The organism is Microcoleus sp. B5-D4, assembly GCF_036705145.1.
Taxonomy (GTDB): Bacteria; Cyanobacteriota; Cyanobacteriia; order Cyanobacteriales; family Microcoleaceae; genus Microcoleus.
In genome coordinates, this window is the sequence record NZ_JAUBTV010000037.1 from 14,313 (window position 1) to 60,552 (window position 46,240).

Consider the following 46,240-nt stretch of genomic DNA (forward strand, 5'->3'; position numbering starts at 1 on the left):
TACTTTGAGAAACAGGCAAGATGCCTGTTCTACTTTTGTTCTACTTTGAGAAACAGGCAAGATGCCTGTTCTACTTTTGTTCTACTTTGAGAAACAGGCAAGATGCCTGTTCTACTTTGAGAAACAGGCAAGATGCCTGTTCTACTTTGAGAAACAGGCATCTTGCCTGTTCTACAACAGATGAATTTTAATCGCAAGGGTTAATTAATCCAGGTTTGTACAACTTTTCCTGCTAATTGCTGTCCCAACCAAGGCGTATTTGCCGATCGCGACTTCAGACTTTGCCCGTCAACAGTCCAACTCATTTCCGGGTCGAACAAAATCAGCTCAGCAGAGACTCCTGGTGCAACAGTGGCGGGGGTTTGCCCGATACAAACGGCCGGCCTGGTACTCAACACTCGCCACAGTTCTAAAGCCGAAAAATCGCCAGTTTCTACCAGTCCGTGCCACAGTAAAGGCAAAGCTAATTCCAAGCCGATCGCCCCGGGCGGACTATCAGCAAAAGCCACAGTTTTCTCCTCATAAGTATGCGGCTTGTGGTCGATCGCGATCGCATCAATTACGCCATCTTTCACAGCTTGAATCAGCGCTAATTGGTCGCTGAGATTGCCCAACGGCGGTTCTAGGCGTAAATTCGGATCATAGGGCCACGAAGCAGTCAGAGCATTTTTTCCGCCGGAATCTTGAGAGTTTCCTGAAATTGCCCCGACATTCAACAGCAAGTGCATCCAAGTCACACTCGCAGTCACCGGCAAACCCCGCGCCTTCGCATCTCGAATCAATTCCACGCTGCGCGCTGTAGAAACGCGCATAATGTGTACCGGAGTACCCGCAGATGCCACCAACTCCAGGATTGCCGCCAAAGCCGAAGTTTCCGCACTCGCCGGAATTCCTGGTAAACCCAACCGCACCGACACCGCACCCTCCCGCGCCGCGCCCTTTCCTGCCAAAGTTCGATCGCACGGCCACAAAGCCACCGACTTGCCCAAAGGCTTGATATACTCCAGCAAACGCCTCACCAGAGCCGGATTAGACAGCGGCAAACCGTCCGCAAAACCCACCACTGCACAGGAGGCCAGCTCGCCCAACTCGGCCATCTGCTGACCTTTAACGCCCGCTGTCAGCGCTCCCCAAAAATACAAGCGTGGCAGCCCCGGCGGCAAATTGCGGATATGTTGCTGCAACAAAGCTAAACCAGCCAAATTGTCAACAGGTGGCGAGGTATCCGGCAAAATCGCCACTCGCGTAAAACCGCCAGCCGCGGCAGCCTGCATCAAAGATTCCAGGGTTTCCCGATCCTCAAAACCCGGTTCTCCGCTGTGACTGTACATATCAGTTAACCCCGGCCCCAAAATCAGTCCCTGGCAATCCCGCACTTGGGTGTCAGCGGGAAACTCAGCAATTTTTTCCTCAACTGCTTTGATATTACCTTCGGTAATTAGAATATCAGCGATGCGATCGCTCCCTGAAACTGGATCTAGCACTCGTACATTTTGTAGCAGTTCGCGGCTCATATAGCAGAAGGAAGTTCGGCAACGGATTATGTAACGGATGTAACGGATGTAACGGATGTAAAGGATAGAAAGAAGAAGGAAGAAGGAAGAAGCAATCCAGCGCATTAGTTTCAGGAATTAAGAACTTCCTAAGCGTCGGGCGCGGTTGTTATCAAAATTCAAACTTTTTTCAGGCGCGAACCCGTAGCGGTGGGCGTTCCTTCCGCTACGGGTTCGCGCTCAGCACTTTACTAATTAGAGTGCTCCGGCTGCTGTTTTGTCAAAAACGCCGCCGCTCAAATGAGTTGTGACATTCATCGCTTGTAATACCGGCAAACCATCGGGGCCGTGGGGATAATCAATCACGCTAACGGCTCCGTTTCCTTGTTTGAACTTCCAGAAATGTTCTGGTTCCAAACCGAATAGGTGGCAGAGAATTGCTTTGTTAATGGCATCGTGAGCAACTACAATCCCAGTACCAGAAACAGATTGTACAATTTCGCGCCAAGCTGCGATCGCTCTGTGCCAAACTTGCTGCAAATTCTCTCCTTCGGGCATTTGGACTTTTTCAGGAGATGTTTTCCATTCTTCTAGCAAACCCGGATAGGATTGTTCGATTTCTGATTCAAATTTTCCTTCCCAAAGTCCGTGGCTGATTTCTCTCAAGTCATCACGCAGTTCCAGTTGCAAACCGCCGTGATATTTGAGAATAATTTCCGCTGTTTCTTTGGGGCGTAGCATGGAACTGCTGATCGCAAAATCTAATTTTACATCCTTAAGAAATTCTGCTGCCCGCCGGGATTGTTCGCGGCCGTTATCGTTGAGAGGTACGTCTATTTGCCCCTGAAATTTACCTGCTTTATTCCAGTCGGTTTCGCCGTGACGCACCAGTAACAAGCGGGGGCCTTGGTGTCCGTCCCTCGGTTTGGGAAAAATTTCCCCGGTATGGGAAGTTAAATTCACCGACTCTAATTGAACTGGAGCTTTCTTTTTTGGCTCTGTTTGTACGTCGGTGGTAACAGGGAAAGTTCCAAAATTAATGACGCTAATTCCGCAATTTGACTGTTGAATTGATTGATAGTAATCCGGGGTAATTTCCGAGGCGGTGGCGATGAGAGCGCGGTTGATTCCGTTGTGACCTACTACTAGAATTGTGCCGTCTTGGTGGCGCGATAACAGTTCTTGCCAAAAATGACGGGCGTTAGCAAAAACGGCTAATACGGGAAAGTGTTCGATTTCTCCGTCAGCAGATGGCAGTTTCATGGAAAATTTGTCTGGCTGTTTTTGCCACTGCTGATATGCTTCGGGGAATTTGTCTATAGCATCTTGGCGCAACATTCCTTCCCACAGAGGCAAATCGATTTCCATCAAATTATCAGTTGGCTGAAGTTGTGGCGGATTTGTCAAGCGCGACAGGATGATTTCCGCTGTTTCTTTGGCTCGTTGCAGGGGACTGGTATAGGCGGCATCAAAGGCGATACTGCTGAGTGTGTCGCCTACTTGCTGGGCGGCGCTGCGGCCTGCTTCTGTCAAAATTGATTTATCGAGGCGGCCTTGGATGCGGCGTTCTTGATTGTATGTGCTTTTGCCGTGACGGACTAAGATAATGCGAGTCATTCGATTTTAGATTTTAGATTTTAGATTTTAGATTTAGCCTGTTACCGCGCTTCGGGTGCGGGGTGCACGCCTTACCCAGTCTTCGGGTGCGAGGCGAGTCAAAAAGATGAGCCAGTGAAATTTTACCAGTTGTCGGGATACTCTCGTCTGCAACGACCTATGATTAAAGACGGAAAAGACTTAGCCACGGATTCGCGCGGGACGGAAAAGCAGTAATGACACTGAAGCGGGTTATTTTAGGTATTTTAACGGCGATCGCGATCGCCATGGTCGGTTTATCTTTACTTGCTAGTTGGAATCAGCCGCAAATTCAAAGTCGGCTGGAACTCTACCAGACAAATTTACTGCTGCACGCCTCGGAGTGGCAAGGAGAAAATAATCAGAGTGCTAATTTAAGTTCGGCGCGCAACAATATTGTCGGTGCAGATCCTTTAAATACGGCTTTGACGCAATATCAAGAAGCGCGAGACTCGACTCGCAAAACTCTCGAAACAACTCAAGCACAAGTTAAAGAAATTCAGTCTGCCATCGCCTCTAAGTCTGATGATAATACTCTGAGTTTGGCTCAAAATAAGGCGGCGTCCGAGTCGATAAAGCAACAGTCAGTGCTGCTAAACGAACTTGACTTGCGCTTAGGAATTTTGCAGGCAAGCAGTGGCAAAACTGAGGCGGCGCTTCAAACTTGGAAAAATTTAGTTGAGCGCTACCAAACTAAAATTGATGACGATTCTTCGGTGGAAACTGCTCAAGTTTTAACAGGAATTTGGAGCAATCCGGCTCAACTGCTGCCGGATGCCGAGCCGCGCATTCAAAAGTCTTTGGAGGGCTGGTTTCGCTATCGCGCTCTAGCTCAACTTTACAAGCTGCAAGAACGTTCTAAAGACGTGGTGGCGCTGCAAGCAGCAGAGCAAGCAACGGCAGAGCAAGCTGTAGAAAAGTTGGCAATTATAGTTGGCGTTCCGGCGATCGCACTTTGTATTGGTACGGTTTTGCTGGTTGGTTTGACCGTGCAGTGGTTGTTGCAGCGAAAGCAGTTAGATACAGCAGGTTCCGGCCCTGTGTTGGCGCGAAATGCGAGCTTGACTTGGGATGTGCCTTGGGACGGTGAGATTGTTTGGCAGGTGCTTGTGGTCGGCTTTTTCTTTGTCGGGCAAATCTTGATTCCCTATTTGTTGCTGCCTGTTTCTCTGGCGGTTTTAAAACTCAATCCTGCTACTTTTGACCCGCGCGACAAGGCTTTTTATATCTTTGCTACTTATTTGTTGCTGTCGGCTGGGGGGCTTTCGGTACTGTATTTTTCGGTCAAGTCTTTTTTGCCTTTGCCGGAAGGTTGGTTTCGGATTAATTGGCGGGGAAATTGGTTTTTGTGGGGATTTGGTGGCTATTTTGTTGCTTTGCCTTTGGTAGTTTTGGTGTCGCTGATCAATCAGCAATTCTGGCAGGGACAAGGTGGCAGTAATCCGATTTTGCCGATCGTTCTTGAAGGTAGGGACAACGTGGCTTTGGTGGTGTTTTTCGGCACTGCTGCGATCGCGGCTCCGGTTTTTGAGGAAATCGTGTTTCGAGGCTTTCTGCTGCCTTCTCTGACTCGCTATTTGCCTGTTTGGGGGGCGATCGCTGCTTCTGCTTTCTTGTTTGCTGTGGCTCACTTGAGTGTCTCTGAGATTCTGCCTTTGGCGACTTTGGGTGCGGTTTTGGGCTTTGTGTACACGCGCTCGCGCAATCTCCTGGCTCCTATGCTTCTCCACAGTCTTTGGAACAGCGGTACTCTCCTGAGTCTGTTTCTTTTGGGCGGCGGCGCGAGTTAATTTGGGGGGTTGTTAATAATTGTGAATTAACCTTGTTTTTTTGACAGCGATCGTCAGGGCGATCGACAAGGGCAAAAACAGCAGTAGGCTGCTCGATGCGCCCTAATCTCTAGTTCGGTAAAATAACCGGAACTCCCATAGGGGCGGGTTCAGCTTCATCTGTAATATTAGTCACAGATCCCGATCTACCCGCCCCAGTTCCTTACTTTAGCGGAAAAAGCTGGTTTAAAATGGAAGTAATATCTTGTCGGCTGATGATTGAGAGACTGGCGCGGGCGATCGCACCAAACGGAAGTTGACAATCCGGCTAATTTATAGCTAAATTTTTATTTAGGATGAGGCTTAAACCCATGAGCAATTTGAACAGCCGTAATTTAGAGGGAACGCCGAGTTGGATGCGTTTCGCACCCTACGCAGCCTTGGGCCTTTTAATATTTTCTCTCAATTCAGGCAGCGAACTCAATTATTTCTTGAGAGGCTACTTGGTGATTATACAGGCTCAAGTCGGTATAGTTCTGCTGTATTTTGCGATGTCTAAGTTTCGCAAAAACCCCAATAAATGAGTAAAAATTAGTAAGATTACTTATGTCGATCGTTAAAGGTAGAGATTTAAAGGTCGATCGCGGAACTTAAAATAAAAAAAACAGGGGAAAGTAAAAATGGTAAAAGATAAAACCGTAGCAGTTGTGTTAGCTTTCTTTGTAGGAGGTTTCGGAGTTCACAAATTTTATTTGGGCAATAACTTAGCAGGGGTATTATACTTGCTATTTTCTTGGACATTAATTCCATCAGTGATCGCATTTTTCGATTTTATCGGCCTGCTGCTGATTTCGGAACAAGCTTTTCAGGTTCAGTACAATGGCGGCACGTTGCCGTCGGGGTATGCCCTCAGAGCGGCAAAAGATGTAACCGGGGCGATCGGCGAATTGAAAAAACTTTACGATATGGGCGCAATTACGGCCGAAGAATATGAAGAAAAACGCCAAAAACTGTTGCGAGAATTGTAATTAAGAAGGAAGTTCGGCAACGGATTATGTAACGGATGTAACGGATGTAACGGATGTAACGGATGTCCGTCGGAAGAAGGAAGAAGGAAGAAGAAAGCCCACTATTAAAAAAGTGGGATTGAAATTGAAATAAGTGTGAGAGCACAACTATTTAAGGATAAAATTAAAGTGTCTCAAGATTTATACTGGCTGCGTCAAACTCCAAACTGGGTGTGGTATTCTTTTATTCCCTACTTCGGCGGATTGGCGATCGCCTATGCAGGCCAAAAGTCAAATATTCGCAGTTGGATGGGATGGGGTGTTGCCATTACTTTAGCAGCACTAGCGGTATCTTCTTCAACTAATTTGGGTACGCTCGTGTGGATTGCTCAAATTGTCACTGCTTTTAGTTTGAAAAAGCGCTATCTGATCAAAACCGCACCCAGAGGTTTACTGGTTCCTGCAAGTGCGACGAATGCCGAAGAACTGGCAAACGTGCGCGGCAAAATAGATATTAACGAGTGTACCAAAGACGATATGGTCAGAATCTTGGGTTTGCCGATCGTCTACGCCAACGATATTGAATCTTTGCAAAACGAAGGCTACATTTTTACCCACGCCGAAGAGTTATCAGAAATAGCCGGAGTTCCCGAAAGCCACGTCAGACGCATCGCCCCGATGATTTGCTTCAGCTACAATTATCAAAAAGAATTGCAGTTTACTTGGAAACGGTTAAATATTCTTTCGCCGGAAGAGTTAATCGCCAGCGGTTTAGATAGATATGTTGCGGAAAAAATAGTTAGAGAAAGGCAGAGAAAAGGCGCTTACAAATCAGTTGTCGAAGTCAAGCGGCGGACGGGACTGCCTTTTGATTCCTATCGCCATATTTGTTAATTTACAGTTGTTAAGTAAGTCCAAAACAAAAAAAACAATAATATGCGATCGAACCTTGTAGGGGCGGGTTTGACCAACAATAATTGCCTAAAACCAATCATCTCGTAAACCCGCCCCCGCCCAACTAAAAAGTATTATGACAACAAAATTAGAAGTAGAACGACAAAAATTGTATGATACAGATTACCTGAGATGGATTGAAACCACTGTGGGAAAGTTGCGGGTTCGCGACTTTTCAAACATCGACTGGGAAAATCTGATTGCAGAAATAGAAGACATGGGGCGAAGTGAACGCCGGAGTTTAGAGAGTAATCTGGTGGTAATTCTCCTGCACATGCTCAAGTGGCAATTTCAACCGGATCAAAGAAGCGGTAGTTGGAAAGGCAGCATTGTCGAACATCGCAGACGCATTCGCCAAGCTCTGAAAGATTCCCCCAGTCTCAAACCATATCTTGAAGAGGTACTGGCCCAATGCTATGCGGATGCAGCAGAACAAGCAGGTGCTGAAACTGGATTGCTTGTAGAGACGTTTCCGAAATTATGTATCTACACTGCTGTCGAGGTTCTAGATTCTGAATTTTTGCCAGATTTTCTGCCAGATGAGATGATTCAAGGGTAGTATGGCAAAAAACTCGATCGCCTCCTGGTAATTGACATTAAATGCACCTGCTGGCAAAAATCTCCCCCAGCAGGCGGGCAAGCGCGAAATTATAAAAAAAGTATTTATCCTCTTGACATTTACACAAAATAATGATATTTCAATATATTGTGAAACTCCTACTTTTCCTTAGCATCAACTCCAAGCCGGGGTAAGTTTTCAAGACTCTGCCTTAAATATCAGTGGTATTCTATCAGAATTATTATTGAAACGGAAAACGACACAATAGTAGCAGTACCACTAACATCACACTTATGTCTGACTCTCCTCCATCCCAAATCTCCCCAGAAGCTGCACCGGAAAGTGCTGCTACCGAAAACCGCAGTGCCAAAACTAGGCAACTGTTGGGCATGAAAGGGGCCGCTAGCGGGGAAACTTCCATCTGGAAGATTCGCTTGCAATTGATGAAACCGATTACCTGGATTCCCCTAATTTGGGGCGTGGTGTGCGGGGCGGCTTCTTCTGGAAACTATGTTTGGAACCTAGAGAATGTCTTGATCGCAGCAGCTTGTATGTTGATGTCAGGGCCGTTGTTGGCCGGGTACACTCAAACTTTGAACGATTTTTACGATCGCGACATCGACGCCATTAACGAGCCCTACCGTCCGATTCCCTCCGGTATCATCTCGATTCCCCAAGTAGTAACGCAAATTTTGGTATTATTAGCCGCTGGCATTGGGGTGGCTTATGCTCTAGACTTGTGGGCGGGTCATGAATTCCCGATAATGACTGTTTTGACTCTCGGCGGCGCGTTTCTAGCTTATATCTACTCTGCGCCCCCGCTGAAACTCAAGCAGAATGGCTGGTTGGGAAATTATGCCCTGGGTGCTAGCTACATTGCCCTGCCTTGGTGGGCTGGTCAAGCTTTGTTTGGTACACTAGATCCCACGATTATGATTTTGACGCTGTTTTACAGTTTGGCAGGGCTGGGGATTGCGATCGTCAACGATTTCAAAAGTGTTGAGGGCGATCGGCAATTAGGGTTAAAATCTTTGCCAGTGATGTTTGGCATCAGCACTGCAGCTTGGATTTGCGTGTTGATGATCGACATCTTTCAAGCTGGGATTGCAGGCTACCTGATCAGCATCCACCAAAACCTTTACGCTGTCATTCTGCTGCTGCTGATAATTCCCCAAATTACTTTTCAGGATATGTACTTTTTGCGTAATCCCCTGGAAAATGATGTTAAATATCAGGCCAGTGCTCAGCCTTTCCTGGTTTTGGGTATGCTGGTAGCAGCCTTGGCACTGGGTCATGGGAGTTAAGCAGAGTTTTGAGGTTTGAGTTAAAAAATTTTGAAGTCAAAAAATCTAATTCACTTCTCAAAAAAATACCAAGCTCTGCAGCGTTAAGAAAAGTTTTGAATTTTGAGTTGTGAATTAAAAAGTTTTTAATTCAAAAAATCTAATTCAAGGCAGCGTGTTATTCAAGAAAAAATGTCGAATTAAAAATTAAGAATTGAAGAAGGCTAGCTTTTTTAATTTTTAATTTTTAATCGGACTTGATGAGGTTTGAAGGTCTGATCGTGGCTGAATTTTTCTCAAATATCAAAGATACATTGAGCAAAGTCACTAACGCAATAAGCGGTAATTCCGATCGAGAACCGCCGAAGGCTGCGAAGGGCAATAAGCTCAACTCGCCGGAATCGGAGGCGGAATTTTCTACACGGACAAGAGATGAGCGCTCCGAGTATGTGGTATCAGAAGATGCTGCACCTCTAGAAGAGTCAGAATATTTAGACTCAGAATATTTAGACTCAGAATATTTAGACTCAGAATATTTAGAGCCAGAATACGCTCGATATCCAATAGTCAAGCGCAATTGGGAAGGGTTGAAGCGCTTAATTGCTTGGTTGGAAATTGAACCTCAAGTTACCAGCTTGCAAACCAAGGGAAAAGAATTGTTGCGGCCGGGATTAAGTTTGCTGGGAACTAAATCACCCCAAAAATCCGATAGTAGCGAATTGCCGGAAAATAGCGCATCGCCGAACACCCAACTGCAGATAAATACGGCACTACAGGAAAATAGCGCACCGCAGGAAAATACTAAAAAACGTATCCCCCGCCGTCCTAGATTTTGGATAAGTTTAGGTGTTGCCAGTATAGGCGGGGGCGCTTTAATCTACGGTTTATGGATTTTGTACACCTTAGACAAAGGTTTGCCAGATGTTAACGATTTGTCCGCCTTTAACCGCGACGGGACACTGACAATTAAGGCGGCCGATAATACGATTTTGTTGCAGTCGGGGCCTGCAACTAGAGATAAACTGAAACTTCAAGAAATTCCCGAACTGTTGGTTAAAGCTTTTATTGCCATAGAAGACCGCCGTTTTTATCAACATCGCGGGGTGGATTATCAAGGTATTGTGCGATCGATTGTTTCTAATTTGATAGCGAGAGATTTAGTGCAGGGCGGCAGTACAATTACGCAACAATTGGCTCGCGTTGTTTTTCTGAATCAGGAAAGAAGTATTAGGCGGAAGGTTCGGGAAGCTCTTTTAGCTCAGAAAATAGAGCGGGAGTTGAGTAAAGACCAAGTTTTAGAAAGATATTTAAATCTGGTTTATTTGGGTTCGGATGCCTACGGAGTGGCAGATGCAGCTTTGGTTTTCTTTAGCAAAACAGTCGATAAATTAACTTTGGCAGAGATGGCAACTTTGGCGGGTTTGCCGCCGGCACCGAGCGAATATTCGCCTTTAGTTAATCCTGATATTGCGAAGCAACGCCGCAATCTTGTGCTGCAACAAATGCAGGAAGCGAAGGTAATTACAGAGGCTGAGGCGAAGGAGGCGATGGCGGAACCTATCGCAGTTAAACCAAGTCCGCCGAAGCGATTTAAAGTAGTCGCACCTTATTTTGCTAGTTACATTCGGAAGGAATTGCCGCGCTATGTTTCTGAGGATGCTTTGGAAGCTGGCGGTTTGACTGTCGAGACGACGGTGGATTTGAAGTGGCAGAAAATAGCGGAACAGGTTGTTAAAAATGCGATCGAAGTTGATGGCCGCCGTCAGGGTTTTGAACAGGCGGCTTTAGTTTCTATGGACACTAAGACTGGGGAAGTTAAGGCGCTGGTAGGAGGTGGAAATTTTAAGGAAAGTGAATTTAATCGCGCTACGCAGGCTTTGCGGCAGCCCGGATCGACGTTTAAAGGGTTGGTTTATGCCGCGGCGATGGCGGCGGGTTTTTCTCCCTATGACAGTTACGAAGACGAACCAATTATTATAGACGGCTATCAACCGAATAATTATGGCAAAAAATTTAGCGGTTGGCGATCGATCTCTGATGCTTTGACGAGTTCGGTGAATGTCGTAGCTGTGAAGGTGTTGATGGATGTGGGGTTTGAACCGGCGATCAAAGTAGCCAACGATATGGGAATTAAGTCGAAATTGAGTCCGATTTATTCCCTGGCTTTGGGTTCTTCGGAAGTGAATTTGCTGGAGTTAACCAATGCTTACGGTACTTTAGCCGCGCAAGGGAATTTTATTGAAGCCCACGGAATTAAGCGGGTGATTAATCAGCGGGGAGATGTGATTTATCAGGCTAATTTTAAACCGAAGCGGGTTTTGGATAAGGATAGTGCTGCGATTACTACTTGGATGTTGGAGGGTGTTGTGCAAGACGGTACGGGGGGGCCTGCGGCTTTAAACGATCGCGCTGTAGCAGGCAAAACCGGTACTTCGGAAAATGTCAGGGATTTGTGGTTTATTGGTTACATTCCACAGGTTGTGACTGGGATTTGGCTGGGGAATGATGACAATTATCCGACTTGGGGAACTAGCGGTACGGCGGCCTACAATTGGCGCGATTTTATGAGTCAAGCTGTTAAGGGAATGCCGGTAGAGAAGTTTCCGAAGTTGCCGGAGTTGGAGGGCCGCAAAGGTAGTATTAAGGCGAAACCGGTGGAGCCTAAGAGGATTATTCGGGGGATGATTGTGAATGAGGATGGTGCGATCGTACCTTACAATCCCAATCCTCAACCCCGGTATCGCGAGTGGCAAGAACCGGCTTATCAAGAGCCGGCTTATGAAGAGCCAGCTTATCAAGAGCCGGCTTATGAAGAGCCAGCTTATCAAGAACCGGGATATTAAACGGGTTTTACCAACAATTGCCACCCGTAGGGGCGGGTTTCACCAACAATAATCGCCTAAAACCAATAATCTCATAAACCCGCCCCCACGATAGCCGTAAATCACCATCTACAAATCTAATCTTGCTTTAGTCTCACCATAAAAAAGCCGTCCATGTGATGTCTGTGCGGCCACACTTTCACCCATCCTTCGGGTGATGGCTGTACGGGTAAATCAATGGTTGGCGGTTCTATTTGCCAGTGAGGATTGCTGTCTAAGAACGATCGAATAACTGTTTCATTTTCCAAGGGATGAATTGTGCAAGTTGCATACACTAATACGCCGCCGGACTTGACAAACGTCGCTGCATTTGCTAGCAATTCCGATTGCAGTTGAGATTGTTGTTGAATGTTTTCGGGTGTGTGTCGCCAGCGGGCGTCGGCGCGGCGGTGGAGGGTTCCGAGGCCGGAACAAGGTGCGTCTAGTAAAACTCTGTCTGCGAGGTTAACAAACTCTGGGAAATGGCGGCTGTCTCCGGTATGAATTTTAATGGATTTCATCTGAAGTCTGTCGGCATTTTCTTTAAGTTTTTTGAGTCTGCTGGCGGTTTTGTCGCAGGCATAAATTGTCCCTTCATCCTGCATTAATTCGGCGCTGTGGGTGGTTTTCCCCCCCGGTGCGGCGCAGGCGTCGATGATAGTTTCCCCTGCCTGGGGCCCTAGTAAATGGGTGACTAATTGAGCGCTGCTGTCTTGGATTGTCCACCAACCTTCGCTGTATCCGGGGAGGTTTTGAATGGCGCCGATGCTGCCATTTAGTCTTAATGCTTGGGGCAAGTTGGGGATTCTGCTAGTTGAGATGTTGTGGGTTTTGAAGGCAGCTTCAATTTGGGCGATCGAGCTTTTTAAAGGATTGATTCTCAGGTCAATTGTGGGAGATTGGTTGAACCATTCACAGAGTTGTTCGGTTTCGGTTTCGCCTATTTGTTCGATCCACAATTTCACCAGCCATTCGGGGAAGCTGTGCAGAATTCCTAGGCGTTCAACGGTGGATTTATAATTAGTAACTGTTAATGGGTTTAAGTCGTTATCTGTTAAACGGATGTATTGGCGCAACAAACCGTTAACAAAACTGCTGAGTCCTGAAAATCCGTTTTCTTTTGCTAGTTGAACGGTGGTGTTGACGGCGGCGGAGGGGGGAATCTGGTTGAGATATTCGAGTTGATATAAGCCTAAATGTAGGATGGTGCGAAGTTCGGGTGGTTGTTGGGAGGATTTCTTTGTGGCTAGTTTGTCGATGATGAAGTCGATCGATCGCATTCTCCTGACGCTACCGTAAACTAATTCTGTCACTAAACGCCGATCGAGGTCGTTGAGTTGAGAATTGCTGAAAGCGCGATCGAGTGCGGCATCTGCGAATGCACCGCGGCGGTGGACTTCGCGGAGTGCGAGAAAGGCTATTTGGCGGGGATTTTGCATAATTAAGATATGGGGGTCTAGAAACCGGGTTTTTTACGATAAGATGCGTTACAGCCCGCAGATTTGGTGAAAAACCCATTTTCCGATCGCCCGTGATTCGAGGACTATTATAATCTCAAATGTCCTCTGGATTTATGCCCATTTCTCGGAGTTTTTCTGAAAGGCGATCGGCTTTTTGCTGTGCTAACTCTTTATCTTGCCGTTCTTGTTCCATTTGTTGCTGTGTTAGTTCCATTTGTCGCTGTGCTGATTCCTGTTGTCTTGACAACTCCACATAAGACAAAAACTTCTGTCCATCAGGCCGATAAATTTCCAAGTCTCCCGATGCAGTTTGAAAACGGATCTGCAAACGCGGACTCACCCAACCATCCATTAATTCAATATAGTTGAGTTTTCCATCAGAACGCAGCCAACCAATTAATTCATTATCCTCTGGACTGTAGACATAATATTCTTCGACTCCATAATCCTGGTAGAAATTAAACAGCTTAAACAGTGCTCCGATTCGATTTCCAGGCGAGAGGATTTCAAAGACAACTTGCGGGGCGATATTATCTTCAAGCCACTGTTGGTAGGAACCTCTGTAACCTTTCGGTCTGCCAAACACTACCATCGTATCAGGTGCTTGGCGAGTTTTGTTATCTCCTTCGACGGGATACCACAGCAAATCACCGGCTACAAAGACATTTTCGTTGTCTTTGTATAAGGCATCTATTCCACCTTGAATGGTGACAATTAGTTCAAACTGTTTGGTATTGTCTGACATGGGTTTGCCGTCGCTGTCTGGGTAGATGATTTCTGCTGAGGTTTTAGTTGGAATTGTTGCGGTCATGGGGATGAGTCCTTTGCTAGTATCATCAATTTCTATTTTATACCTATTTTATAGGACTTACGCACGGGGCCCAGAAACCGGGTTTTTTTACGAAAAGACGCGTTCGTACTCGAAGATTAGGTAAAAAACCCGGTTTCTTTGTGGGAGTGCGTAAGTCCTGTTTTACTTATTCTGTTTTGGTTGACACTAATGGTTCTAATAAATTGCGTTCTTCTATGGGAAGCTCTAGCAAAACTCGTCTGTCGCCCTTTGTTTTCTTATAGCGGACAGCCGCATTCAGCAGGCGGATGGGAATTTGGAATTGTTCGTAAGTAGCTTGGGGACGCCGATCGCATAATAGGCTACTCTGTTCACTCCGAAAACGCAGAGGCTTCAATCAGCTACCGATCCATGCAGGTCTATTAGTAGGAGAATAAACAATGAAATTCAGGGTGGAAAATTTTAACGGAAGACTGATCGCTATTTTTGATCGAGAATTACCCCCTCGGAGCTATCTCCTAGCAGCTTTTCTTGAAGAAGCTCGGTCTACGAAAGGACAAATATACCTAGAAATTATTGATAAAATTGAATGTAGCAAAAATCTGAGGGATGTAAAAGTAACTGCATTGACTGGCAATTGTATAGATGCTGAACTTTATACCGACCGTATTGTAATTACAGAACTATGGCCCACAGGTGAAGAAGATGCAGAACCAGAAAGCACGGAGATCCTTTTGACAGAAGCAAAAAGGCTACTGCTGGAGTGGCAATCAATTTTGAATCTGTGGTGTGAACAGCAGGCCCAATAAATAATTAATCAGCAGATTAACTGGTTCCCAGGCTCTGCCAGGGCACCGATATCACTCTTGCTCTGCCTCGCAAGTCTTAGACTAGGGGGAGGCAGAGCCTCCAAATCTACCTCCCCAGGCTGAGCCGGGGAACAAGAAAAAATATAAAAAATATTCTTTAAGACTTGTTACAATACACAAAACTTCATACTTTCCCCAACACTGGATGACCTTTTTCAACGCCTCCGAACCCCTAATCCGCTGCAAACAGGAACATCTCGACGTACAAGACCTCGAAGGCCTGTTGCAAATCCGCTGGCAAATTGGAAATATTACTCTTTTCTCAGGATTTTATACCCGCATCGACCAAACTTTTCTGCTTTGGGGTTTGGTGACAGGGGGGATTTTTTTTACGGCTCAGTTTTTCCCTATCAGTTGGAGCTTTCAGGCGATTCTGTGGTCAACTTTGACTTTAATTGGCACTGGGGTAATGGCTGTTTTGACTTTGTTTTGGGTAAGAGTCGAGCGAGTTAGCTGGATTCTTTACTCTTGGGCGATTTTGATGATAAGTGGTTTGGTTCTGACCGATTGCAGTATTTTTGCCGGTTGGGGAGGTTTGTTGCTGCACCTTTGCGATTTGTGGTTGGGGTTGAGCGCGATCGGCTATTTGTTGACGGGACTCGGTTTGCGATCGCGCACTTTTCTCCTGATGGGACTAACTCATTTATTTAGCATACCTCTATTAAGTTTTGTTGCACCTTGGCAATATCTAACCACAGGAATAATTATGGCTGGCTGTTTGTTGTTATTGTCCGAATTGCAGTGGGATATGCGATCGCCGATCGACAATAGTTTGCTAAGCGCAGAACAGAAAGAATTTAATAGAATTCAACAGCAACTGCGACAGAGTGGCGCGATGGTATCCAAATAAATCACAAATGTAAAGAATTCTGTAGCACTGCTGACACTTTCCACAAATCGTACACAATAGTAAAGATACAGCATCAATAAAAAACCAACTTTAACCAGAACAGGTGTTTTGCTGTTTTACCTGTGAATCGCCAACTTTAGGGGAACGGTGTCCGGGAGGCGACGGGCTAACAATGCTGTACTTGCGACGAGAAAAGTTAATTCCGGTTGAGAGTAGTTGTTAAAACAAAAAAAGTGGTGCAGGGTTTTTACCGTTTCCCCTGCTTCGCAGTCTCTGAGGAGAGGCTAAACCCTCTACTAGAACAGCCCGACGAGATTGACACAAGTTTTGACAGTTGCTCATGCCGATTTTTAAGTTCAGTGTTTAAGAAAATTGAGGAAATGCTCGCTGAGGAGCATTGCAGGACTTAGGATTAAATAAGTCCTGCTTTATCCTGGAAAATTTAAGTTCTGTTTTACTCTGACGTGCGTTTTCGCAATATCTCCCTTACTTCCATTAAAATCTGGCCCAACATATTTTTGCCGCTGCCATCTTTACCGCAACCCCAATAGTAATCAACAGGGGAATTTTCCACTATTTCCTCATCCGCTGTAGCGAGTAAAATTTCTCTAATTTCGGCATGAGTTTCAAATTTTCGGAGTACGGCTTTTCTCATGATATCATCTTTTACTTTTTCCCAATCTTTGCGGAGGGGACGAGAGCGATCGCGTCCCATTTTTGCGGCATCTTTCGGCGTTTTTGCTTGGCGAATTTGGTCGCAGTGAGCCGTTTTGGGAAACTTTTGTGCTTGAAAATAATGTTCGGTAGTTGACCAATATTCTCCGTCTAACTCGAATCCATGACTGGAAAAATTAGAAAAACAGCCGTATTCGCTGGCAGTGGTGTAGAAGTAGATAGCCATAAAGTCTGCGATTTCAATTTCGTTAATAATCTTGGTTAATCGTCAGTTTTACCTCTCTGAATTATCCAATATCTTCAACCGCACATCAATATCTTCAAGATGGGAACCGATGTAAGACAGCAGGGCGTAGATGAATACGATCACCCCTACCATTTCCAAAATTTCCTCAACACAAACCATCAAACCGTATATCAAGTTTCGTTTAGTTACCGCATCTGCATAATAGCCAGTAACCATTTCCATGCCAAGTGCTCCACCCACATATATACTGCCTGCTAGTAAGAAAAAGTCCCTTGTTTTCCGGGGTAGGTGCCGGAGAAACTTCAGATAAGCCAGCGCAGTAACCCCAACAAAAATCGCCCCCGGAATTACCCAAATGAAGTAAAAAAATCCCCCTAAATTCAGTGCCTTTCGCAAGTCGTTAATAATTAATATTTCGTGCAGACTCAATATTTCATCTAAAGAAAAAAATACAAACATCAACGCCAGCGCTTTCCAGTGTCCAAAATACCGATCGCCCTGCTTCTTCTTAGCACTAGCAATAATACCTAGCAAAATCGCGCAAAACAGCAAAGTAAAGGACGAGTACCACGAAGGATAATTTATTTCTTGGTCTAAGTTAAACAAACTAATCCAGCGTTCTTTATAGTTAAAACCGTACCGCAGAACTTGTACGATGCAACCAGCAACAGCAAAGAAGAGCACCCAAATGCTGAGAGAGAAGGCAACTCTCTTCGGCGAAACAGAAATAAGGAATTTCATCAAGTTTTTGATAAACTAGAACAAGCAAAATCAAACTATAAAGTAAAAAGTTACAAATCGCAAGAGCGGCACAATCCGCCACCTCGGATTTTTATTTAGAAAAAATTACCAATCACTGACAATGCACGTTCAAATTGAAACTTTCACTGTCCGCAAGCGGTTTGCGCTTACCATCAGCCGCGGTACAACAGCCCAAAGTACGAATTTATGGGTAAAATTAGCACACGAAGGCATCGAAGGTTGGGGAGAAGCATCGCCCTTTTCCACAGGTTCTCGGCCCCAAACTACCGAAATGCTGTTAGCTGCATTGCAAGAAGTTGCACCGCTGCTAGAAAAGTTTACTTTGTTCGATCGCCAAAAAATCGAACAAGTATTAACAGAGGTCAACTTACCCTCATCCGCCCGCGCCGGCATCGACATGGCAATGCACGACTGGCTGGGCAAAAAAGCAGGCTTGCCACTGTGGAAAATGTGGGGATTAGATCGATCGCGCATCGTCCCCACCTCCGTCACAATCGGCATTAATTCCCCCTCTGGTGCAATAGAAAGAGTGCGCGATTGGTTTGGCAAAGCTCCAGCAGGTCTCAAATACCGCGCCGTTAAGGTTAAATTAGGAAATCCCGCAGGAATCGAAGCCGACAAAGCTATGTTAATAGCAGTGCTAGATGAAGCACCAGCTAACCTTAAAATTAGTGTTGATGCTAACGGCGGTTGGAGTTTGACCAGCGCGATCGAAATGTGTCGCTGGCTGGAAAAATACAATATAAATTATGTCGAACAGCCGCTTTCACCCCTCGCAGATATGGATGAATTCTCAGAACTGTACCGTCAATCGCCCCTGCCAATTTTTGCTGATGAAAGTTGCTTTAATAGTTCCGATATACCCAAGTTAGCGCACTGCGTCCACGGCATCAATATCAAAATGATGAAGTCAGGCGGATTGACGGAAGCAATGCGGATGATTCACACCGCAAAAGCCTACAAGTTGCAAGTAATGTTCGGCTGCTATTCTGATAGCGCGATCGCAAATACAGCAGCCGCACAACTTTCACCGCTAGCTGACTATTTGGATTTGGACAGTCACTTAAATTTATTAGACGATCCTTTCACCGGTGCGATCGTCGAAAATGGGTGTTTGCTGCCAAACGGGCGATCGGGATTGGGAGTGCGGCGAATTGAGATTGTAGAATAGAAGTATCGCTCAAAACACATCTGGAGATACTATGATGCCAGTGGAATCAATAGGAGAGCAAATTGATAGAGAAGCCAAGCTTTTCTTTGAAGAACACAAGCCGCCGACTGATTTAATTTTTGATGATGGTGCAGAAATGGAAAGCAACCGCCACCGTATAGCAATGACCGTTTTAATCCGTTCCGTAGAACAAGGTTTAGCTAACCGAAACGATTTTTTTGTCGGTGGCAATATGTTTATTTATTACAGCGCTAAACAGATTCGGAATCAGGATTTCCGAGGCCCGGATTTTTTCGCTGTGTTGGGTGTTGACAGCAATCCTTCCCGACAAGGCTGGGTAGTTTGGGAAGAAAACGGACGTTACCCGGATGTCATTGTGGAACTGCTGTCGCCGTCAACGGCAAATCAGGATACAGGCAAAAAAAAGGATATTTACGAGCAGGTTTTTAGAACTCCTGATTACTTTGTTTTCGATCCTTTCGAGCCGAATTCTTTGCAAGGATGGCGTTTAGATGCCAACCTGCGCTATCAGCCGTTAGTGGCCAACGAGCGGGGTTGGCTGTGGTGCGAAACCTTAGGCTTTTGGTTGGGCACTTGGGAAGGAATTGTCGATCGAGAAACAGCAACTTGGGTGCGTTTTTTCGACGAATCTGGCAATTTAGTTTTGTTGCCGGAGGAAGCCGCTCAACAACAAGCCGAAGCCGCTCAACAACAAGCGGAAGCCGCTCAACAGCAAGCCGAACAGGAACGCCAGCGAGCCTCGCGACTAGAGGCCAGATTGCGAGAATTGGGAGAAGATCCGAATGATCTTACCATGAACCCAAATCACAGCTAACACCCAATCGATTTTAGATTTTAGATTTTAGATTTTAGATTGAAGCTAAAATCTAAAATCGCCGTCTCAAAAGTGAACCAATGACTAAAAACTATCCGATCAAAAATGGTAAAGTTGCTATCCTGCTGCACGAGGGAATTCTCGGTTCTTCCGGCAAAACAGGCTTAGCTTTTTTACGCTACAGCGAAGCACAAATTGTAGCAGTAATAGACCGCAAATGTGCCGGAAAATCTTTACCTGAATTAACGGGAATTCCTCAACAAGTACCGATAGTTGCTTCCGTTGCAGCAGCACTGCAATTTGCGCCGGATATTCTGCTAATTGGCATCGCTCCTTCCGGCGGTGTTTTGCCTGCGGAATGGCTGCCAGAAATTAATCAAGCGGTAGCAGCGGGTTTGTCAGTTGTCAACGGTTTGCACGCGAAACTTGCACCTTTGATAACAGTTCCGTTAACCGAAAATCAATGGATTTGGGACGTGCGTCAGGAACCGAAATCTGTCGGTGCGATCGCCTCTGCTGCTGCGGCTAAATTAAGTTGTCGCCGCGTGTTAACTGTGGGTACAGATATGAGCGTTGGCAAAATGTCAACCAGTCTGGAACTTAATCGCACTTGCTTGCGGCGAGGTTTGCGTTCCAAATTTTTAGCAACGGGACAAACGGGTTTAATGATTGGAAATGAAGGCATTCCTTTGGATGCAGTGCGAGTTGATTTCGCCGCTGGTGCTGTCGAAGAAATGGCGATAAAATTAGGTTCTGAATGCGAGATTCTGCACGTAGAAGGGCAAGGTTCGCTATTGCATCCGGGTTCGACGGCGACTCTGCCGCTGTTGCGGGGTTCGCAGCCAACTCACTTAATTTTAGCGCACAGAGCCGGACAAACTAGCATTCGCAATCACCCGCACGTATCGATTCCCAGGTTATCAAAAGTAATTGAATTGTACGAAATGGTAGCCGCTGCTGCGGGTGCTTTTGCAGGGGGAAAAGTGAGCGCGATCGCCCTCAACACTCATCACTTCAATGAGGCTGATGCGCTGTTAGCAATAGCTGAAGTTCAAGCAGAAACGGGATTGCCTTGTACCGATCCGGTAAGGTTTGGCGCGGAGGTTTTGTGGGAGGCGATCGACAATTAGTATGCTACAATAAATTTCAATTGAAGATGCAAAGCCATGACACAATCAATTCAAGCAAAAACACTGACTCTGCACGATGTCAAAACAAAATTTAACTTCCAACTTTGTGAAGACGAGCAATTCTTCCGGGAGTGGATTGACGATTTACCAGAAATTACTAATGAAGAAAAGCGATATCTAGACAAAGTAAAGGCTGGCTATACTAACAGTGCCGAGTACCCAATGATAGAAGATACCGTAAAAATGGTGGTACTGGCTCCCTTGCTATTTTTAGCAGGTTTATTCTTGACTCCCTTTCACATAGAGTCAGAAAAATCGGTGGAACTGGTTACAGTGGATGAAGATATACTTGTCAGAGGAAGCATTGATATTCTGCTTTTAATTGAATCTTTTTGGGTTGTGGCGATCGAAGCCAAGCGAGCTCAATACTCTCTTGATGCGGGACTTCCACAGCTACTCTTTTATATGCTGAATGACCCGAATTCAGAAAGACCATCATTTGGACTTCTGAGTAATGGCAGTAGTTTCCGATTCATCAAAGTGACTAAACAAGGTACACCCCATTATGCTTTGTCTAAGCTTTTTGATATTTGGAGCCCGGACAACGAACTTTACGAAGTTTTTCGCATATTTAAACGAATCGCTGCTGTAGTTTCCAACTATAACTAATGACTGAAATTTCTGTTTCCTTACCCCCAGAATGCGTTCTACGCCAAGCCTCAGCTCAAGATATCAAATCAATTAGAAGGTTAGTGTGGAGCGCCAAACTCGATCCAACTCAGTTGCGCTGGGAGCAATTCTGGGTCATCGAATGCGGTGGGAAATTGGCAGCTTGCGGACAGTTGCGGAACTTTGCGGGCGCGCAAGAATTGGGCAGTTTGGTGGTGGCGAAAGAATGGCGCGATCGAGGTTTGGGAAGATACCTCACAAAATATTTAATTCAACAAGCTACAGAACCGCTATATTTAGAATGTTTGGGAAAGCGACTCGCATCATTTTATACTCGCTTTGGATTCGTAGAAGTTTCCGTACAAGAATTGCCGCAGTCGCTTAAATTCAAGTTCGGTTTGTCTCAATTAGCTAAAACTTTATTCAAAATTCCTGTAACAATTATGCAGTATCAAGCAGGTTTTCTATAATTATGACTTTTATGAATTTAAGATTCTGAATTTATGAATGGATTTTAAGTTCGACCTGTTCAATAATTGGATAACAGGGTGCGATCGAGCTACACCGAGCGAAAACTCCTACCGCGTCGCGATATCTGCGTCAGTCTCGATCGCCTATTGTCTATGCCTAAATAGGTAGGTAAAAACTCACATCTTGCACTATTCTCAGGAACAGGCAAGATGCCTGTTCCACAAAGAGTGAATTTTCTTGTGGAACAGGCATCTTGCCTGTTCATAAAAAGCTTATAGAAAATGGTGCAACATCTGAGTACAAATCAACCTCGCATGGGGAGGGCGGGTGAGTGCCCTAGTAAAGTGGTTTAGATCATAGATCCGGGCGCTTACGGGCCCCTAATGGCGCACAGGGTGTCAGAAACCGGGTTTTTAGGGGTTTGGTGCCAAAGTCACCGACTAGATATGTATGGATATTCCGGATTGGGCGATGGAGACGGCGTAAGTTCATAATTCACCGTTCGCGGTAGTCCAGTTGGCTAAATTGGCACAGCTACAAGCCTGATAGCTAGGCACAAACCGTTGCAAAATCGTTGTTTGCAGGTTGGCAAGTGTCATGTGCCAGTACCAGACTCGGAAAGTGGACTGGCGATCGCCCCAAAGATATTCGACTCCTGGCACATTAGTAAGTGTAAAGCAAGTGAGTCACAACCCAATCAAAAAATTCAACCCACAAGTTAAACCCAAAAATAAAACATTTTCACAGCAGCAGTAATGCGGAATCAGACAATCTCTAATGTAGCTAACCACATCTACCCTTAAGGTAAATCCCACCAACTACTCAACCATTAAATCCTTAATTCAATACCTCGTAATTAATGGATTTTGACTCCCCGCAACCGCTTCTCAAATCCCCTCAACATTTCAAAAATTCTTAGCTTTTATCCTGATAAAAGCACGGAAGGCAAGAACAATGAAATATCAAGGCAATCAGTCAATCTTAACCGAGGAAATGCAGCCTCTCAAATAGCATAAACAGACAATTACACATCCCCATATATTTTAACACCACAGGAGTAAATATCATGTTCAACGTAGTAAAAGCTTTCGGCTCGATTTTCTCTACCCAAGGATACAGCACAGCTAACAATATGCTCATCAAAAATTACGTCAACACCAATTTTAACTATTTCAACGAAGAAGCAGTCGTCGATGAATCGATTTACCCGAATCAAACAGGTCGCGTCCGCTTCCAAGGTAGCTGGTGGCCCGCACGGTGCGATCGCCAAATCACCCTCACACCCGGAGACACGGTTTATGTCATCGGCGTTGACAACATCACTCTGTTAGTTTCCCTCGCTCCCGCAGACTAAATCAGAGATTGAACAACCAGGAAATGCAACCTTTCAAATAGCATCAATAGGCGATTAAACTTCCATATATTTTAACACAAAAGGAGTCAACAAAATGTTTAACGTAGTAAAAGCTTTCGGTTCTATTTTTTCTCTTCACACCTACAGCCCAGAAAAGAATATCTTAATGGATAACTACATCAACACCAATTTTAACTACTTCAACGAAGAAGCAGTCGTCGATGAATCGATTTACCCGAATCAAACAGGTCGCGTCCGCTTCCAAGGTAGCTGGTGGCCCGCACGGTGCGATCGCCAAATCACTCTCACACCGGGAGACACGGTTTATGTCATCGGCGTTGACAACATCACTCTGTTAGTTTCCCTCGCTCCTGCAGACTAAACTAGAAAGTAATCTCAACTTTTTCACTGTCTGAGCCCCGACTTATTCAAGAAGTCGGGGCTCAGACTATTCTGTTTTTTAGTGGCAATTTGGCTTAAATATCCCCTTTATTTCTTAGCCCGCGGAGGCGGGCATTGTTTGTGTAGTAGCGGTTTCAACCGCCGAATTATAAAGGAGGTAAGCTGTTCTGCGCTACAATAAAATGGCATTTTTGAGAGCTTGTTTGTTGAGGCGATCGCGGAGTTGAGATTCGCTACTTTCTCGGCTGACTGCTGCTTTTTCTGATGCCTTAGCGATCGGTAGTGGTTCGAGCAGTTTGGCTTGAGCTTCCTGAATTGAAGGGTAATTTTCAGCCCAGGATGAAATCGCTTCTGAGAGGACATCGATCTCATCGGATAAGGGTTCAATTAGCTGCGCTAGTTCGGTTAATTGTTCGGCCCCGAAGAGCGATCGCTGCTGAGTTAATAGTTCGATAAACGAGTCGATATTTTGTTCGGGGAGTGACATCGATTCCCGTTGAATTTTGTTAATTGTTTGCCGAACAAATTCGAGAGACAAATCTAATAATTGCGCGATCGTCTCTAAATTCATTCCAAATGCTATCATCCGACGAATGGCTTCTAACTTCGCTTGGCGTTCACCTTGTTCGAGTCCTTGTTCGAGTCCTTCTTCTAAACCTTCTTGCTTGACTTCCTGGTAAAATCGAGTTTGTCTGAGTTCGCTTAAATTCAACATGGCGGCAATTTCCTCGCGGCTTTTCTGGGGGAGTTTGTAGACGATAATTGTTTCGATGAGGTTAATTAAATCGCGTTGAACGGTGGGATCGGATATCTGTTGTCGGGCCATTGCGATCGACTGCCGTGCTTGTTCTGCTGCTGTCTCTGCTGGCTCGATTACCAGTTTAACAACTTTGACTCCGAGCGATCGATCTGCGGCTTCTGGCAATTCATCGAGGTAAATCCGTTGGACGCGCTGACTGGTTAAGAGTTCCTGAAATTGCAGCATCTGTTCGTGTTCGATGCGACGATTGGGATAGATGACAACTACGCGCCAAGGATTGAGGGGTTTGTATTGTCGCAGATAGAGAAAGAGTTCGCCAAAGATGCGGTAGTACAAGTCGGCATCGGGTTGAAACTGAACTTCAGCCAAGTAAAATGGTTTTTCAGGTTCTTCGGTTTTGGGGAGAAATAACCCGTCGATGCGGAATGCGAGTTGTTTGATTTCGCGGGAGGTGAATTCATAGGCGGTGGCTTCGTCTGGGGAACGATCGATCAGTTCAAAGAAGAAGCGGGGAAATTCCTGAAACAGGCTGTAGAAAATGGTGTCTGTTTTCATGAGTTGTCGATGCGAATCGAAGATGGGTACTATATCATGCCAAGATTGGTAAATGCGATCGCCTATATGTACCTCTTGCCCCAGAACTGAATATCCTGTAAACTAGGTTAAGAACGCCTAAGTAAAAATATTGAGTCAAATGTTGTCAATACCTCTTCTGTTAACAATAGCAGCCTTGGTTGGTATATTAATAATCTACCTGAGTAGAACGTGGCTTCAAATGCGACACGAGCGGAATTCGCTGAGACAGGCTCTGAGTAAGTATCAGAGTTTAACTTCCCGGGAAGAAACAGAAAAGCAACTAGATTCAAACATTCAGTTAAAACAAAACGAGCTACAAGAACTGGATGTCCAACAGGAAACCATAAGAACCTCTATCAAAAACTTACAAGCTAAACTGCGTGAGAATCAGGCTAAAGAGTATTTGATATCTATAGAGGCTTACGAACCAAAATATGATTTTATAAACTCTGGAGATTATCTACAACAATTAGGAGAAATTCAAAAAAAACAGCGAACAATGCAACGCAATAACGAAGCCTTTATTTCTGATACTCCCTGGAGTATAGGAGAAGGTAAACAAGGAGAAAAACAAGGAGAAAAAATGATAAAAGACCTCCTAAAGATGATAGAAATTGTATTTGAAGAACAGTGCAGGTATGTTGGCCAAGAAGTTACATCTAAAAACCTTGATTCTTTAAAGAAGAAGATAAATGACTATTGTGATAAAATTAATAGGTATTTGCAAAAAATAGACTGTAGGATCTCCGAAAAGTATTTAAGTCTTAAATTGATACAGCTAGATATCGAGTATGAATTAGAATATATAAAAGAGAAAGAGAAAGCAAGAGAAAGAGCAATCAAAGAACAGATGGCACAAGAAAAAAAAGAGCGCATTAAAATGGAAAAGGCGCAACAAGAAGCTGAAGAAGCTGAGCAAAGAGAAAGGCAATATCAAGAAGAGCTTGTAGGTCTAGAAAAGAAAAAAGTGGCTGGTTTACAGCCAGAAGAATATGAGAGTCAAAGTAAATATCTTAAAGAGGGGCTTTTTCAAGCTAAAACTGATAAAGAAAAAGCTCAAGAAAAAGTTATTTCATGTTCCCGAATGCTCAAGTCTGGTTACATTTATGTAATTTCAAATATTGGTTCTCTCGGACGAGATGTATATAGGATATTTATGACGAAGAATAGTGACCCAGATGTATATATCAGAACCATGAATCCTTATGTTCCATTCCCCTTTGATATTCATTATAAGATTGTTTCAGATGATGCTTCAGCCACAATACAGCATTTTCATGAGCAGTTTTATGATAGAAGAGTGAATATAGAAAATGAAAGGAGAGAGTTTTTTAGGGTTTCATTCAATGAAATTGAGCAAATTGTACAAGAACTTGAGCGAGAGACTGGGGCTTTGACGATTGAAAAATGTGAAAGAGTACCTCAAGCTTACGAATACCGCAGAACTAAAGTAGCAGAACGAAGAAAATCCGATGATACAACCTTAATCGACGCATATATAGATGAAGATGAGATAGCTTAGGAACAGTAACGACATAAAAACATATTGGAATATAGTCAGCTATAAAGAGCGAACAATCCTGAAACCAATATTGTGAGATGGTTTGTTGGTATTATTGTACCAGCGGCTAGCAGAACGACATCGTAAGGGTTCATTACGCCACGAACCACCACGGATTACATGAGTTTGATTTTCGCTACCATCTAGCCATTCATCTCCATTGGTAGGTGAACCATCATAACTTTCATGCCAGCTATCTAAACACCATTCCCATACGTTGCCATGCATATCAAATAGTCCAAAGGAATTCGCTACTTGAAAGCTATCTACTGAATTAGTTTTTTCACGATAAATTCCTTGAGGTTCTGAACTCCAAAGATAGCGACCATCGTAATTAGCTAAGTTGCTAGTAATTGTTTCGCCAAAATGAAAAGGAGTTGTAGTTACTGCACGACAGGCGTATTCCCACTCTGCTTCGCTAGGAATACGATACTCGTGACCTGTTTTTTGAGATAAGCGATCGCAAAACTCAATGGCATCATACCAAGAAACATTAGTAACTGGATGTTTTTTTCCTCCCAAGTTTGACGGACGAAGTTTTAGCTTTTGATGGACTTCTTTTAAACCAGCAATTTCTCTCCACTGTGCTTGTGTAATTGGTGTCTTACTCATCAGAAAAGGTTTAACTTTAACTGAATGTTGAGGTCTTTCATTAATGTATCGCTTGTCTTTAGATTCCAATGAACCCATTAAAAAATCTCCTCCCGGAATAACAACCATTTCTAACATCACCCCCTTCCCTAAATCTTCGATAAGGCATTGAGTCTGCTTTGGATAACTACTAATCTCTTTACCTTGAGCATCTATTGTCACCGTTATAAATTCAAAGGGTTGAGTTCCAGGAATTGATGGGATAATCAAGTTGGTATTTTGTTGTTCCTCCAAACCCTCTATCCCTTGCTTGGGGGTAGAAATTATAGGTAATTCCTGCTGCTGTCTAGTGGATTGTAATTGCGTTGGAAACTCTTCTATATTGTTACTGTTGTTCGATTTTTCGTCACGTTTGAATAGATAGCCATCTTTCACGCGCATAAAGATAACAGGGGTGGCAAAATCCCGTTTCCGATATTGCGTATTCAGCGCGATCGCTCTCCTTCCATTCTGAGCCGCAATACCAACTGGGTCATCCTGAGCTAACCGTTTGTAGAAGCAATCAGCAAAGCGACTTGCTGTAAAGTTAGAAACTTCGTACTGCATCGCCACAACCACCGGAATATTCTGCTGCACAATCTTAGAGGAAACGCCAACAAAAGCTTGCGAAGCAGACAGCTTTCCCCCCTCACAAGCTTGCAGCATTACAACTCCAGGGCGGTGTCGGTTAAATAGCCCACCGAAGAAACTGGCATCTACCCATAAGGCTTCGTCCATATCGTCAACCAGAGCAATTTCCCCCACTTCCTGACCTCTCTCATCATGCAGACGACCATGCCCAATGAAGTGAAAAATATGGGGTTTTTGTTCTAGCACCTCATCAATAGCTTCAGGAGTGGCTGGATTGACAATGGGTAGTAGCTCGACCAGATCAGATTGGTTAGTTGCCAGTTTTTCTAACGCAACCTGCACTTTTTCATAGACAACTGAACCTAAATTTATGGGTGCAGCGATCGCTAAGGCAATCCTCAGCTTTTCATCTAGGTTTAACTGAATCGCAGGAGCTGAATACCATTGGGAACGTCGGCGGGTGAAGATGAGATTAGGGTCAGTTCCCAGCCATATTTCACCTAAGTTTGCACTCCCAGGTAAGCAGGTGAACTCCCAAGGTAATGCCGCCACATCAGACATTCCATGCTCATCAATATCTAGCTCAACTTGCAGCAACTGCTTGTCTGTCTGCACGACATCGTAATAAAAGTTTACGAAATCCTGGCGCAGTACATTATCAAATAGAATATTAAACAAACCTTCTCCAATGGCGCGTGTATTGCTGGATTCTTTCAGATCGTTGTTACCAGCCACTTCGAGCAAGGGTTTAATTTCTTCTAACTTCTCATAGCTAAATATCCCATAAGGTTCACCTAGAGGTTGATGCTGAGCATCCCACTTTTTCACCTGCACACGATCGTAGTTAGCCACGCAAATGCGATAAGTACAGTAAGCTTTTGTCATTGATTATTATCATAAAATAGTGAATTTCTACCTAATTTTCTAGCCTTTAGTAGTTGCTTGGGGTAGAATGAGCGACCATTTTTCATTTGCAATTCGAGCCAACTGAATCGCAGCTTCATCACGGCGCAGTAGATTCTTGAACCGATCTGATAATTCGCTAAATACATCCCGCACATCGGCAGTCAGCCAATTCATATTGGGTTCTGCCCAGGCCATCCCTCGCAAATTAATCGATTCTGTTCCTTTAGGCACTTTGAAAACCACTGCAAATTTTGCTGTTCCGACTTTTTGAATTTCCTCGTCTTGGATGCGCCAATAACAAGTGGAATTCCCCTCACCTACGGCAGTAATCTCAGCATGACTCAGTTCGTATTTATATTCAGGAAGCGCCAGAAATGCTTTGAGTTCATTCTTATTTGCTGCATTTGTTTTTAGCTCACCCGGAAGCAGGTTTGTAAGTTCACCTAGCCAAGCGCTGTCTACTCCAGCACTCCATTCGAGGTTTCCATTTAGCCCGATGTCTATGCCAACCCCAAAATTCATTATAGTTCGCCACTTCTGATGAGGGAAAATGCTCTGAATAATTGGCTCATTATTACCTTTGGGATGAAAATCAAGCTTACAGATTAACCGTCTGAATTGAGCGCCCGGTTTAGGACGCAAATCTACTGTCAGTGTCATGTAATAAAAATCATACTGAGTTTGCATCTGCTGTTTATAGATGCCGATTAATTCAGTCCCACTTTCTTTAAATATTTCCTCTGTCAGCAAGATCAACCTATCTTGCGGATTGCCAAAGCTGACCTGAGTTTTCAATAGACTCTCAACGGCTGCTGCACCTGTACCAAGTTTTGTCCCTCCAGCCAGGGTGCCTTCCCACTTTTGCACCTCTTGAAGGAGTTCTGACAGCAGGGTATCCGCTTCTTGGATGTTAGGCAGGGATAGGTTATCGCTCATATTAGGTCTCTCGGGTGGTGATTACAATATTTTCCCTACAACCAAGCTGATTTTGGGAAATTGTAAAAGTATCTTTATCATTGTAAGTTGCTGGAGAGTGTACGTAGGCTCGATCGCCATAAATCCGCCACTCCTAGTATGCTTAAATAAGTTGAGACACATACTAACCATATTTAAACCAGTGAACTTTCAATCAGTCATTGCCACCTTAAACAAATTCTGGAGCGATCGAGGATGCCTGATCGCCCAATCCTACGACACAGAAAAAGGTGCAGGAACCATGAATCCCCACACCTTTCTCAGAGCAATTGGCCCCGAACCTTGGTCTGTCGCCTACATCGAACCCTGTCGCCGCCCCACCGACGGACGCTACGGCGAAAATCCCAACCGCTTCCAACATTACTATCAATATCAAGTTTTAATTAAACCCTCTCCTCCCAACATCCAAGACATCTATTTAGACTCCCTCAGAGCATTAGGAATTCGCCCAGAAGACCACGACATTCGTTTCGTAGAAGATAACTGGGAATCGCCCACCCTCGGAGCTTGGGGCGTCGGCTGGGAAGTCTGGCTCGACGGCATGGAAATCACCCAATTTACCTACTTTCAACAATGCGGTAGCATTGACTGTCGCCCTGTCTCCATTGAAATTACCTACGGACTAGAACGCCTCGCAATGTATCTCCAAGAAGTCGATGCGATGACGAAAATTCAGTGGAAAGATGGCATCACTTACGGCGACGTTCACCTGCAAGGAGAAATAGAACAGTGTACTTATAACTTTGAAGCTTCCAATCCAGAATTGCTGTTTACTCTATTTGGATTGTACGAGCAAGAAGCCGAACAATTGACAAAAAAAGGATTGGTTTTGCCTAGTCTTGATTATGTGTTAAAATGTTCTCACACTTTCAATTTACTCGATGCTAGAGGTGTAATTTCGGTAACGGAAAGAACTCGGTATATCACCAAAATTCGCAACTTGGCGCGGCGAGTGGCTCAGCTTTATTTGGAACAGCGCGAAAAGCTGGGTTTTCCTTTAGAAAAAGCTGTAAAAGTTTGAGTTTGAGTTGGATTGTGGGGCGGGCATCTTGCCTGCTTCGAGAACGGGCAAGATGCCCGTTCCACAAAGAGTGAGTTGGATTGGGGAGTGGGCATCTTGCCTGCTTCAAGAACGGGCAAGATGCCCGTTCCACAAAGAGTCAGTTGGATTGGGGAGTGGGCATCTTGCCTGGCTCAATAACGGGCAAGATGCCCGTTCCACGAAGGTCATGTTTTTAATTAATTAAATGCCTAATTATTCGGAAAATAATACAGAAACAACTCCTCAACTGCGAATTGACGGTGTAAGCTTGAAAACACCGATCGCCTCAAGTCATTTGTTGGAAAATATATCGTTTCAGGTACACAAGGGATCTCGCGTGGCAATTGTGGGCCCTTCAGGTGCTGGCAAAACAACGCTGTTGCGACTGCTAAATCGGCTCAGCACTCCCACCAGCGGCTCGATTTATCTGGAAAATACAGAATATCGCCAAATACCTGCGATCGAACTTCGCAAACAAATCACCCTCATCCTGCAAGAATCCAAGCTTTTGGGAATGTCGGTGCGAGAAGCATTGGCTTATCCTTTGAAGCTGCGGGGCGTCAATTCATCAAACATTAGTGAGAGAATTAGCGGGGCGATCGAACAACTGCACATACCCCAAGAATGGCTCAATCGCACCGAATTGCAGCTTTCCACAGGCCAAAAACAGCTCGTGGCGATCGCCCGCGGCATCATCCTACAACCAAAAATCTTGCTTTTAGACGAGCCAACATCCGCCCTAGACGCCGGAAAAGCCGCCCACCTTTTGCAAGTATTGACACAGCTAACAAACGGCAAAACCACAATTGTAATGGTGAACCATCAATTAGAATTAGCCGAGCAATTTAGCACGCGAATTCTGCATTTACAGCGCGGAAAGCTCATCGAAGATTTGCCCTCTCATCAAATTAATTGGGTGCAACTGCGGCAAAATTTAATCCAAGCAGAAGCAGAAGCCCAACAAGAATGGTGAAGATAAAAAATAGGATGCAGAGCCTCTGGTGTAATTAATTTGGATTTTTTAACCGCAGAGGGCGCAGAGGGCGCAGAGAAAGAGAGGGGAACAAAGAAAAAGAGCCGTTTACAAATTGTTTAGGAAATTAAACCCATTTTTTGATAAATTGGTTTGACTAAATGTTTTAAAGCGGGCAACTGTTTGGTAAAAACTATGGAGCCTAAAACACAAATTATACCTCCAATGATGACTGTATTGGGAGCGCCGATATAATTGGCTAATCCGCCGCCCACTAAATTACCAAACGGTGTCACTCCAAAAAATGCCATCGTGTATATGCTCATCACTCTTCCGCGTTTGTCATCTTCCACAATTGTTTGCAAAAATGTGTTTCCTCCTGCAAATTGCAAAATGAAACCAAACCCCACGAACAACATCATGATTAATGAGAGCCATAAGACGCGGGACAAACCAAAACCTATCAGCCCGAATCCCATAATTGCTGGTGAAATCGCAATCAATTTGCCGAGGCCAACTATACTTTTGCGAGAAATCAAATAAATCGCGCCCGCGAAGGCGCCAACTCCCGAAGATGCCATCAAAAAGCCGAGGGTTTGTGCGTCGCCTTGCAGAATTTTTGTGGCAAAAATCGGGACTAATACTGTGTGTGACATTCCCGCAAAACTGACTAATGCTAATAGCAGTAAAATTGCTCGAATCGGGGGAAACCCGAAGGCATAAACGAATCCTTCTTTTAATCTTTGTAAGGGTTTGGTATTAGTTGCCGCAATTTTACGGGCTTTGATCTTCATCGCTAATAAGCCTGCAATTACAGCTATGTAGCTGAGTCCATCAATAAGAAAGCAATAACTTGCGCCGACTGTAGCTATTAGCAAACCTGCAATTGCTGGGCCGATTAATCGGGCTCCGTTGAACATGGAAGCGTTGAGGGCGATCGCATTTGCTAAATCTTCTTTCTTTTCTACAAGTTCCGGTACAAAAGCTTGCCGTGCCGGCGCGTCAAAGGCGTTAATTGCGCCTTGAAAGAAACTCAGTACCAGGATCTGCCAAATGTTAACGACTCCTGTTAGCGCTAAAAATGCTAGCGCTAAGGATTGAACCATTGCTAATATTTGAGTGGCAATTATGACTCGGTGGCGGTTCCAGCGATCGATTAAAACTCCTGCAAAAGGCAGTAAAATTAATGTGGGGATTTGACTTGTAAATCCCACCACGCCGAGCATCCAAGGTGAATCGCTCAAATTGTAGACAAGCCAAACAGTAGCGACTTGCGTCATCCAACTGCCAATCAGTGAGAGCCCTTGTCCTGCAAAAAACAGGCGATAATTTCTCGATCGCAGCGCTGGAGGAAGTTGTATTGTTTTGATTTTTGCTAGTAGATTCATGCGAGAGTACGGCCTTAGCAATCCTATTTGATTGGTAAACATTTTGTAGGGGTAGCGCCCCGGGGCTTACCCCTAATTAGCTAAGGGCAACCATCGGGGGACTGCCCCTAGACTCATTATTACGAATCATTGAGAATTGCGATATGAGCCGAAGGTTCTATTTTATAACTCCCGAAAACCCGGATTTGAGTATTGTTAAATTTTTGCCCGCAGCAAAACGATCGCCACATTTAAATTTTTCAGTCGCGATCGCTTGACTAACAAGAAATTCCTTCCTCTAACTCTTTCCTCAATCAATGCTCAATAGCCAAGTACCGAGGTAACGCAGCAAGGGAACGTCTCCAGGAGTGCGGATGCGGACGTTGAAATGGTACATTCCGCCCGGAGATGGGTTTTGGACGTTGGAGAGTACAACCTCAACATTGTTGCCTGCAGGAATTGGTTCTGTGGGATAAATTTCTATGAAACGATTTTCTTTGTCCCAGATTACTTCTTGCAATTCTATTGTTTTGTTTTTGACGCGCACTTTAATGTCTTTTTGGTCGAATTCGCCTTTGTAGTAGTCTGGATAGGATATGTTCAGTTGGGCGATCGCCAAACTTACTTTTTTGGAAGGAATTCGCAGCCGATATCTATCGCCGCTCATCCCCGCTTTGCCGTAATCTAAGCGATAGTTTAATTGGTTGGCGCGCTCCGGGCCGCCGAAAATCGTGAATCCTGGCATGGACTGAGCTAAACTGATGGCGGGTAATCCAGCCACCAAGCAACCTGTAACCGCTAGTGCTGAAAATAATCGTCGCATAACAACTCCTCTAATTAAACTCTTGTTGAAATACTCACCGGCTATCAGGCGCGGTGATTCTTGACGCTTCATCGGGTTCTGCTACCGAAATAGTCTGACAATCCCTCAGCGTCCATTTAGAGTCGTGGCGATTCCCCATCCCGACTTGAGCTATATTTCTAGCCGCATTTTCATCTCTATCCTGCTCGGTACCACAATTCAAACAGAGCACTGAGCGAATAGATAAATCGATTTTACCCCACTTGAAACCACAGTCCGAACAGACCTGGCTGGTGGGTTCCCATCGACTAATCACCTTGAACTCTCTGCCCAACTTTTCAGACTTAGCTTCGCACAAAGTCCTGAATTCTCTCCAACCTTGCAAGCTGATTACTCTAGCAAGTTTGCGGTTCTTAACCATGCCCGACACATTTAAATCTTCCAAAACAATCACTTGGTTTTCGTTGACTATTTTGGTCGATAATTTGTGTAGAAAATTTTTACGGACATCAGAAATACGGTTATGAAGCTTGGCGATCTTGATTCGAGTTATATTCCTTCTTTTGGAGTCATGAGGTTGGCGAGCTAACTTGCGTTGCAGTTTGCGAACTTTCCGGTCTAGTTTTTTATAACTAGGACTTTCGGCTTTGGCGCCATTACTCATTACCGCAAAGGTTTTAATCCCTAAGTCGATACCAATACTGGGATGCAAAGCCTCGGATTGAACTGGTTCGACCTCTACAACAAAGCTTAAGAAATAGCGATTAGCGCAATCCTTGATTACCGTGACCGAGCTAGGTGCTGACGGCAAATCCCTCGACCATATTGGCTTGACAATTCCAATTTTTGCTAAGTAAACGCCACCGTTTTTCTTCATGGAAAATCCACGAAGGGTAAATCTGGCCGATTGACGGCTTGTCTTTTTTTTAAACCTAGGATACCGTACTTTTTGCCCTTTTTTTTCCCCTTTATAGGAATCAAAGAAATTCTTAAAAGCCGTTTCTAAATCGGTTACAGACTGTTGCAAGGGAACGCATGACACCTCTTCCAGCCAAGTCCTTTCCTCAGTCTGTTTTGCCCCAGTTATTACTATTTTCTGAAGTTCTGTCGATTTCGGCTTTTTTTCGGATTGTTTGCAAAGTGCAAGAGCATCATTCCAGACAACGCGAACGCAACCGAATAACTGAGCCAAGCTCTGTTTCTGTTGGTCGGTCGGATAGATTCTGTACTTGTACCTTGCTTTCATTGTTTACTATTGCTTGATTGCTTTATTGTACCATGTATTATCAATACAATTAACAGAAAATGAAGAGAATCAAAGCCGTCCTATAAGGACGGGGCTTCAGCCCTCCGCTACGCTCCGCCCAGTTTTTTGGTGAACATTAAATATTGCTCGCCCGAAATTTGCGATCGTGCCTACAATATATCGAATCTCTCAGCCATTTGATGAGGGCGATCGCCCGCCGGCTGAGGTCACTTTTTTTTGCGTAATTTTTGCGTAATACTGATAACTGACATTCAAACTACAGAATTAGGCGACATAAAATTATATCATAATCGGTGGCAAACTTAACAATTTAGCGAATTTGAATGTATAAGATAAGTTAAAGATACGGGTCGAATTTGGGCGATCGGCTTTAGTATCAACGAGAGAAGTTTAGGGCAACGGCTGTTTCAATGTAAAGCAAGGCATCGGGCGATTAAAAATCGCACTTCAAGAAACCTGCGGAGGCAGGTTTTGTCTGTGTAGGCGCGGTTTCAACCGCCCTGGGAAGGCTTAAATAAGGAGAGTTCATGAAATTAGCGATCGCAAAAGAAATAGCAGCAGGGGAACGCCGGGTGGCTTTAGTACCCGACGCTGTAGCCCGATTAGTCAAACAGGGGGTCGAAGTTTGGGTTGAGGCCGGTGCCGGCGCACAATCCTTTTTCTCGGATCTTGCTTACGAAGAAGCAGGAGCTCAGGTTGTCGCCGATACCGCTAGGCTGTGGGGCGAAGCCGATGTCGTCGTGAAAATCGGGGCCCTGCAAGAATCAGAAGTTCATCAACTCCGGGAAGGAGGCGTTTTCATCGGATTTTTGAATCCTCTGGGAGATCCAGCTTTAGTGCAGCGTTTAGCCGATCGCAAAGTAACGGCATTCAGCATGGAAATGATCCCGCGCACCAGCCGCGCTCAAAGCATGGATGCGCTGTCATCTCAGGCTAACGTCGCCGGTTACAAAGCGGTACTGATCGCAGCCTGTGCATTGCCGAAGTATTTCCCGATGCTGACAACGGCGGCGGGTACAATTCGCCCCGCGAAAGTATTGGTAATGGGTGTGGGCGTTGCTGGCTTACAGGCGATCGCCACGGCGCGCCGTTTGGGTGCGGTAGTCGAAGCCTTCGACATCCGCCCAGAAACAAAAGAACAAGTGCAAAGTTTGGGCGCTAAATTCCTTGATGTCGAACTCAAGGAAGAAACCGTCGCCGCCGGAGGTTATGCTAAAGAGCTCTCAGAAGCGGCTAAAGAATACACCCGCCAAGTGCTCACCCAACACGTCAGCGCTTCCGATGCAGTGATTACAACTGCTCAAGTTCCCGGCAGAAAAGCACCTATTTTAGTTACTAGAGAAATGGTTTCTCAAATGAAGCCCGGATCGGTAATTGTTGACCTCGCGGGCGAACAAGGCGGCAATTGCGAATGCACGGAAGCGGGGAAAGATGTTGAATGGAACGGCGTTAATGTCATCGGCCCGATTAATGTGCCTTCGTCGATGCCGGTACACGCTAGCGAAACTTACTCGAAGAATATCTCGGCTTTAGTTCAGTTGATGGTGAAAGATAAGGAACTCAATTTGAATTTTGAAGACGATATCATTGCTGGTTCCTGTGTGGCTCGCGATGGTGAAATTAGTAACCAGCGAGTTCGCGATGCTTTGGCTGCTCAGGCTTCAGCCGTCAGTTAGATTCTGTCGTTATCAGGCAAAGTCCGGCAAGGGTTGAAACCCCTGCCTCAAAGCTAAAGTCCTCGCTATGAGGACTGAAGAACTGATTAAATATCTCCAAAAAAGGCTTTTTTGAACAGGCAAGATGCCTGTTCCACAAGAATTATTGGAGAGGTCTATTAGTCCTCTTAAGAGGACTTTGGCTTTGAGCCAGGGAATGAATTCCCTGGCGGATTCAACCGGGAACGAGTTATTTCCAATTACCCATTACCAATTGTTATGGCAGAAGGATTGATTGCAGGTTTAGTGGTGTTTACTCTAGCGTCGTTTGTGGGATTTGAAGTAATTAATAAAGTCCCGCCGACGCTGCACACACCTTTGATGTCGGGTTCCAATGCGATTTCAGGAATTGCGGTTTTAGGTGCAATTCTGATTTCTGGCCAAGGTAATGTGACTGTTACTTCGATTTTGGGGACGATCGCGATCGCCCTGGCCACAATTAACGTTGTCGCCGGTTTCTTAGTAACTGATCGAATGCTGCAAATGTTCAAGAAAAAAGAGGTTAAAGCGTGAGCGATTTTCTGCCCAGTGGCATTCAACTAGGTTATTTAGTTGCGGCATCTTTGTTTATTATCGGTTTGAAACAGTTGGGTTCCCCTGCAACTGCGCGTCAAGGAAATGTGTTAGCTGCGATCGGGATGTTAATTGCGATCGTCGGTACTTTGCTGGAAAAGCAAGTAGTCAGCTACGAATTGATTGCTGTCGGAATAATCGTCGGTTCCATTTTGGGAACAATTATGGCAAAAACCGTCGCGATGACGGATATGCCGCAGATGGTGGGTTTGCTTAACGGTTTTGGGGGCGCGGCTTCTGCACTCGTTGCTGTGGGCGAATTCTGGCGCTATCTCAGCATCCCGGAATCGCCAACTCCAGACGCGACAATCACGATCCTTTTGGGTGTGTTGATTGGCGGAATTACTTTCACTGGTAGCCTTGTGGCGTTTGCGAAGCTGCAAGAATTGCTACCGGGTGCGCCGATGACGTTTCCGCTGCAACAGCCGTTTAATGCTGCGCTGGCGATCGCACTTTTAGCCGGCAGCGGTTATATGCTGTTTAATCCGGAGGATGTGCCGGTATTCCTGGGTTTGGTGGCGATTTCCAATATTCTGGGAATCATGTTTGTGCTACCCATTGGGGGTGGCGATATGCCGGTGGTGGTGTCGCTGCTTAACTCTTATTCGGGGATTGCGGCGAGTGTGGCTGGGTTCATTTTGATGAACAATATGCTGATTATCGCTGGTGCATTGGTGGGCGCGTCGGGGATTATTTTGACGCAAATCATGTGCAAGGCGATGAATCGATCGTTAGGTAGTGTGCTGTTTAGCGCCTTTGGTAGCGGTGGTGCTAGTGCTGGGGCTGCTGCTGGGGCTGCTGGTGCGATCGACAAAACTGTTCGCAGTATCAATCTCGAAGAAAGTGCGATGATGTTAGGCTATGCGCGATCGGTTGTAATTATTCCGGGCTACGGGATGGCTGTAGCGCAAGCACAGCACGCCGTGCGCGAGTTGGCCGACGGTTTGGAAAAAATGGGTGTTGACGTGAAATACGCGATTCACCCGGTGGCTGGGCGGATGCCGGGGCACATGAATGTGCTGTTGGCGGAAGCAAATGTGCCTTACCCGCAGTTGTACGATATGGACGATATCAATCCGCAGTTTGAAGAAACGGATGTGGCGTTGGTGATTGGTGCGAATGATGTAGTGAATCCGGCGGCGCGTCACGATACGGCGAGCCCGATTTACGGGATGCCGATTTTGGAGGTTGATAAGGCCAAACATACGATCGTGATTAAGCGCGGGATGAGTGCTGGTTTTTCGGGTGTTGACAATGAGTTGTTTTATAAGGATAAGACGATGATGTTGTTTGGTAGCGCTAAGGATGTGGTTGCGAAGTTGGTTGCTGAGGTGAAGCAGTTGTAGGATTTTGCAACCGCAGATGAACGCGGATTAACGCGGATGATTAAACCCGGTTTCTTGGATAAACCGGGTTTTTGTTTTGGGGTTGTTTTGATAAACTCGGCGGTTGAAACCGCGTCTACACAAACAAAGTCCGCCTTCGCGGACTAAGAAAATTACCGGGTATTTAAGTCTGATTTGATATCAATATTCTTCAGTCGGCGGAGGCAGACTTCGTTTGTGTAGAAGCGATTTCAATCGCCGATTTGATATCAATATTCTTCAGTCGGCGGAGGCAGACTTCGTTTGTGTAGAAGCGATTTCAATCGCCGAATCTTATCAGCCGATTCTTGACTTCAGAAGGATCTGCTGTCTCAAAAAATAGTTCCAACGCTTCGATCAGATTTCGTCGCGCTTCTTCTATATTGTCACCTTGGCTGGCAATATCAAGTTCTGGGCAAAGGGATATATATCCATCGCCTTCTCGTTCAATAATTGCTGTAAACTGTTGTGTTGACTTCATAATTTGAAGTGGCGGACTGCCAAGCTCAAACAATTATAGTTTTACTCGATATTATATCACATTAATTATGCTCGCCTCTCGTAAAAAACCCGGTTTCTTAGAGAAACCGGGTTTTTGTTTTGGGAACTTATATCTATCTAGCGGTTCTTATCCTCGTACTCCAGTATTAAATAGCGAACAGCCATTGGACTGATGGTAGTGAGTAGAGTTGCGAACCATACGACACCTGTTACAGCTATTTGATTTTGTCTCTCCGGTAGTATAAAATGGTAGTTTCCAGCAAGTGATGTAAAGAAGTCAAAAACAACGCAGAGAAACCAAGGTAATACTAATGTCCATTTTCCCTCACGAGCTTCTTTCCATACGTCTGTAGTAAGTAGGTTGAAGCAAAAGACTATAACTGTACTAGCAACACCTATTCCGTAGGCTCCTAAAGTATTGGGATCAAAATTACTCAGAGAAATAGAAAATTTTGGACCTGCAACTATTGATACTACTCCTAAAAATGTTGTCATGAAGTCCCAAAGCAGTCCAACGGAAAACCCAGTAATTAAGATTGGTATTATTCCTTTATCTCTCATATATTCCTCAATTACGAATCAGTATTCGGGTAACAATCACTATTGCAAGCACCAATAAAAAGGCTGAAAGAATGGCATACTTAGTATTGACAGACATATCCGATAGTCTCATCCTAAAGCTAAATTTAGGGAAATTTCGCTTGTTTTTATTTACAGGATAAACCCTTGGGATGTCTACGAATTTCGTCAACTCAGAGATAGTCTGTGTCCATACTGATAACCAGCTATCTCTCAAGCTATTGGGGTCAGTGACACTAGCAAGCTGGTTGAGATCATCAAACATATTTATCATTACATTGTGATGCTGCCAAACTAGCTGCGAATTATTTGGAAACTGTTGCTGTTTATTGGCTTTAAGAATCTCAAGAAGAGCTTGATGCTGATATGACCATACTTCAAAAGCTACTTTGTACAGTAGGTATAGCCTAAACTTGGTAAAGCTTCCTTCCTCATAGTAAATAGCGTCAGTCTCCTTGGCAACTTCCAAACCATCTGTAACTATCGCATCTAGTGGAGACCTAGCCCATTTGCTTTTTCTAATTGTTTCCGATAGTTGAGAGAGAGGAGTCTCAAAATTGTGTCCGCTATGAGTCTCTTGTCTAATAACTGGTTGTTGAGTCATAAAACCACACTGCAAGTCTCACTATTTAGGATGTTGCCCTGTGCTACTAGGATGATGTAGTCGCTTACCTTTGCCGAAAATTTATTTTCTTGCCAGATAGCTTTATCCATTGCTTCCTTTCCATAAAAAGCAGGTGTTACCACCAACTATCACTACTGCTAGAGCTACTATCAGATCCGCCACTATCGCCATAATCCCCACTTCCATAATCACTACTTCCAGAATCGGAACTGTAGCTTGAGTCTGAATCGGAACTATAGCTTGAGTCTGAATCGGAACTATAGCTTGAGTCTGAATCGGAACCATAGCTTGAGTCTGAATCGGAACTGTAGCTTGAGTCTGAGTCACTACTGCTGCAATCAGAACTATCACTTGATTCGGAGTCAGAGCTAGCGCCGAACAAATCCCAAGAGCCGCCACTATCTCCATAATCACTACTTCCAGAATCGGAACTATAGCTTGAGCCAGAGTCGGAACTGTAACTTGAGTCAGAGTCACTACTGCTGGAATCAGAACTATCACTTGATTCGGAGTCAGAGCTATCCCCAAACAAACCACCGAACCAAGAATTGCCACTATCGCCAGAATCACTGTTATTGGAATCAGAATTATCACTAGATTCGGAATCAGAATTATCACTAGATTCGGAGTCAGAGCTATCATCGAACCAATTACCGAACAAATCCCAAGAGCCACCACTATCGCCAGAATCACTGCTATTGGAATCAGAAGTATCACTTGATTCAGAGTCGGGACTGCTCCCAAAAAAGCCAACAAATGATGATATAAAGCCACCAAGTAAGGATTCTCCTCCACCATCACTCGATAATGATTCTCCCCCGCTATCGCTACTGTTACTATTCCAGTGAGGTTTAATTTCAGGAGGAAGTCCCAACGTAATGCCATTTTCTTTGACATCAGATGGATCGGCAAAGAAGATATTATCGGGAGAGATTACGAAGCACTGAGTTTCATTCAACACTTCTTTGACACGAGAGCCGAAGCAGTCGGTAGTACCATCAGGAGTAGAAAATATGAGGGGTATTCCTCTCTCATTTGCTACATGAACTAGCCGTTTAGCTTGATCGACCGCCTCGTCATTATTCCATTTAGATGTATAAGATTTGCACTCTATTATTGCTACTTCGTTGTCATTATTGTCATCAATGGTGACATCGATTTGAGTAGGTCTACCGTACTGTTCACATGTCTCATTGTAAAGGAAGTTACGAGGAACCTGAACAGCATTAAATCCAAATTTTGCGAGTTTTTCCTCTGTGTCTTCCTCAAATTTTTCTCCCTTTTCATAACTAGCTCTACCTATTTCTTGACTTCTGCTAGTGGTTGTCGCCTGTGCCTCCCCTGAGTTACTACCAGCAGCATCATCAAAGCCCAAGGCTTCAGCAATCTCAGAGCCGATCTCAGTAACCACTTCGCCAACCCAATCGAAGAGTCCTCCACTCATAGCTACTTTCTCCAGCCAAGCTACGCTTCATAACTTTACCCTCCATATAGTAGAGTTTTCTCTCACAATCTGAAAAGCGGAAAAAGACGGAGCTTTTCTAACCTTGATGTGCAAGTCGGATCTGGACGGATATAGACGGATAAAGTCGGGTATAATACTGCTAGTTCTCTCACCTCTATGCTGATGGACATTCACGAGGTATTGCAATTTGTAGATAAAGTAGTCTATGCCAAGACAGGCAAACGTCTAAATGACTTGCAGCGCGGAATTATCGAGGGAACACTGAAACAACAAAAGTATTCTGAGATTGCAGATACTTATCGTCTTACACAAGGTCACGTTAAAGATGTGGGTTACGAACTTTTACAAATGTTATCTGATACCTTTGATGAACCTGTTGATAAAGGTAATCTTAAATCTGTTCTAGATCGGCAAGGAAATCTGAATATCTCGGATTGTACTATTGGTAATAGCAACATAATTGGCTATATCAATGTTTGTTCCGATCGCCCTACTGCGAGCCCAGATGAAAATCAGCCTAAAACTCCTGACTTTCAGCAGGCAAAGGATGAAGCCAAGATTGAAAAAATTAGTAAGTTGCGGCAGTTTGGCTTGATCGACGAGCAAATCGCAGAGTTTCTGGGGCTAACCTTGGAAGAGGTTCAACAGGTGGATAAAGCGTTATAATTTAGAAAAAAGGATTGAGATTGTAAAAAATGGCACTGAAAGAATTAGAAAAACAACTACTTGCCTTAACTCTAAGTGAAAAAACTCAAGCAATACAGCTATTAGTTCAAAGTCTAAGCAATACTTGGCAAGGAATCGAAAAAACTCCGGGCGTGTGCGGCGGCGATGCTAGAATTGCCAAGACTCGCATACCCATTTGGTCGATGATAAATTATCGCCTTCTGGGTGCAAATGATGTGCGGATTTTGCAAGACTTTCCTCATTTGAGTGCAGCAGATTTGGCGAATGCTTGGGCTTATGCTGAGGCACACCCAGAGGAAATTGAAGCTGCGAGAATAGAAAATGAGGCTGCTTAAAACATGGCGCGAATTTGCGATAACAAGACTTACCGACTTTGGCAAAGAAACCGGGTTTTTACCTAATCTATCGGTAGCAGCGAAGTATTTTCGTAAAAAACCCGGTTTCTGGCCTGGTATGCGATGCTAAGAAACCGGGTTTTTACCTAATCTATCGGTAGCAGCGAAGTATTTTCGTAAAAAACCCGGTTTCTGGGCCCATGCGTAAGTCCTTATAATTAAATCCCCCATTGCTCCCAATATTAGCTAAAATCATTTGGGAGTCTGAGGATAAACTATATGCGCTGGGTTCGATATATTGCGATCGCCATTATCAATGGTTTCGGTGTCGTCATCGGGATTATCTGGGTAGCAGTCCCCACAACAGTGGCTCAACCTTCCCTAAACTACCAACTCGCACTCTCTGGGCGACAGCCAGACGGGGAAACTCCGCAATCCCTTTCCGAGCTCTACAAATTGCGCGATCGCCTGAAAGTACAATTAGATAACCTTGCCAAAACTTCCGACAGCGCCCCGTTTCCTGGTGAACTTTGGAAATCCGCAATCAACCGCCAGCAATCCCAAACTCTGACGCAGCAACTCCAAAACGTTCAAAGTCAGATTCAAATAGAAGAAAGAGCAAAATATAATTGGGACGATGCTGCTAAATTAGCCGCCCAAGCAGTCTTAATTGGACGCACTTCTAATCCTTCTTCTGCTACCTGGGAAGAGTCCCAGCGGCTGTGGCAGTTGGCTATCAATACGCTGCGACTCATTCCTCACGATTCTTTTTTGGCCGATCGGGCGATCGACAAAACCATTGAATACCAAGGAAACCTCAGTGTAGCTACCTATGAAATGCAAGTCGCACGTTCTGTTGAGAAAGTTAGAGCCGAGGAAGAAGAGATAAGAGAGCGAGCCCGCAAAGAGCAAGAGAAAAAAGAATTTGCTCGTCGAGAAATAGAGAGAAAAGAGCAAGAGAAAAAAGACCGGGCTAGAAAAGAACTAGAAAGACAAGAATTCCAAAGGCAAGAATTAGCCAGAAAAGAAGTTGAAAGGCAAGAATTAGCCCGTAAAGAACTAGAAAGGCAAGAGTTTGAAAGGCAAGAATTAGCCAGGAAAGAAGTTGAAAGGCAAGAAGTTGAAAGGCAAGAATTAGCCAGGAAAGAAGTTGAAAGGCAAGAATTAGCTAGACAAGAACTTGAAAAGCAAGAATTAGCCAGACAAGAATTAGCTAGACAAGAACTTGAAAGGCAAGAATTAGCTAGACAAGAGTTAGCTAGAAAAGAACTTGAAAGGCAAGAATTAGCCAGACAAGAATTAGCCAGACAAGAACTTGAAAGACAAGAGTTAGAGAGAAATCAGCAAGCAACTTCTCAACCAACTCCTGAATCAACTGCAACACCAACTCCCGCCCCAGCTACGCCTGCTGCGTCCCCGTCGAACTTTTTCTTTGCGGGAGATACTAACAGAGATGGCCAAATTAACCAGCAAGACGAACTCGGAAAAGAACAATGGTCTTTGTCCAGTGGCGCGCTAATTTCATTTAACGATCGCAATAACGATCGCGGCAAGATACCGACTTGGAAACAAACCAAAGTTAGCGCTCCCCGCCGTGCAGCAATGCTTTCTCAAGTTAACTTAACACTGTCGGAAAACTTCAAAACCTCTCAATTATTTATCACGGCTGACAGCATTGCTAGCCCTCACATCAGCGTTTTTCAGAAGACGGGCGACGGCTGGCAACCTGTAGATATATCCGGTGCTAAACCTCTAGTTTTCAGCACGAATATTGTTTTAGGTGTCGAAGCAAAACAATTTGCCGATCGCAATTGGAACGGCACTGTTAATCTCAAAGCAACTGCCCAAAACAACGGTCAAGAAATCGCCTCCACAACAATCCAAATGGGCGTTAGTCCTTGGATGATAGCGCCCAATACAGCACCAGTAACCGAAGTTCAGGTCAGCGACAGAGGCGCGGTAAACAGCGAATTTATCTCGCAACTAAAACAAGCAGTAGAACCCACGGGCGCCAAAGTAAAAATTCTCCAGGGCGATCGCACTTGGATGCAAGATACCCAGAAAAACGGATACGTTCAACTCCCCGAAAAATCGGAGATACGCCAGTTTAATGTCGCCCTAAAAAGCAATAGCGAACCAGAGAAAAACCCGCCTGTTAAATCAACTCAAAACCCTGATTTGAAAGTAGTTAAAATTGGCAATCCTCGTTCTTTAGACCCTGTAAGTCAGTGGTCTGACGGATACGGCAATTTGCAGGTGACACCGCCGATTCCCGGACACCCAATGGGTCGAGTTTATTACGGGAATTCGGGAAATGCTAGTTTTAATCCAGAGGTACTTGATTTTATTCAAGCTCAGAGAATTCAAGGGCCGCCAGTGGATATTGATACTTCTTGGCTTTTGACTCGCCAAGTTGATGAAATTATCAATTTTATTCCCACTCAAACTCCCGGACAATATGTAATGGCGATCGCCAGTCCCGAAGCCGGAGTTAAGCTGTTGCAAGACTTGGAGGAAAGAGGTTACGGCGATGTGGCGATCAATCGTGGTTTGAGCACTCAAACAACAGTCAGCGCCGCCTTGAAAAACCGTGCTTTAATTCAACACAATCTCTATTTGCAAAATCAGAAACTTAATCCGATTATAGAGAAGTTGAAAAGAGAGTTTTTACTCGGAGACGACCAAATTATTCAAGTTCCGGTGATGTTTGGCTATAGCGGTTATGCTTGGTGGCCAAATATGGTCAATTCGGTGCCAGTTAACGGCAAGTTGTTAGTTTCAAATCCGCGCGGGCCAATGATTGACGGTGTAGATTACACTCAGGAAAGATTGCGCCAACTGCTGCTTCCTGCTGGCGTCAGCGTTAGTTTTCTGGATGACAGGTATTATCAAGAATTAAAAGGAAACGTGCAGTCGGCGACGAATACTGTGAGGAAGCCAGAAGAGCGACCTTTTTGGCAGTCTTTGCCTAATAATTACTAATTGGGAATCGGGCATGGGAATCGGGAATCGGGAATCGTGAATCAGGAATTTGTAGGGGCGGGTTCACCAACAATACGCGCCTGTAACTGACATCTTGCACCATTCTCAATTAGCGTTTTAGGAACAGGCAAGATGCCTGTTCCACAAGAAAATCTACTCTTTGTGGAACGGGCATCTTGCCCGTTCTTGAGAATGGTGCAAGATGTGAGCTGTAACGAACAATCTCGTAAACCCGCCCCCACCCAACGGTAAATCTCAATATACCTCCTAAACCCGCCTCCCTATGCTAATATTTAGCCAAACTATGCTAGGAGTTTAACAGATGGCTACCCTGCAAATAGAAAACATACCAGAGGAATTGTACGCGAGACTGCAAGAGTTAGCCGCAGCTCAAAACCTCTCGATTAGCGCGTTTGCGATCGCCATTTTAGAAGCCGAGTTATCAACAGAGACAAAACCCCTCTCAGGAAAACGTAAAAAGTCTGTAACAGAAATATTGGCAGAAATCAGCCGTCGTCGCGAGTCTCGTCCGGCGAATATGGGGATGATACTAGATAGTACCGCTTTAATTAGAGAGGAGCGTGACAAATAATATCTTGCACCATTTTTATGAACAGGCAAGATGCCTGTTCCACACAAGTACCATTTTTATGAACAGGCAAGATGCCTGTTCCACACAAGTACCATTTTTATGAACAGGCAAGATGCCTGTTCCACA

47 protein-coding genes are annotated in these 46,240 nt (G+C 44.8%); 28 read left to right on the forward strand and 19 right to left on the reverse strand.

Annotated elements, in window-relative coordinates:
- Window positions 1-29: 29 nt before the first annotated feature.
- The 3 genes from QUB10_RS17900 to QUB10_RS17910 form a co-directional block, all read right to left on the reverse strand.
- Window positions 30-161, reverse strand: coding sequence for a hypothetical protein (locus QUB10_RS17900; RefSeq protein WP_333204162.1), 132 nt, complete (start codon window positions 159-161; stop codon window positions 30-32).
- Between the two features lie 39 nt (window positions 162-200).
- Window positions 201-1,514: a dihydroorotase gene (locus tag QUB10_RS17905; protein ID WP_333204164.1), complete on the reverse strand. Its 1,314-nt coding sequence runs from the start codon at window positions 1,512-1,514 to the stop codon at window positions 201-203.
- Between the two features lie 234 nt (window positions 1,515-1,748).
- Window positions 1,749-3,110 (reverse strand): histidine phosphatase family protein, encoded by a 1,362-nt coding sequence (locus tag QUB10_RS17910; protein ID WP_333204166.1) that lies wholly within the window; start codon window positions 3,108-3,110, stop codon window positions 1,749-1,751.
- A 215-nt stretch (window positions 3,111-3,325) separates the two neighbouring features.
- Here QUB10_RS17910 and QUB10_RS17915 point away from each other — a divergent pair, with 215 nt between their 5' ends.
- The 7 genes from QUB10_RS17915 to QUB10_RS17945 all read left to right on the forward strand — a co-directional run bounded on the left by QUB10_RS17915 (window position 3,326) and on the right by QUB10_RS17945 (window position 11,543).
- On the forward strand, window positions 3,326-4,918 hold the full coding sequence (locus QUB10_RS17915; RefSeq protein WP_333204168.1) for a CPBP family glutamic-type intramembrane protease: 1,593 nt from the start codon (window positions 3,326-3,328) through the stop codon (window positions 4,916-4,918).
- Window positions 4,919-5,268: 350 nt separating this feature from the next.
- Window positions 5,269-5,481 (forward strand): hypothetical protein, encoded by a 213-nt coding sequence (locus QUB10_RS17920; RefSeq protein ID WP_333204170.1) that lies wholly within the window; start codon window positions 5,269-5,271, stop codon window positions 5,479-5,481.
- Window positions 5,482-5,577: 96 nt separating this feature from the next.
- A complete protein-coding gene (locus tag QUB10_RS17925) occupies window positions 5,578-5,925 on the forward strand; it encodes an NINE protein (RefSeq protein WP_333204172.1) in 348 nt (115 codons plus the stop codon).
- 168 nt (window positions 5,926-6,093) lie between these two features.
- Window positions 6,094-6,798, forward strand: a complete 705-nt coding sequence (locus tag QUB10_RS17930) for a helix-hairpin-helix domain-containing protein (RefSeq protein WP_333204174.1) — start codon at window positions 6,094-6,096, stop codon at window positions 6,796-6,798.
- Between the two features lie 136 nt (window positions 6,799-6,934).
- Window positions 6,935-7,417 carry a DUF29 domain-containing protein gene (locus QUB10_RS17935; RefSeq protein WP_333204176.1) on the forward strand — a complete coding sequence of 161 codons (483 nt, stop codon included), beginning with the start codon at window positions 6,935-6,937 and terminating at the stop codon, window positions 7,415-7,417.
- A 293-nt stretch (window positions 7,418-7,710) separates the two neighbouring features.
- The gene (gene chlG / locus QUB10_RS17940; RefSeq protein ID WP_333204178.1) at window positions 7,711-8,721 is read left to right on the forward strand and encodes a chlorophyll synthase ChlG; all 1,011 of its coding nucleotides are present in this window, start codon (window positions 7,711-7,713) and stop codon (window positions 8,719-8,721) included.
- A 239-nt stretch (window positions 8,722-8,960) separates the two neighbouring features.
- The gene (locus QUB10_RS17945; protein WP_333204253.1) at window positions 8,961-11,543 is read left to right on the forward strand and encodes a penicillin-binding protein 1A; all 2,583 of its coding nucleotides are present in this window, start codon (window positions 8,961-8,963) and stop codon (window positions 11,541-11,543) included.
- Between the two features lie 116 nt (window positions 11,544-11,659).
- On the opposite strand, the gene QUB10_RS17950 is transcribed toward QUB10_RS17945, so the two are convergent.
- The 3 genes from QUB10_RS17950 to QUB10_RS17960 all read right to left on the reverse strand — a co-directional run bounded on the left by QUB10_RS17950 (window position 11,660) and on the right by QUB10_RS17960 (window position 14,208).
- The gene (locus QUB10_RS17950; protein WP_333204180.1) at window positions 11,660-13,000 is read right to left on the reverse strand and encodes a 16S rRNA (cytosine(967)-C(5))-methyltransferase; all 1,341 of its coding nucleotides are present in this window, start codon (window positions 12,998-13,000) and stop codon (window positions 11,660-11,662) included.
- Between the two features lie 115 nt (window positions 13,001-13,115).
- A complete protein-coding gene (locus QUB10_RS17955; RefSeq protein ID WP_333204182.1) occupies window positions 13,116-13,832 on the reverse strand; it encodes a Uma2 family endonuclease in 717 nt (238 codons plus the stop codon).
- A 166-nt stretch (window positions 13,833-13,998) separates the two neighbouring features.
- Entirely contained in the window at window positions 13,999-14,208 is a 210-nt protein-coding gene (locus QUB10_RS17960; protein ID WP_333204184.1) for a hypothetical protein, read from the reverse strand.
- 43 nt (window positions 14,209-14,251) lie between these two features.
- Here QUB10_RS17960 and QUB10_RS17965 point away from each other — a divergent pair, with 43 nt between their 5' ends.
- Complete coding sequence (locus tag QUB10_RS17965) at window positions 14,252-14,620, forward strand: hypothetical protein (RefSeq protein WP_333204187.1); 369 nt, start codon at window positions 14,252-14,254, stop codon at window positions 14,618-14,620.
- 205 nt (window positions 14,621-14,825) lie between these two features.
- Window positions 14,826-15,530: a hypothetical protein gene (locus QUB10_RS17970; RefSeq protein ID WP_333204189.1), complete on the forward strand. Its 705-nt coding sequence runs from the start codon at window positions 14,826-14,828 to the stop codon at window positions 15,528-15,530.
- A 454-nt stretch (window positions 15,531-15,984) separates the two neighbouring features.
- On the opposite strand, the gene QUB10_RS17975 is transcribed toward QUB10_RS17970, so the two are convergent.
- A complete protein-coding gene (locus QUB10_RS17975; protein ID WP_333204190.1) occupies window positions 15,985-16,431 on the reverse strand; it encodes an NADAR family protein in 447 nt (148 codons plus the stop codon).
- Window positions 16,432-16,479: 48 nt separating this feature from the next.
- Entirely contained in the window at window positions 16,480-17,193 is a 714-nt protein-coding gene (locus tag QUB10_RS17980; protein WP_333204192.1) for a hypothetical protein, read from the reverse strand.
- A gap of 121 nt (window positions 17,194-17,314) precedes the next feature.
- On the opposite strand from QUB10_RS17980, the gene QUB10_RS17985 reads away from it, so the two are divergent.
- From QUB10_RS17985 to QUB10_RS18005, 5 genes are all read left to right on the forward strand, one after another.
- Window positions 17,315-18,385 (forward strand): dipeptide epimerase, encoded by a 1,071-nt coding sequence (locus QUB10_RS17985; protein WP_333204195.1) that lies wholly within the window; start codon window positions 17,315-17,317, stop codon window positions 18,383-18,385.
- Window positions 18,386-18,419: 34 nt separating this feature from the next.
- Window positions 18,420-19,220, forward strand: coding sequence for a Uma2 family endonuclease (locus QUB10_RS17990; RefSeq protein ID WP_333204255.1), 801 nt, complete (start codon window positions 18,420-18,422; stop codon window positions 19,218-19,220).
- 80 nt (window positions 19,221-19,300) lie between these two features.
- On the forward strand, window positions 19,301-20,350 hold the full coding sequence (locus QUB10_RS17995; RefSeq protein ID WP_333204197.1) for a DUF1611 domain-containing protein: 1,050 nt from the start codon (window positions 19,301-19,303) through the stop codon (window positions 20,348-20,350).
- A gap of 36 nt (window positions 20,351-20,386) precedes the next feature.
- A complete protein-coding gene (locus QUB10_RS18000) occupies window positions 20,387-21,019 on the forward strand; it encodes a type I restriction enzyme HsdR N-terminal domain-containing protein (protein WP_333204199.1) in 633 nt (210 codons plus the stop codon).
- Window positions 21,019-21,489, forward strand: coding sequence for a GNAT family N-acetyltransferase (locus QUB10_RS18005; protein ID WP_333204202.1), 471 nt, complete (start codon window positions 21,019-21,021; stop codon window positions 21,487-21,489). Before QUB10_RS18000 ends, QUB10_RS18005 begins: the two co-directional genes overlap by 1 nt.
- 489 nt (window positions 21,490-21,978) lie before the next feature.
- Here the strand turns inward: QUB10_RS18005 and QUB10_RS18010 are convergent, their stop codons facing one another.
- Window positions 21,979-22,152, reverse strand: a complete 174-nt coding sequence (locus tag QUB10_RS18010; protein WP_333204204.1) for a hypothetical protein — start codon at window positions 22,150-22,152, stop codon at window positions 21,979-21,981.
- 404 nt (window positions 22,153-22,556) lie between these two features.
- Here QUB10_RS18010 and QUB10_RS18015 point away from each other — a divergent pair, with 404 nt between their 5' ends.
- Both QUB10_RS18015 and QUB10_RS18020 read left to right on the forward strand, forming a co-directional pair.
- Window positions 22,557-22,844: an NfeD family protein gene (locus QUB10_RS18015; RefSeq protein WP_333101688.1), complete on the forward strand. Its 288-nt coding sequence runs from the start codon at window positions 22,557-22,559 to the stop codon at window positions 22,842-22,844.
- Between the two features lie 94 nt (window positions 22,845-22,938).
- On the forward strand, window positions 22,939-23,226 hold the full coding sequence (locus QUB10_RS18020; protein WP_333204206.1) for an NfeD family protein: 288 nt from the start codon (window positions 22,939-22,941) through the stop codon (window positions 23,224-23,226).
- A gap of 192 nt (window positions 23,227-23,418) precedes the next feature.
- Here QUB10_RS18020 and QUB10_RS18025 read toward each other — a convergent pair whose 3' ends face one another.
- Window positions 23,419-24,561, reverse strand: a complete 1,143-nt coding sequence (locus QUB10_RS18025; protein WP_333204208.1) for an Rpn family recombination-promoting nuclease/putative transposase — start codon at window positions 24,559-24,561, stop codon at window positions 23,419-23,421.
- Between the two features lie 139 nt (window positions 24,562-24,700).
- Between QUB10_RS18025 and QUB10_RS18030 the strand changes: the two genes are divergently transcribed.
- A complete protein-coding gene (locus QUB10_RS18030; protein ID WP_333204257.1) occupies window positions 24,701-26,104 on the forward strand; it encodes a DUF4041 domain-containing protein in 1,404 nt (467 codons plus the stop codon).
- Window positions 26,105-26,143: 39 nt separating this feature from the next.
- On the opposite strand, the gene QUB10_RS18035 is transcribed toward QUB10_RS18030, so the two are convergent.
- Entirely contained in the window at window positions 26,144-28,249 is a 2,106-nt protein-coding gene (locus QUB10_RS18035) for an SUMF1/EgtB/PvdO family nonheme iron enzyme (protein ID WP_333204210.1), read from the reverse strand.
- Between the two features lie 39 nt (window positions 28,250-28,288).
- Window positions 28,289-29,206 carry a hypothetical protein gene (locus QUB10_RS18040; RefSeq protein WP_333204212.1) on the reverse strand — a complete coding sequence of 306 codons (918 nt, stop codon included), beginning with the start codon at window positions 29,204-29,206 and terminating at the stop codon, window positions 28,289-28,291.
- 181 nt (window positions 29,207-29,387) lie between these two features.
- Here QUB10_RS18040 and glyQ point away from each other — a divergent pair, with 181 nt between their 5' ends.
- Genes glyQ through QUB10_RS18055 form a run of 3 tightly spaced genes read left to right on the forward strand, consistent with a single transcriptional unit; the run spans window position 29,388 to window position 31,260 of the window.
- Window positions 29,388-30,266 carry a glycine--tRNA ligase subunit alpha gene (gene glyQ, locus QUB10_RS18045; RefSeq protein WP_242720870.1) on the forward strand — a complete coding sequence of 293 codons (879 nt, stop codon included), beginning with the start codon at window positions 29,388-29,390 and terminating at the stop codon, window positions 30,264-30,266.
- Between the two features lie 52 nt (window positions 30,267-30,318).
- A complete protein-coding gene (locus QUB10_RS18050) occupies window positions 30,319-30,492 on the forward strand; it encodes a hypothetical protein (RefSeq protein ID WP_333204214.1) in 174 nt (57 codons plus the stop codon).
- Entirely contained in the window at window positions 30,493-31,260 is a 768-nt protein-coding gene (locus QUB10_RS18055) for an ATP-binding cassette domain-containing protein (RefSeq protein ID WP_333204216.1), read from the forward strand.
- 119 nt (window positions 31,261-31,379) lie between these two features.
- Here QUB10_RS18055 and QUB10_RS18060 read toward each other — a convergent pair whose 3' ends face one another.
- The 3 genes from QUB10_RS18060 to QUB10_RS18070 form a co-directional block, all read right to left on the reverse strand.
- Entirely contained in the window at window positions 31,380-32,648 is a 1,269-nt protein-coding gene (locus tag QUB10_RS18060) for an MFS transporter (RefSeq protein ID WP_333204218.1), read from the reverse strand.
- 289 nt (window positions 32,649-32,937) lie between these two features.
- Window positions 32,938-33,450 carry a DUF2808 domain-containing protein gene (locus tag QUB10_RS18065; protein WP_333204220.1) on the reverse strand — a complete coding sequence of 171 codons (513 nt, stop codon included), beginning with the start codon at window positions 33,448-33,450 and terminating at the stop codon, window positions 32,938-32,940.
- Window positions 33,451-33,484: 34 nt separating this feature from the next.
- Window positions 33,485-34,675, reverse strand: coding sequence for an RNA-guided endonuclease TnpB family protein (locus tag QUB10_RS18070; RefSeq protein ID WP_333204222.1), 1,191 nt, complete (start codon window positions 34,673-34,675; stop codon window positions 33,485-33,487).
- A 548-nt stretch (window positions 34,676-35,223) separates the two neighbouring features.
- Between QUB10_RS18070 and QUB10_RS18075 the strand changes: the two genes are divergently transcribed.
- The 4 genes from QUB10_RS18075 (at window position 35,224) to QUB10_RS18090 (ending at window position 38,330) form a co-directional block, all read left to right on the forward strand.
- Entirely contained in the window at window positions 35,224-36,372 is a 1,149-nt protein-coding gene (locus tag QUB10_RS18075) for a Re/Si-specific NAD(P)(+) transhydrogenase subunit alpha (RefSeq protein WP_333204224.1), read from the forward strand.
- Between the two features lie 124 nt (window positions 36,373-36,496).
- Entirely contained in the window at window positions 36,497-36,646 is a 150-nt protein-coding gene (locus tag QUB10_RS18080) for a hypothetical protein (protein ID WP_333204226.1), read from the forward strand.
- The gene (locus QUB10_RS18085) at window positions 36,631-36,924 is read left to right on the forward strand and encodes an NAD(P) transhydrogenase subunit alpha (RefSeq protein ID WP_106150865.1); all 294 of its coding nucleotides are present in this window, start codon (window positions 36,631-36,633) and stop codon (window positions 36,922-36,924) included. The genes QUB10_RS18080 and QUB10_RS18085 overlap by 16 nt, the downstream gene beginning before the upstream one ends.
- Entirely contained in the window at window positions 36,921-38,330 is a 1,410-nt protein-coding gene (locus QUB10_RS18090) for an NAD(P)(+) transhydrogenase (Re/Si-specific) subunit beta (protein WP_333204228.1), read from the forward strand. The genes QUB10_RS18085 and QUB10_RS18090 overlap by 4 nt, the downstream gene beginning before the upstream one ends.
- 298 nt (window positions 38,331-38,628) lie before the next feature.
- Here the strand turns inward: QUB10_RS18090 and QUB10_RS18095 are convergent, their stop codons facing one another.
- From QUB10_RS18095 to QUB10_RS18110, 4 genes are all read right to left on the reverse strand, one after another.
- Window positions 38,629-38,829, reverse strand: coding sequence for a type II toxin-antitoxin system HicB family antitoxin (locus tag QUB10_RS18095; RefSeq protein WP_333204230.1), 201 nt, complete (start codon window positions 38,827-38,829; stop codon window positions 38,629-38,631).
- A 137-nt stretch (window positions 38,830-38,966) separates the two neighbouring features.
- Window positions 38,967-39,410 carry a hypothetical protein gene (locus QUB10_RS18100; RefSeq protein WP_333204232.1) on the reverse strand — a complete coding sequence of 148 codons (444 nt, stop codon included), beginning with the start codon at window positions 39,408-39,410 and terminating at the stop codon, window positions 38,967-38,969.
- Between the two features lie 7 nt (window positions 39,411-39,417).
- Window positions 39,418-40,032, reverse strand: coding sequence for a hypothetical protein (locus tag QUB10_RS18105; protein ID WP_333204234.1), 615 nt, complete (start codon window positions 40,030-40,032; stop codon window positions 39,418-39,420).
- A gap of 136 nt (window positions 40,033-40,168) precedes the next feature.
- Window positions 40,169-41,497: a hypothetical protein gene (locus QUB10_RS18110; RefSeq protein ID WP_333204236.1), complete on the reverse strand. Its 1,329-nt coding sequence runs from the start codon at window positions 41,495-41,497 to the stop codon at window positions 40,169-40,171.
- A 177-nt stretch (window positions 41,498-41,674) separates the two neighbouring features.
- Here QUB10_RS18110 and QUB10_RS18115 point away from each other — a divergent pair, with 177 nt between their 5' ends.
- The 4 genes from QUB10_RS18115 to QUB10_RS18130 all read left to right on the forward strand — a co-directional run bounded on the left by QUB10_RS18115 (window position 41,675) and on the right by QUB10_RS18130 (window position 46,114).
- A complete protein-coding gene (locus QUB10_RS18115) occupies window positions 41,675-42,184 on the forward strand; it encodes a hypothetical protein (RefSeq protein WP_333204238.1) in 510 nt (169 codons plus the stop codon).
- Between the two features lie 29 nt (window positions 42,185-42,213).
- Window positions 42,214-42,540 carry a DUF433 domain-containing protein gene (locus tag QUB10_RS18120; RefSeq protein ID WP_333204240.1) on the forward strand — a complete coding sequence of 109 codons (327 nt, stop codon included), beginning with the start codon at window positions 42,214-42,216 and terminating at the stop codon, window positions 42,538-42,540.
- 279 nt (window positions 42,541-42,819) lie between these two features.
- Window positions 42,820-45,522, forward strand: a complete 2,703-nt coding sequence (locus QUB10_RS18125; protein WP_333204241.1) for a protein-arginine deiminase family protein — start codon at window positions 42,820-42,822, stop codon at window positions 45,520-45,522.
- 322 nt (window positions 45,523-45,844) lie between these two features.
- Window positions 45,845-46,114 carry a FitA-like ribbon-helix-helix domain-containing protein gene (locus QUB10_RS18130; protein ID WP_333204243.1) on the forward strand — a complete coding sequence of 90 codons (270 nt, stop codon included), beginning with the start codon at window positions 45,845-45,847 and terminating at the stop codon, window positions 46,112-46,114.
- Window positions 46,115-46,240: the final 126 nt, after the last annotated feature.

What these genes read in the sequence shown, in the direction of transcription:
- QUB10_RS17900 (WP_333204162.1), bottom strand. Translation starts at nt 161, where the DNA reads ATGCCTGTTTCTCAAAGTAGAACAGGCATCTTGCCTGTTTCTCAAAGT.
- QUB10_RS17905 (WP_333204164.1), bottom strand. Translation starts at nt 1,514, where the DNA reads ATGAGCCGCGAACTGCTACAAAATGTACGAGTGCTAGATCCAGTTTCA.
- QUB10_RS17910 (WP_333204166.1), bottom strand. Translation starts at nt 3,110, where the DNA reads ATGACTCGCATTATCTTAGTCCGTCACGGCAAAAGCACATACAATCAA.
- QUB10_RS17915 (WP_333204168.1), top strand. Translation starts at nt 3,326, where the DNA reads ATGACACTGAAGCGGGTTATTTTAGGTATTTTAACGGCGATCGCGATC.
- QUB10_RS17920 (WP_333204170.1), top strand. Translation starts at nt 5,269, where the DNA reads ATGAGCAATTTGAACAGCCGTAATTTAGAGGGAACGCCGAGTTGGATG.
- QUB10_RS17925 (WP_333204172.1), top strand. Translation starts at nt 5,578, where the DNA reads ATGGTAAAAGATAAAACCGTAGCAGTTGTGTTAGCTTTCTTTGTAGGA.
- QUB10_RS17935 (WP_333204176.1), top strand. Translation starts at nt 6,935, where the DNA reads ATGACAACAAAATTAGAAGTAGAACGACAAAAATTGTATGATACAGAT.
- chlG (WP_333204178.1), top strand. Translation starts at nt 7,711, where the DNA reads ATGTCTGACTCTCCTCCATCCCAAATCTCCCCAGAAGCTGCACCGGAA.
- QUB10_RS17945 (WP_333204253.1), top strand. Translation starts at nt 8,961, where the DNA reads ATGAGGTTTGAAGGTCTGATCGTGGCTGAATTTTTCTCAAATATCAAA.
- QUB10_RS17950 (WP_333204180.1), bottom strand. Translation starts at nt 13,000, where the DNA reads ATGCAAAATCCCCGCCAAATAGCCTTTCTCGCACTCCGCGAAGTCCAC.
- QUB10_RS17955 (WP_333204182.1), bottom strand. Translation starts at nt 13,832, where the DNA reads ATGACCGCAACAATTCCAACTAAAACCTCAGCAGAAATCATCTACCCA.
- QUB10_RS17965 (WP_333204187.1), top strand. Translation starts at nt 14,252, where the DNA reads ATGAAATTCAGGGTGGAAAATTTTAACGGAAGACTGATCGCTATTTTT.
- QUB10_RS17970 (WP_333204189.1), top strand. Translation starts at nt 14,826, where the DNA reads ATGACCTTTTTCAACGCCTCCGAACCCCTAATCCGCTGCAAACAGGAA.
- QUB10_RS17975 (WP_333204190.1), bottom strand. Translation starts at nt 16,431, where the DNA reads ATGGCTATCTACTTCTACACCACTGCCAGCGAATACGGCTGTTTTTCT.
- QUB10_RS17980 (WP_333204192.1), bottom strand. Translation starts at nt 17,193, where the DNA reads ATGAAATTCCTTATTTCTGTTTCGCCGAAGAGAGTTGCCTTCTCTCTC.
- QUB10_RS17985 (WP_333204195.1), top strand. Translation starts at nt 17,315, where the DNA reads ATGCACGTTCAAATTGAAACTTTCACTGTCCGCAAGCGGTTTGCGCTT.
- QUB10_RS17990 (WP_333204255.1), top strand. Translation starts at nt 18,420, where the DNA reads ATGCCAGTGGAATCAATAGGAGAGCAAATTGATAGAGAAGCCAAGCTT.
- QUB10_RS17995 (WP_333204197.1), top strand. Translation starts at nt 19,301, where the DNA reads ATGACTAAAAACTATCCGATCAAAAATGGTAAAGTTGCTATCCTGCTG.
- QUB10_RS18000 (WP_333204199.1), top strand. Translation starts at nt 20,387, where the DNA reads ATGACACAATCAATTCAAGCAAAAACACTGACTCTGCACGATGTCAAA.
- QUB10_RS18005 (WP_333204202.1), top strand. Translation starts at nt 21,019, where the DNA reads ATGACTGAAATTTCTGTTTCCTTACCCCCAGAATGCGTTCTACGCCAA.
- QUB10_RS18015 (WP_333101688.1), top strand. Translation starts at nt 22,557, where the DNA reads ATGTTCAACGTAGTAAAAGCTTTCGGCTCGATTTTCTCTACCCAAGGA.
- QUB10_RS18020 (WP_333204206.1), top strand. Translation starts at nt 22,939, where the DNA reads ATGTTTAACGTAGTAAAAGCTTTCGGTTCTATTTTTTCTCTTCACACC.
- QUB10_RS18025 (WP_333204208.1), bottom strand. Translation starts at nt 24,561, where the DNA reads ATGAAAACAGACACCATTTTCTACAGCCTGTTTCAGGAATTTCCCCGC.
- QUB10_RS18030 (WP_333204257.1), top strand. Translation starts at nt 24,701, where the DNA reads ATGTTGTCAATACCTCTTCTGTTAACAATAGCAGCCTTGGTTGGTATA.
- QUB10_RS18035 (WP_333204210.1), bottom strand. Translation starts at nt 28,249, where the DNA reads ATGACAAAAGCTTACTGTACTTATCGCATTTGCGTGGCTAACTACGAT.
- QUB10_RS18040 (WP_333204212.1), bottom strand. Translation starts at nt 29,206, where the DNA reads ATGAGCGATAACCTATCCCTGCCTAACATCCAAGAAGCGGATACCCTG.
- QUB10_RS18050 (WP_333204214.1), top strand. Translation starts at nt 30,319, where the DNA reads ATGCCCGTTCCACAAAGAGTGAGTTGGATTGGGGAGTGGGCATCTTGC.
- QUB10_RS18055 (WP_333204216.1), top strand. Translation starts at nt 30,493, where the DNA reads ATGCCTAATTATTCGGAAAATAATACAGAAACAACTCCTCAACTGCGA.
- QUB10_RS18060 (WP_333204218.1), bottom strand. Translation starts at nt 32,648, where the DNA reads ATGAATCTACTAGCAAAAATCAAAACAATACAACTTCCTCCAGCGCTG.
- QUB10_RS18065 (WP_333204220.1), bottom strand. Translation starts at nt 33,450, where the DNA reads ATGCGACGATTATTTTCAGCACTAGCGGTTACAGGTTGCTTGGTGGCT.
- QUB10_RS18070 (WP_333204222.1), bottom strand. Translation starts at nt 34,675, where the DNA reads ATGAAAGCAAGGTACAAGTACAGAATCTATCCGACCGACCAACAGAAA.
- QUB10_RS18075 (WP_333204224.1), top strand. Translation starts at nt 35,224, where the DNA reads ATGAAATTAGCGATCGCAAAAGAAATAGCAGCAGGGGAACGCCGGGTG.
- QUB10_RS18080 (WP_333204226.1), top strand. Translation starts at nt 36,497, where the DNA reads ATGCCTGTTCCACAAGAATTATTGGAGAGGTCTATTAGTCCTCTTAAG.
- QUB10_RS18085 (WP_106150865.1), top strand. Translation starts at nt 36,631, where the DNA reads ATGGCAGAAGGATTGATTGCAGGTTTAGTGGTGTTTACTCTAGCGTCG.
- QUB10_RS18095 (WP_333204230.1), bottom strand. Translation starts at nt 38,829, where the DNA reads ATGAAGTCAACACAACAGTTTACAGCAATTATTGAACGAGAAGGCGAT.
- QUB10_RS18100 (WP_333204232.1), bottom strand. Translation starts at nt 39,410, where the DNA reads ATGAGAGATAAAGGAATAATACCAATCTTAATTACTGGGTTTTCCGTT.
- QUB10_RS18105 (WP_333204234.1), bottom strand. Translation starts at nt 40,032, where the DNA reads ATGACTCAACAACCAGTTATTAGACAAGAGACTCATAGCGGACACAAT.
- QUB10_RS18110 (WP_333204236.1), bottom strand. Translation starts at nt 41,497, where the DNA reads ATGAGTGGAGGACTCTTCGATTGGGTTGGCGAAGTGGTTACTGAGATC.
- QUB10_RS18115 (WP_333204238.1), top strand. Translation starts at nt 41,675, where the DNA reads ATGCTGATGGACATTCACGAGGTATTGCAATTTGTAGATAAAGTAGTC.
- QUB10_RS18120 (WP_333204240.1), top strand. Translation starts at nt 42,214, where the DNA reads ATGGCACTGAAAGAATTAGAAAAACAACTACTTGCCTTAACTCTAAGT.
- QUB10_RS18125 (WP_333204241.1), top strand. Translation starts at nt 42,820, where the DNA reads ATGCGCTGGGTTCGATATATTGCGATCGCCATTATCAATGGTTTCGGT.
- QUB10_RS18130 (WP_333204243.1), top strand. Translation starts at nt 45,845, where the DNA reads ATGGCTACCCTGCAAATAGAAAACATACCAGAGGAATTGTACGCGAGA.